General features: G+C 67.8%; 44 protein-coding genes and 1 pseudogene (1 of these 45 running past the window's edge). 27 read left to right on the top strand and 18 right to left on the bottom strand.

Annotation, left to right across the window (positions count from 1 at the left end; all coding sequences use genetic code 11):
- From AC1DU4_RS07570 to recD, 5 genes are all read left to right on the top strand, one after another.
- Positions 1-449, top strand: the final stretch of a protein-coding gene (locus tag AC1DU4_RS07570) for an ADP-ribosylglycohydrolase family protein (protein ID WP_477838536.1). 538 nt of this gene lie to the left of the window's left edge; only the last 449 of its 987 coding nucleotides appear in the window; its start codon lies off the left edge, out of view; its stop codon occupies positions 447-449.
- A complete protein-coding gene (locus AC1DU4_RS07565) occupies positions 446-955 on the top strand; it encodes an O-acetyl-ADP-ribose deacetylase (protein ID WP_477838534.1) in 510 nt (169 codons plus the stop codon). Before AC1DU4_RS07570 ends, AC1DU4_RS07565 begins: the two co-directional genes overlap by 4 nt.
- A 95-nt stretch (positions 956-1,050) precedes the next feature.
- Complete coding sequence (gene recC, locus AC1DU4_RS07560; protein ID WP_477838532.1) at positions 1,051-4,374, top strand: exodeoxyribonuclease V subunit gamma; 3,324 nt, start codon at positions 1,051-1,053, stop codon at positions 4,372-4,374.
- The gene (locus tag AC1DU4_RS07555; RefSeq protein ID WP_477838530.1) at positions 4,332-7,736 is read left to right on the top strand and encodes a UvrD-helicase domain-containing protein; all 3,405 of its coding nucleotides are present in this window, start codon (positions 4,332-4,334) and stop codon (positions 7,734-7,736) included. Before recC ends, AC1DU4_RS07555 begins: the two co-directional genes overlap by 43 nt.
- Entirely contained in the window at positions 7,733-9,628 is a 1,896-nt protein-coding gene (recD, locus tag AC1DU4_RS07550; protein ID WP_477838528.1) for an exodeoxyribonuclease V subunit alpha, read from the top strand. Before AC1DU4_RS07555 ends, recD begins: the two co-directional genes overlap by 4 nt.
- 32 nt (positions 9,629-9,660) lie before the next feature.
- Here the strand turns inward: recD and AC1DU4_RS07545 are convergent, their stop codons facing one another.
- Entirely contained in the window at positions 9,661-11,088 is a 1,428-nt protein-coding gene (locus tag AC1DU4_RS07545) for a T3SS (YopN, CesT) and YbjN peptide-binding chaperone 1 (RefSeq protein WP_477838526.1), read from the bottom strand.
- A gap of 239 nt (positions 11,089-11,327) precedes the next feature.
- Between AC1DU4_RS07545 and AC1DU4_RS07540 the strand changes: the two genes are divergently transcribed.
- From AC1DU4_RS07540 to AC1DU4_RS07525, 4 genes are all read left to right on the top strand, one after another.
- Positions 11,328-11,891: a M15 family metallopeptidase gene (locus tag AC1DU4_RS07540; RefSeq protein ID WP_477838524.1), complete on the top strand. Its 564-nt coding sequence runs from the start codon at positions 11,328-11,330 to the stop codon at positions 11,889-11,891.
- Positions 11,892-11,989: 98 nt separating this feature from the next.
- Positions 11,990-12,667 (top strand): phosphatase PAP2 family protein, encoded by a 678-nt coding sequence (locus tag AC1DU4_RS07535; protein WP_477838522.1) that lies wholly within the window; start codon positions 11,990-11,992, stop codon positions 12,665-12,667.
- An 80-nt stretch (positions 12,668-12,747) separates the two neighbouring features.
- A complete protein-coding gene (locus AC1DU4_RS07530) occupies positions 12,748-13,461 on the top strand; it encodes a response regulator transcription factor (RefSeq protein ID WP_477838520.1) in 714 nt (237 codons plus the stop codon).
- Positions 13,458-14,885, top strand: a complete 1,428-nt coding sequence (locus AC1DU4_RS07525) for a sensor histidine kinase (RefSeq protein WP_477838518.1) — start codon at positions 13,458-13,460, stop codon at positions 14,883-14,885. Before AC1DU4_RS07530 ends, AC1DU4_RS07525 begins: the two co-directional genes overlap by 4 nt.
- Before the next feature lie 33 nt (positions 14,886-14,918).
- On the opposite strand, the gene AC1DU4_RS07520 is transcribed toward AC1DU4_RS07525, so the two are convergent.
- The 4 genes from AC1DU4_RS07520 to AC1DU4_RS07505 all read right to left on the bottom strand — a co-directional run bounded on the left by AC1DU4_RS07520 (position 14,919) and on the right by AC1DU4_RS07505 (position 20,015).
- Positions 14,919-15,500 (bottom strand): T3SS (YopN, CesT) and YbjN peptide-binding chaperone 1, encoded by a 582-nt coding sequence (locus AC1DU4_RS07520; protein ID WP_477838516.1) that lies wholly within the window; start codon positions 15,498-15,500, stop codon positions 14,919-14,921.
- A 163-nt stretch (positions 15,501-15,663) separates the two neighbouring features.
- Positions 15,664-16,512 carry an HNH endonuclease gene (locus AC1DU4_RS07515; protein ID WP_477838514.1) on the bottom strand — a complete coding sequence of 283 codons (849 nt, stop codon included), beginning with the start codon at positions 16,510-16,512 and terminating at the stop codon, positions 15,664-15,666.
- A 129-nt stretch (positions 16,513-16,641) separates the two neighbouring features.
- Positions 16,642-18,516, bottom strand: a complete 1,875-nt coding sequence (locus tag AC1DU4_RS07510; RefSeq protein WP_477838512.1) for a DNA/RNA helicase domain-containing protein — start codon at positions 18,514-18,516, stop codon at positions 16,642-16,644.
- A gap of 152 nt (positions 18,517-18,668) precedes the next feature.
- Positions 18,669-20,015: a T3SS (YopN, CesT) and YbjN peptide-binding chaperone 1 gene (locus AC1DU4_RS07505; RefSeq protein ID WP_477838510.1), complete on the bottom strand. Its 1,347-nt coding sequence runs from the start codon at positions 20,013-20,015 to the stop codon at positions 18,669-18,671.
- A gap of 935 nt (positions 20,016-20,950) precedes the next feature.
- Between AC1DU4_RS07505 and AC1DU4_RS07500 the strand changes: the two genes are divergently transcribed.
- The 5 genes from AC1DU4_RS07500 to drmB are packed head-to-tail and all read left to right on the top strand — an operon-like array spanning position 20,951 to position 30,594.
- Entirely contained in the window at positions 20,951-21,922 is a 972-nt protein-coding gene (locus AC1DU4_RS07500) for a hypothetical protein (RefSeq protein ID WP_477838508.1), read from the top strand.
- The gene (locus AC1DU4_RS07495) at positions 21,919-23,445 is read left to right on the top strand and encodes a hypothetical protein (protein ID WP_477838506.1); all 1,527 of its coding nucleotides are present in this window, start codon (positions 21,919-21,921) and stop codon (positions 23,443-23,445) included. Before AC1DU4_RS07500 ends, AC1DU4_RS07495 begins: the two co-directional genes overlap by 4 nt.
- Complete coding sequence (locus AC1DU4_RS07490; protein ID WP_477838504.1) at positions 23,433-25,142, top strand: nuclease-related domain-containing DEAD/DEAH box helicase; 1,710 nt, start codon at positions 23,433-23,435, stop codon at positions 25,140-25,142. Before AC1DU4_RS07495 ends, AC1DU4_RS07490 begins: the two co-directional genes overlap by 13 nt.
- Complete coding sequence (locus tag AC1DU4_RS07485) at positions 25,139-28,621, top strand: helicase-related protein (protein ID WP_477838502.1); 3,483 nt, start codon at positions 25,139-25,141, stop codon at positions 28,619-28,621. The genes AC1DU4_RS07490 and AC1DU4_RS07485 overlap by 4 nt, the downstream gene beginning before the upstream one ends.
- The gene (gene drmB / locus AC1DU4_RS07480) at positions 28,618-30,594 is read left to right on the top strand and encodes a DrmB family protein (RefSeq protein WP_477838500.1); all 1,977 of its coding nucleotides are present in this window, start codon (positions 28,618-28,620) and stop codon (positions 30,592-30,594) included. Before AC1DU4_RS07485 ends, drmB begins: the two co-directional genes overlap by 4 nt.
- 291 nt (positions 30,595-30,885) lie before the next feature.
- On the opposite strand, the gene AC1DU4_RS07475 is transcribed toward drmB, so the two are convergent.
- A complete protein-coding gene (locus tag AC1DU4_RS07475) occupies positions 30,886-31,590 on the bottom strand; it encodes an HNH endonuclease (protein WP_477838499.1) in 705 nt (234 codons plus the stop codon).
- Positions 31,591-32,145: 555 nt separating this feature from the next.
- Here AC1DU4_RS07475 and AC1DU4_RS07470 point away from each other — a divergent pair.
- Positions 32,146-32,604, top strand: coding sequence for a very short patch repair endonuclease (locus AC1DU4_RS07470; protein WP_477838497.1), 459 nt, complete (start codon positions 32,146-32,148; stop codon positions 32,602-32,604).
- Positions 32,605-32,658: 54 nt separating this feature from the next.
- Here AC1DU4_RS07470 and AC1DU4_RS07465 read toward each other — a convergent pair whose 3' ends face one another.
- Together AC1DU4_RS07465 and AC1DU4_RS07460 are read right to left on the bottom strand one after the other, a co-directional pair.
- Complete coding sequence (locus AC1DU4_RS07465) at positions 32,659-33,969, bottom strand: DNA cytosine methyltransferase (RefSeq protein WP_477838495.1); 1,311 nt, start codon at positions 33,967-33,969, stop codon at positions 32,659-32,661.
- A gap of 253 nt (positions 33,970-34,222) precedes the next feature.
- Positions 34,223-34,915 (bottom strand): hypothetical protein, encoded by a 693-nt coding sequence (locus tag AC1DU4_RS07460; protein ID WP_477838493.1) that lies wholly within the window; start codon positions 34,913-34,915, stop codon positions 34,223-34,225.
- A 109-nt stretch (positions 34,916-35,024) separates the two neighbouring features.
- Here AC1DU4_RS07460 and AC1DU4_RS07455 point away from each other — a divergent pair, with 109 nt between their 5' ends.
- The 4 genes from AC1DU4_RS07455 (at position 35,025) to AC1DU4_RS07440 (ending at position 40,359) form a co-directional block, all read left to right on the top strand.
- On the top strand, positions 35,025-36,437 hold the full coding sequence (locus tag AC1DU4_RS07455; RefSeq protein ID WP_477838491.1) for a hypothetical protein: 1,413 nt from the start codon (positions 35,025-35,027) through the stop codon (positions 36,435-36,437).
- Positions 36,434-38,263: a DEAD/DEAH box helicase gene (locus AC1DU4_RS07450; protein ID WP_477838489.1), complete on the top strand. Its 1,830-nt coding sequence runs from the start codon at positions 36,434-36,436 to the stop codon at positions 38,261-38,263. Before AC1DU4_RS07455 ends, AC1DU4_RS07450 begins: the two co-directional genes overlap by 4 nt.
- A 28-nt stretch (positions 38,264-38,291) precedes the next feature.
- The gene (locus AC1DU4_RS07445; protein WP_477838487.1) at positions 38,292-39,101 is read left to right on the top strand and encodes a protein NO VEIN domain-containing protein; all 810 of its coding nucleotides are present in this window, start codon (positions 38,292-38,294) and stop codon (positions 39,099-39,101) included.
- A 457-nt stretch (positions 39,102-39,558) separates the two neighbouring features.
- Positions 39,559-40,359: an HNH endonuclease gene (locus tag AC1DU4_RS07440; RefSeq protein WP_477838484.1), complete on the top strand. Its 801-nt coding sequence runs from the start codon at positions 39,559-39,561 to the stop codon at positions 40,357-40,359.
- Positions 40,360-40,976: 617 nt separating this feature from the next.
- Here AC1DU4_RS07440 and AC1DU4_RS07435 read toward each other — a convergent pair.
- Entirely contained in the window at positions 40,977-41,234 is a 258-nt protein-coding gene (locus tag AC1DU4_RS07435) for a hypothetical protein (RefSeq protein ID WP_477838481.1), read from the bottom strand.
- On the opposite strand from AC1DU4_RS07435, the gene AC1DU4_RS07430 reads away from it, so the two are divergent.
- On the top strand, positions 41,115-41,402 hold the full coding sequence (locus tag AC1DU4_RS07430) for a NaeI family type II restriction endonuclease (RefSeq protein WP_477838615.1): 288 nt from the start codon (positions 41,115-41,117) through the stop codon (positions 41,400-41,402). The two genes, AC1DU4_RS07435 and AC1DU4_RS07430, sit on opposite strands and share 120 nt — an antisense overlap.
- A 63-nt stretch (positions 41,403-41,465) precedes the next feature.
- On the opposite strand, the pseudogene AC1DU4_RS07425 reads toward AC1DU4_RS07430, so the two are convergent.
- The 7 genes and pseudogenes from AC1DU4_RS07425 to AC1DU4_RS07395 form a co-directional block, all read right to left on the bottom strand.
- A pseudogene (locus tag AC1DU4_RS07425) lies at positions 41,466-42,068 on the bottom strand (DEAD/DEAH box helicase); the annotation flags it as partial.
- A gap of 227 nt (positions 42,069-42,295) precedes the next feature.
- Entirely contained in the window at positions 42,296-42,835 is a 540-nt protein-coding gene (locus tag AC1DU4_RS07420; RefSeq protein ID WP_477838479.1) for an RNA polymerase sigma factor, read from the bottom strand.
- A gap of 106 nt (positions 42,836-42,941) precedes the next feature.
- On the bottom strand, positions 42,942-43,349 hold the full coding sequence (locus tag AC1DU4_RS07415; RefSeq protein ID WP_477838478.1) for a hypothetical protein: 408 nt from the start codon (positions 43,347-43,349) through the stop codon (positions 42,942-42,944).
- Positions 43,350-43,433: 84 nt separating this feature from the next.
- On the bottom strand, positions 43,434-44,291 hold the full coding sequence (locus AC1DU4_RS07410) for a C39 family peptidase (RefSeq protein WP_477838476.1): 858 nt from the start codon (positions 44,289-44,291) through the stop codon (positions 43,434-43,436).
- Between the two features lie 34 nt (positions 44,292-44,325).
- Positions 44,326-45,450 carry a hypothetical protein gene (locus AC1DU4_RS07405; protein WP_477838475.1) on the bottom strand — a complete coding sequence of 375 codons (1,125 nt, stop codon included), beginning with the start codon at positions 45,448-45,450 and terminating at the stop codon, positions 44,326-44,328.
- 172 nt (positions 45,451-45,622) lie between these two features.
- The gene (locus AC1DU4_RS07400) at positions 45,623-47,566 is read right to left on the bottom strand and encodes an Hsp70 family protein (RefSeq protein WP_477838473.1); all 1,944 of its coding nucleotides are present in this window, start codon (positions 47,564-47,566) and stop codon (positions 45,623-45,625) included.
- A 181-nt stretch (positions 47,567-47,747) separates the two neighbouring features.
- Positions 47,748-48,089 (bottom strand): hypothetical protein, encoded by a 342-nt coding sequence (locus AC1DU4_RS07395; protein ID WP_477838471.1) that lies wholly within the window; start codon positions 48,087-48,089, stop codon positions 47,748-47,750.
- A 291-nt stretch (positions 48,090-48,380) separates the two neighbouring features.
- Here AC1DU4_RS07395 and AC1DU4_RS07390 point away from each other — a divergent pair, with 291 nt between their 5' ends.
- The 6 genes from AC1DU4_RS07390 (at position 48,381) to AC1DU4_RS07365 (ending at position 55,580) form a co-directional block, all read left to right on the top strand.
- The gene (locus AC1DU4_RS07390; protein ID WP_477838469.1) at positions 48,381-50,189 is read left to right on the top strand and encodes a dynamin family protein; all 1,809 of its coding nucleotides are present in this window, start codon (positions 48,381-48,383) and stop codon (positions 50,187-50,189) included.
- Positions 50,186-51,598 (top strand): GTPase, encoded by a 1,413-nt coding sequence (locus tag AC1DU4_RS07385; protein ID WP_477838467.1) that lies wholly within the window; start codon positions 50,186-50,188, stop codon positions 51,596-51,598. The genes AC1DU4_RS07390 and AC1DU4_RS07385 overlap by 4 nt, the downstream gene beginning before the upstream one ends.
- Positions 51,599-51,737: 139 nt before the next feature.
- A complete protein-coding gene (locus AC1DU4_RS07380) occupies positions 51,738-52,979 on the top strand; it encodes a DUF7373 family lipoprotein (RefSeq protein ID WP_477838465.1) in 1,242 nt (413 codons plus the stop codon).
- A 119-nt stretch (positions 52,980-53,098) separates the two neighbouring features.
- Positions 53,099-53,779, top strand: a complete 681-nt coding sequence (locus AC1DU4_RS07375) for a hypothetical protein (RefSeq protein WP_477838613.1) — start codon at positions 53,099-53,101, stop codon at positions 53,777-53,779.
- 95 nt (positions 53,780-53,874) lie between these two features.
- Entirely contained in the window at positions 53,875-54,507 is a 633-nt protein-coding gene (gene pnuC, locus AC1DU4_RS07370) for a nicotinamide riboside transporter PnuC (RefSeq protein WP_477838464.1), read from the top strand.
- Positions 54,504-55,580 (top strand): AAA family ATPase, encoded by a 1,077-nt coding sequence (locus tag AC1DU4_RS07365; RefSeq protein WP_477838462.1) that lies wholly within the window; start codon positions 54,504-54,506, stop codon positions 55,578-55,580. Before pnuC ends, AC1DU4_RS07365 begins: the two co-directional genes overlap by 4 nt.
- A 150-nt stretch (positions 55,581-55,730) precedes the next feature.
- Here the strand turns inward: AC1DU4_RS07365 and AC1DU4_RS07360 are convergent, their stop codons facing one another.
- The gene (locus tag AC1DU4_RS07360) at positions 55,731-56,666 is read right to left on the bottom strand and encodes an NAD-dependent epimerase/dehydratase family protein (protein WP_477838460.1); all 936 of its coding nucleotides are present in this window, start codon (positions 56,664-56,666) and stop codon (positions 55,731-55,733) included.
- 66 nt (positions 56,667-56,732) lie between these two features.
- Between AC1DU4_RS07360 and AC1DU4_RS07355 the strand changes: the two genes are divergently transcribed.
- Positions 56,733-57,344 carry a TetR/AcrR family transcriptional regulator gene (locus AC1DU4_RS07355; RefSeq protein WP_477838458.1) on the top strand — a complete coding sequence of 204 codons (612 nt, stop codon included), beginning with the start codon at positions 56,733-56,735 and terminating at the stop codon, positions 57,342-57,344.
- Between the two features lie 3 nt (positions 57,345-57,347).
- Here the strand turns inward: AC1DU4_RS07355 and AC1DU4_RS07350 are convergent.
- Positions 57,348-57,671 (bottom strand): helicase-related protein (locus AC1DU4_RS07350; protein ID WP_477838456.1); only part of this gene is annotated, 324 nt, incomplete at its 5' end.

Raw genomic sequence — 57,671 nt, 5'->3', positions numbered from 1 at the left:
TCCGGCATGCCGTCCTGCACGGCACCTTCGACGGGGTCCGCGACTACCTCGACATCGCTCCCGCGGACGTCGCGGCGTACTGGGGTCCGCTGCTCGACCAGGCGGAGCAGGGCACGCCCGAGGACTTCGCGAACAACGGGTGGGTGGTGCACGCGCTGCAGACGGCATGGTGGGCGATCACCTCCACCGACAGCTCCGACGACCGGCACCTGCGGCGTGCCCTCGTGGCGGCGGTCCGGGCCGGCGGGGACACCGACACCACCGCCGCCATCGCGGGCGGCCTCCTCGGGGCGCGCTGGGGTGCGTCCGCGGTGCCTGCCGGCTGGCGCCGAATCCTGCACGGCTGGCCCGGATACACCGCGCCGGACCTGGAGCGACTGGCGTTCGAGACCGTCGGCGGCGGACGCGACGACAGCGACGGTGTCACCGACCTCCTGGCGCAGTCGTGACCATCATCGACGTCGTCGAAGGCGACATCACCCGGCTGCGCGTGGACGCCGTCGTCAACGCCGCCAAACCGTCTCTGCTCGGCGGCGGCGGGGTCGACGGCGCCATCCACAAGGCCGGCGGCCACGAGATCCTCGCCGCCTGCCGGCTGCTGCGCGCCACCACGCTGCCGGACGGACTCACGGTGGGCGCCGCCGTCGCCACCACCGCCGGGCGGCTCCCCTCGGGGACGGTGATCCACACCGTGGGCCCGCGGTACTCCCAGGCCGAGGACCGGTCGGCACAGTTGCGCGCCGCCTACACCCGCAGCCTGGCCGTCGCGGACGCGGTGGGCGCCCGGACGGTCGCGTTCCCGCTGATCTCGGGCGGCGCGTACGGCTGGCCGAGGGCGGACGCGGTCCGGCAGGCCGTCGCGGCGATCACCGCGGCGAAGACCGACGTCGAGGTCGTGACGCTCGTGGCGTACGACAAGGACATCGCGGCGCTGATGCGGCGGGCGGTGGAGTAGGCCTCCGCGACGGCGTATATGGGACCGGTGTGTCGGCGTGATGTGATACTTCTAAGCCGATCGAGAGTCGACTACAGGGGCAGGGGGTGCGCGGGTTGCTGACACTGCACCGCGCCGAGCGCTCCGACACCCTCGCTGCGGCGCTGGCCGAGTTGCTGGCGGATCCGCTCGCGGACCCGTTCGCACGCGAGGTGGTCGCGGTGCCGGCCAAGGGTGTCGAACGCTGGCTCACCCAACGACTTTCGATGACGCTCGGTGCGCGCGACGGCGACGGGGTGGCGGCCAACATCGAGTTCCCGTCGCCCTCCCGGCTGGTCGACGCGGCGCTGGCCGCTGCCACCGGGGTCGACGCCGACGCGGACCCGTGGCACCCCGCGCGGGTGCTGTGGACGCTGCTCGCGGTCATCGACGACAGCCTCGACGAGCCGTGGTGCGCGGTGCTGGCCCGCCACCTCGGTCACGGCGCCGACGGCGACGAGCACCGCGCCGGGCGCCGGTACGCGACCGCCGCGCACCTGGCCGGGCTCTTCCGCAGCTACGGCGCACAACGCCCCGGCATGCTCGTCGCCTGGGCGGAAGGCCACGACGTCGACGCCGCCGACGAGAAGGCCGAGCCCCTCGACGACGACCAACTCTGGCAGCCGCAGCTGTGGCGTCGGTTGCGTGAGCGGATCGGTTCGCCGAGCCCCGCCGAACGCCTCGACGGCGCGTGCGCCCGGCTGCGCGCCGAGCCGGACCTGCTGGACCTCCCCGGCCGGCTGTCGCTGTTCGGGCCCACCCGACTGAGCACCGACCAGATCGCGGTGCTGTCCGCGCTCGGTGTGAACCGTGATGTGCACCTGTGGATTCCGCACCCCAGTCCGGCCATGTGGACGGGATTGGACGGCGCCACGCCGCCGACGCTCCGGGCCGACGACGACCGCGCGCTCGCCGCCGGTCACCCGCTGCTCGCCAGCCTGGCCCGCGACGTCCGGGAGATGCAGGCCCGGCTCGCCGGACTCGACCTCGTCGACGTCCACCACCCCGCGCCGGCCCCGCCCGCCGACACCCTGCTCGGCCGGATCCAGGGGGACCTTGCCACCGACCGTCCGCCGGTGGCGTTCCCCCTCGCGGCCGACGACGCCTCGGTGCGGGTGCACGGCTGCCACGGCCCGGCCCGGCAGGTCGAGGTGCTGCGCGAGTGCCTGCTGCACCTGTTCTCCGACGACCCGACGCTCGAGCCGCGCGACGTCCTGGTGATGTGTCCCGACGTCGAGGCCTACGCCCCGCTGGTGCGGGCCGCGTTCGGTCAGGACCCTTACGGCCAGAACACCTTCGGGCATCCCGGGCACCGGCTTCGGGTCCGCCTCGCCGACCGTGCCCTGCACCAGACCAACCCGGTGCTCTCCGTCGTCTCCACGCTGCTCGACCTCGCCGACGCCAGGGTGGCCGCCAGCGCCGTGCTGGACCTCGCCGCCACCGAACCCGTCCGGCGACGCTTCCGATTCGGCGACACCGACCTGGAACGGCTGCGGGAATGGGCCGGTGCCGCCGGCGCCAGGTGGGGGATCGGGCCCCGTCAGCGCGGCGCGTTCGGGCTCGGCGACTTCAAGCAGAACACCTTCGGCACCGCGCTGGACCGGATCCTGCTCGGCGCCGCCGCGGACGAGTCCGACGCGCAGTGGCTTTCACTGGCGCTGCCGCTCGACGACGTGGAGAGCAACGACATCACCCTGGCAGGTGGGCTCGCCGAGTACATCGACCGGCTGGACGTGGCGCTGCGCGACCTCGCCGGTCCGCAGACCGCCGCGCAGTGGTCGGCCAACCTGGCCCGGGCACTGGACCTGCTCGTCGACGTGAGCCCCACCGACGCATGGCAACTCGGGCAGGCGCGACGCGAACTGGCCGGCGCCATGGAGCACAGCGCCGAGGGCGGCGACCCGACGCTGCGGCTGGCCGACGTCCGGGCCCTGTTCGCGACCCGGCTCGCCGGCCGGCCCGGCCGGACGAACTTCCGCACCGGCGAGCTGACCGTGTGCACCATGGTCCCGATGCGGTCGGTGCCGCACCGGGTGGTGGTGCTGCTCGGGCTGGACGACGAGGTGTTCCCCCGCGGCGCCGGCGTCGACGGCGACGACGTGCTGGCCCGCAGTCCCCGGCTGGGGGAACGCGACCCGCGCAGCGAGGACCGCCAGTTGCTGCTCGACGCGATCATGTCCGCGACCGAGCGGCTGCTGCTCTTCTACACCGGCAAGGACCCCGTCACCGGGTCCCACCGCGCCCCGGCGATCCCGCTCAGCGAGCTCACCGACGTCATGCAGCAGATGGCCGGCGTCGACGCGACCGAGTCGGCCGTGCGGCACGGGCACCCGCTGCAACCGTTCGACCCCCGCAACTTCGCACCCGGGGCGCCGTTCAGCTTCGACACCGCCGCGCTCGCCGGGGCCCGCGCCGCGCAACACCCCGCCGCGGCCGAAACCGCTTTCCTGCCACGGCCGCTCGACCCGCGGCCGAAACCGCCGGTAACCGTCGACCTCGCCGACCTGATCGCCTTCCTGGTGCACCCCACCCAGGCCTTCCTGCGGCAGCGACTCGGTCTGCGGGTGCCCGACCTGGACGAGGACCTCGCCGACGCCCTCGACCTCGAACTCGACCCGCTGGCGAAATGGAATGTGGGGGAACGGATGCTCGCGGCGCGGCTGGCGGGGGTGTCGGTCGAGGAGTTCCGGGACGCGGAATGGCGTCGCGGCACCCTGCCGCCCGCCCGGCTGGGCGGGCGGGTCCTCGCCGACATCGAGGGGCAGGTGCACTCGCTGTTCTCCGCGAGCCGACGGGACGGCCGGGCCACCACGGTCGACGTGGACCTCGACCTCGGCGACGGGCGCCGGCTGACCGGCACCGTCGGCGGCGTGTACGGCGCCGTCGTGGCGCGCAGCACCTTCTCCAGGCTCGCCCCGAAGCACCGGCTGCCGGCGTGGGTGAACCTGCTCGCGCTCGCCGCGTCCGGACCGTCCGCCGACGGTGAGCGGTGGCGGGCCGTCACCACCGGCCGCGGCAGGGGCCGGACGCCGGTGCAGCAGTCCACCCTGGTCGCGCCCGACGATGCCCTCGGACACCTGGTGCGCCTGGTCGCGCTGTGGGACCGCGGGCTCGACGTGCTGGCGCCGATCGCCACCGCGTCGTCCGCGGCCTACGCGGAGCTGAGGTTCCAGGGCCGGTCCGTCGAACAGGCGATGACCTTCGCGGGCAAGGAGTGGGGCGGCGACTTCGGTGACGGCAAGGACAGGCACATCGGCTACGTCTACGGGGACTCCGCACCGTTGAGCGTCCTCACCGCACGCCCGGCGCCGTCGGGCAGCCCGGAGCCGACCGTCTTCGGGATGGCGGCACGGCAACTGTGGGAGCCGCTGCTGTCCGCCGAGACGCTGGAGACGCCGTGAGCCCCACCAAGTTCGAACTGCTCGGCCCGCTGCCTACCGGCACCACCGTGCTCGAGGCCAGCGCCGGCACCGGCAAGACCTACGCCATCGTCGGCCTGGCGGCCCGCTTCGTGGCCGAGGGTCACGCCGACCTCTCCGAGCTGCTGTTGGTCACCTTCAGCCGGGCCGCGACCAAGGAACTCCGCGAACGCGCCCGCGACCGGTTCGCCACTGCTGCAACGGCTCTGGCCGACCCCGCGGTCGCGCGAGCCGGGACGGACGAGCTCGCCGCGCACCTGGCCACCGGCACGCCGGACGAGGTCGCGTCGCGTCGACGACGACTGCTGCAGGCGCTCTCGGACTTCGACGACGCCACCATCGCCACCACCCACAGCTTCTGTCAGCGGGTGCTCGACGGGCTCGGCATCGCCGGCGAGCGTGACCCCGACGCGGTGCTCGTCGAGGAGGCCGACGACCTCATCGCCGAATCCATCGGCGACCTGTACCTGCGCATGTTCGGCGCCGCCGAGACCCCCAGCCTGGACCCCGGCACCGCCCGCAAGGCCGCCCGTGCCGCCATCTTCGACCCGCAGTCCGTCCTCGCGCCGGACGGGGCGGAGGGCACCCCGGCCGGCGACGCCGTCGAGTTCGCCGCCGCGGTCCGTACGGAGATGGACGTCCGCAAACGTGCGGCGGGGCTGCGCGACTTCGACGACCTGCCGAAGCTGCTTCATCGCGTCCTCACCGACCCCGAGCACGGCGCCGCCGCCTGCGACCGGGTCCGCGGGCGGTACCGGGTGGTGCTGGTCGACGAGTTCCAGGACACCGACCCGCAGCAGTGGGGGATCCTGGGCAGCGCCTTCCACGGGCACTCGACGCTGGTGCTCGTCGGGGACCCCAAGCAGGCCATCTACGCGTTCCGCGGCGCCGAGGTGCTCGCCTACCTCGAGGCCGTCGATGTCGCGAACAGCAAGCAGGAGCTGACGGTCAACTGGCGCAGCGACTCCGGGCTGCTCGACGCGCTGGGCTACCTGCAGCACGGCGCGGCACTCGGGCACGACAAGATCGTGGTGCACGCCGTCGAGTCGGCGAAGCCGGAGTCCCGGCTGGCGGGGGAGACGCCGCTGCGGCTGCGGTACCTGCCCCGGGGCGGAGCCGGACCCGTCGGCAAGAGCGGTTTCCCCTCCGTCGGTCCGCTGCGCTCCCGGGTCGCCGCGGACCTGGCCGCCGACATCGTCGCGCTGCTGGGCCGAGGTGCGCCCCTCGCGGTGGAGGGCGGTCCCCGGCCGGTCGCGCCGGGGGACATCGCGGTGCTCGCGGGCACCCACGCCCAGATCACCCTGGTCCACGACGCCCTGGACCGGGCCGGGGTGCCGTCGGTGCTGGCCGGCGGGCTGAGCGTGTTCGTCACCCCCGCGGCGCAGCACTGGCTGTGGCTGCTGCACGCGCTCGAACAGCCGCACCGTGCGGACCGGGTGCGTCTGGCCGCGCTCACCCCGCTGGTCGGGCGCACGGTGGCCGAGTTCGACGCCTTTTCCGACACTCGCGGTGACGACGTGGTCGCCGAGGTCGGCGGGAAGCTGCGGGAGCTCGCGCAGGTGTTCACGCACTCCGGCTTCGCGGCGCTGTTCGAGCGGCTCTCCGGGTGGTGGGAACTCGAGAAGAGGCTGCTGTCCAGGCAGGGCGGCGAACGCGAACTGACGGACCTGCGGCACGTCGGGCAGTTGCTCAACGCCGCCGCGGTCGAGGAGAACCTCGGGCTGACCGCGCTGACCCGCTGGCTCACCGACCGGATGCGCGACCCCAAGTCGGGTGGCGTCGACCGCAGCCGTCGACTCGACAGCGATGCCGCTGCCGTGCAGATCTGCACCGTGCACGCCAGCAAGGGCCTCGAGTACCCCGTCGTCTACGTGCCGTTCGGCTGGGACGCGGCGAAGCGGCCGAACCCGGACACCCTGCTGCTGCACGACCGGGACGGCCGCCGGATCCTCGACGTCGGCGGCGAGGACAGCGACGGCTACCGCGACCGCAAACGGGTCCACGACGAGGAGGAGTCCGGCGAGTCGCTGCGGCTGCTGTACGTCGCGATGACCCGGGCCAAGTGCCAGCTGGTGCTGTGGTGGGCGCCGGCCTACTCCACCGGCGGGGCGCCGCTGCACCGAATGCTGATGGGCCGCAAGCCCGGTGAGCTCGAGGTGCCGCAGCGGGTCAGCATCCCGGCCGACCCGGTGATCGCCGACGAGCTCGGCCGGTGGGCGGCCGGGGCGCCGGTGCTGTCGACGGGTGCCGGTGCGGTCGCGGTCGAGGCCGTCGGCGCCGACCCGATCCCCGACGCGTCGTGGACCCCGCCGCGCGGCGAGCCCGGGAACCTGGACGCGGCCCGGTTCGAGCGGGTCCTAGACGACCGCTGGCGCCGCACCTCGTACAGCGCGCTGACCGCCGCCGCGCACGATGCGCCCGGTGCCGGAAGCGAACCGGAGGAGACCGAGACCGTCGACGAGCCGGACACGCCGCCGCTGGTGCTCGCGGGCGACGCCGAGACGGCGGGGATCGCGTCGACGATGAACGACCTGCCCGGCGGCGCGGTGTTCGGCACCCTCGTGCACGCGGTCCTCGAGATCGTCGACACCGGCGCGTCCGACCTGGCCGCCGAACTGTTGCGTTGCTGCCGGGAGGCCGTGGCGGCGGAGCTGTCCGCGGTGGATCCCGGCAAGCTGGCCGACGCGTTGCTGCCGGTGCTGCGGACCCCGCTCGGTGACGGGGCCGGGCTCACCCTCGCGGACCTGTCGCCGCGGGACCGGTTGCCGGAACTCGAGTTCGAGCTGCCGCTGGCCGGCGGCGAGGACGCCCAGCCGGGGATCACCCTCGACGGACTCGCGACGCTGCTGCGCACCCACCTGCCCGCCGGCGACGCGCTGCACGAGTACGCGGACCACCTGCTGACGCTGGACCGGCCGGAGCTGCGGGGGTTCCTCACCGGCAGCATCGACGCGGTACTCCGGCTCGGGGACGCGTCGGGCCGGCAGCGCTACGTGGTGGTGGACTACAAGACCAACCGGCTGGCGCAGGGGGATCACCTGACCACCGCGCACTACACCCGCGACGCGATGGCCGCGGAGATGATGCGCGCGCACTACCCGCTGCAGGCGCTGCTGTATTCGGTTGCGCTGCACCGGTACCTGCGGTGGCGGCTGCCCGGCTACGACCCCGCCGTGCACCTGGGCGGCACCCAGTACCTGTTCGTGCGCGGCATGGTCGGCCCCGACACCCCGCCCGGCTGCGGGGTCTTCGACTGGACCCCGCCGCCGGCGCTGGTCACCGGGCTGTCCGACCTGCTGGCCGGCATCGGGACGGCCCCGACCGACAGAGGGGTGACGGCGTGACCGACGCACGGGTGGCGCAGCGCGGCAAGGGCCTGCTGCGGGCGTTCAACGACGCGAAGATGCTCTCCGCCGCGGACGTGCACGTGGCGCTGCGGCTGGCCGCTCTCGCCGGGGAACACGACGAATCGGTGCTGCTGGCGACGGCGCTGGCGGTGCGTGCGGTGCGCTCCGGGTCGGTGTGCCTGGAGCTGAACAAGATTCGCGACTTCCCGGTCGAGGAGATCTGGACCGGCGACGACGCGGACGAGGCCGCCGAGCCGATCGACACCGCGACGCTGCCGTGGCCTGACGAGACCGCCGTCGCCGCGGGGCTGCGCGCCAGCCCGCTGGTGCGCGGAGGTCCGAACGGCCCGCTGCGGCCGCTGCGCCTGGTCGAGTCCCCGGACGGTGAGCTGCTGTACCTGGACCGGTACTTCCGGCAGGAGCAGACGGTCCGGAGACTGCTCGACGAGCGGGCGCAGACCCATCCCGACGTCGACGAGGTCCGGCTGCGCGAGGATCTGGACGCGCTGTTCCGGGACAAGGACGGTGCGCCGACCCGGGCCCCGGACCGCCAGCGTCTCGCGGCGGCCGTCGCGGCGACGCATCGCACCTCGGTGCTGGCCGGCGGGCCGGGCACCGGCAAGACGCACACCGTCGCGCGGGTGCTGGCGCTGCTGGCGGGCCAGTCGGGGGAGCGGCTGCGGGTGGGGCTGGCGGCGCCGACCGGCAAGGCCGCGGCCCGGCTGCAGGAGTCGGTGGCCGCGCAGGCCGCGTCCATGGACCTGAAGACGGATCTGGCGGCCATGACGCTGCACCGGATGCTCGGCTGGCGGCCCGGAGGCAAGTACCGGTACAACGCGGGCAACCACCTGCCGTACGACGTGATCGTGGTGGACGAGACGTCAATGGTCTCGCTGACCATGATGTGCCGGCTGCTCGAGGCGGTGCGCCCGGACACCCGGCTGGTACTGGTCGGCGACCCGGACCAGCTGGCCTCCGTCGACGCCGGCGCGGTGCTCGCGGACCTGGTGGCCCGCCCGGCGACCGGCGCCGAGAACCCGGTACTGGCGCGGGCGGTGGGCGCGGACCTGGACGCGCCGGGCAACGACGACGAGCCGGCACTGAGCGCGGCGGAGCGGGACCGGTTGCGCGGCGGCGTGGTCCGGCTCAGCCGCGGTCGACGGTTCAACGAGACGATCGGCGCCCTGGCGGACGCGGTGCGGGACGGACGCGAGGACGACGTGATCGCCATCCTGCGGGCCGGGGGCGACGCCGTCTCGTTCGTCGGACCGGACGACTGGGACGCGGTGCGCGGTGACGTCGTCGCCACCTCGGCGGCGGTGACCGCGGCGGCGCTGGCCGGCGACGCGAAGGACGCGCTCGAGCACGCGGAGTCGCACCGGCTGCTGTGCGCGCACCGCGGCGGCGAGTTCGGCGTGAGCTGGTGGGCCCGGCGGTCGATGGAGTGGGTGTCCGAGGCGTCGGGACACGCGCTGGACCCGAGCCGCTGGTACCCGGGGCAGCCGCTGCTGGTGACCGCGAACGACCACGACACCAAGATCTACAACGGCGACACCGGCGTCGTGGTGCGGCGCGGGGACGGGGAACTGGTGGCGGCGTTCGCCCGCGGCGAGGAGCCGTTCCTGCTGCACCCGAGCCGGCTGGCGGCCGTGCAGACCGTGTACGCCATGACGATTCACCGCAGCCAGGGCAGCCAGTACGACACGGTGTCCGTGGTGGTGCCGGGTGAGGCGTCGTCGCTGCTGACCCGGGAGCTGCTCTACACCGCGATCACCCGGGCGCAGAACCACGTCCGGATCATCGGGACGGAGGAGTCGGTGCGGGCCGGGGTGCGCAAGCAGGTCCTCCGGGCGAGCGGGCTGCAGTTGGCGGAGGTCATCCCGGTCTGACGTCTTTTTGCTCCGAGGGGGCCGGCGGGCGTCTACACCGGGTCGTCGAAGAGGGTGGCCTCCGGCGCGGCGTGGCCGGGACCGGTCGCGTCCTTTGCGGCGTCGGCCTCCTCGTCGTCGAACAGTTCCATCTGCCCGGGTACCTGCGGATGCGAGGGCGGCCCGGCCGGGGCGGGCAGTGCGACGAGGCGAAGCGCGGCGCGCAGGGACTCCAGGGTCGCCGCCCAGGCGTTTGCCTCGTGTTCGCACGCCGCGACGTCCGCCACCTCGCCGTCGGCGCGCGCGGCGTCCGCGGAGTCGACCCACTCGATCTGCTGCTCGGATGTGATGCGCATGAAGTCGAGGATGGTGTCGCGGTCGCGTCCGCAGATCTCGGCGACCGACGCCGCGTCCAGGGTGCCGGCGCCGTTCGGGTCCAGCTGCATCAACGTGAGCAGGGCCGGCGGGAGCGGCTCCGGCGCTTCTGCCTCCGCTTCGTCGGCGCCCTCGTCGTCGAGGTAGGTGTCGAAGTCGCTGTCGTCGCCGGCGGACGTGTTCGGTGAGTCGTCGTCGGAGTCGTTGCAGCCGAACAGGACACCGTCGAAACGGTCCGCGAACTGCTCGTCGAAGTTCTCGAGGAATCCGGTCAGCCGAGTGAGCATGTCGCGCAGGTGTTCCGGGACGAAGGGGGACGCGACGATGTCGATGGTCGCGTTCACCTGGTCCTCGCGGAGCACCACCTTGACGTAGGGCGCGCAGGCGTTGAGGTCCCCGATGAGTTCCGAGGTGCGGGTGCGCCCGCTGATCCGGGAGAGCAGCGGCACCCAGATCCGCAGGATCCGGTCCTGTGCGCGCGGGATCAGGAAGACCAGCCGGGACCCGATCCGGATCACGTAGTCGCCGTCCTCGTCGAGGGTGGGCGGGTTGCCGGTCAGGTCCTCCGCCACCGAGGACACGATCTCGCGCAGATGCGCGTCGTCGCGCGGGACGACGGCCGTCATCGGGTCGTGGTAGCCCGGCTGCTGGACCGTCTCGTCGGCGGAGATGAACGCCAGCGTGGCGGGCCTGCCCGTCGTCTGGGCGGCGAGGAAGCCCGGGTGCGGCACGTCCCACACCTCGCGAAGGACGGTCACCGAGCGGGCGGCCCAGTCGTCCAGCTCGTCCGCGGGCAGGCCGGTGTAGTGGGGGTCCGTCGCCGCGTCGAGCGGCGGCTGCCAGCCCAGGTCGGCGAGCAGGGCCTCGCCGTCCGCCGTCATCGTGAGCAGTGCGCCGTGACCGCTGTTGTGGGGCACCTCGCAGGCGAGGAACCCGTCGCCCCGGCCCAGGAAGTCCAGGTACGCGGGGTTGTCCGCGATCGCGCCCGCCGGCGTCAGCACCAGGCGGTCGCCGTCGCGCATCTCCCGGAGGTGTGTCGCGAGGCTGGTCGCGAAGTAGGTCCACGCGTGTTCGACGGTCTGGTCGAAACCCTTGAATTCAGACATGGTCTCCACCTCATTCTGATCCCCGATGGCCCAGTGCATTCGGCGCCGCCAGCGTCACGTGTTGTGACCAGAACACGTTAGCGCGCAGTGCCGACACGGTGGGGCAGAGTGGACCGGCGATTGGAGCGTGCCTCGAGTCGCCGGACGTCACCCGGCTCGGCAGGGACGGTGACGACTTCGTGGCACGACGGTGGCGCCGCGGCCGACTGGCCGTGACACTGGACCGCTTCGGTCGAGGCATGAAGAAGAGTCCTCGTGCCCGACAACTCGTTCCGCTGCTCGCGGTGGCGGCGCTGTCCGCCGCCTGCGCCGCCACCGAGGGCGCCGTCGCGGTCGTGGCGCCGCTGCCGGCCGCCGCGCATCCAGGGGAGACCGGCCGGATCGCCGACGGCGACCGCGTCACTCCGTTCGACGTGCAGGTGCCCGCCGTCGGTCGCCTCGATCCCGCATTGCTGACGGCGATCCAGGCGGCCGCGCGGGAGGCCCGGGACGACGGGGTGAGCCTGCTGGTGACCTCGGGCTGGCGTTCCGTCGACTACCAGCGTCAACTGCTCGACGACGCCGTGTCCGTCTACGGCAGCCTCGACGTCGCGCGGCGTCTCGTCAGCACGCCCGAGCTCTCCCGGCACGTCGCGGGCACCGCCGTCGACATCGGCCCGACTGCGGCCGCCGACTGGATGATCCGCTACGGCGCCACGCACGGGTTGTGCCAGGTGTACGCCAACGAGATGTGGCACTTCGAACTGATCGGGTCCGCAGACGGCGGCTGCCCGGAGCARCTGCCCGACGCCTCGGCCGGGTGACGCGTGCGACAGCCGTGTCACGACATCGTGACAATCCGTGTCCGGGGTGGCGCGCTGTTGCGGCGGCGTCGTGACAGGGCGTCGGCAGCCTCGGTGGCATGAACATTCTCAACCGCCGTGTCCGGGTCCGGCCCCAGCGGCTGTCGGCCGCGTTCGCGCTGGGCGTCGCCGGCCTTCTCGTATTCGGGCTCGCCGTCCGCACCACCGGGGGACAGGTGGTCGACCAGGCCCTGATGGTCCGCGCGTCCGCCTCGTCGGCCTCCGGGTTCTCCGCCGTGTTCGTGGGGATGATCGTCCCGTTCCTGCTCGTCGGTGGCGTGCTCGTCGTGCTGCTGGTGATGATGGAGGAGCAACCGGTGCGGCTGGCCGCGCGGGTGGCGGTGGTCACCTGCGGACCGATCGTGACGGCCTGGTGGCTCAAACGATCGCTGGACCGGCCGAGCCTGGACGGGCTGGTGATGCACAACTCGTTCCCCAGCGGCACCCTCACCGCGGTCGCCGCCGTGGGCTGCACGGCGGTGCTGGTGACGCCGCGGCGGTGGCGGCCGGTGGTGCTGGTGAACACGGCGCTGCTCACGATGGGTACCGCCGTGACGGTGGTGGTGCTGCGCTGGCACCGGCCGAGCGACGCCCTGGGGGCGTTGCTGATCGTCGGCTGCTTCACGCTGATCGCGTCCGCGGTCACCACCACCGATGCGTCCGACAGCGCTCCCGAGCCGCTCAGCCCGCTGTCCGATCCCCGCCAGGAACGGCTGACCGTCGACGGCCGGTGGTGAGCGTGGCGGGGGTTCGGTGCGTGGGCGGCGGTAGCATCGTGACCAGCGGCAGGAGCGCACTCGACGAAGGTGGCCGACACGTGGCAAGCATTCTCCTCATCGAGGACGACCCGGCCGTGGCCGAGGCCATGCGGCTCGGGCTGAGCAGGCTGGGGCATCACGTCCGGCACCTGGCGGACGGCAACACCGACCTGTCGGCGGAGATCGCCGAGACCGACCTGATCCTGCTCGACCTCGGGTTGCCCGGCGCCGACGGCTACGAGATCTGCCGCCGGGTGCGTGCGATGAGTGCGGTGCCGATCGTGATCCTGACCGCCCGCTCCGACGACGTCGACACCGTCGCCGGCCTGGAGGCGGGTGCCGACGACTACGTGGTGAAGCCGGTGACGCCGCGGGTACTCGACGCCCGGATCAAGGCGGTGCTCCGGCGCACCGTCGTCGCGGCGCCCGCCCCGTCGCCGACGGCCGCACCGCCCGCTCCCGCGCCCGCCGCCGCGAGCGGTGCGGTCCTCGACATCGACCGGCGGTCGCTGCGGGTGCGCCGCAACGGCGTCCCGATCGCCCTCACCCCGACCGAGATCCGGCTGCTGCTGGTGCTGTCGGAGAATCCCGGGCAGGTGCTCAGCCGCCGGCAGTTGCTCGCGTCGGCGTGGGACCAGGACTACCTCGGCGACTCCCGGCTGGTGGACGCGGCGATCCAGCGGCTGCGTGCGAAGGTCGAGGACGACCCTTCCGAGCCTCGGATCGTCGAGACCGTCCGCGGGTTCGGTTACCGATTCGTGCCGTCCCCGTGAGATTCGGGCTCGGCGGACTCAAGGCCCGCTTCGTCCTGGTGTTCGTGGTCGCGGTGGCCGTGGTGGCGGGGTCGACGGCGGTCGCGTTGGCGATCGCCGCGCGATCGTGGGTGTACACGAATGCGCAGGACGTGGCGATCGCCGAGTTCCGGGACGACATGGCCCCCCTGTACGGCGCGCAGGTGGACACCACGGACCCGGCCGGGCTGGAACGGTTCGTCCCGGGCGACGTCACCGCAGTGGTGGACGGGCAGGTGGTGCGCCGGGGTTCGGTCGATCCCTCGCAGATCAGCGCGAGCTTCGCCGCGGGACTCGACTCGGTGCGGCTGGTGCGGTTCCAGCGGCTCGACTCCCAGCGGATCCTGCTGGGCATGTCGTTCGAGGTGGCGAACACCGCGTACCCCGGGGCGGGGCCGGAGCGGGAACTGGTGAAGGCGTACGCGATTCGGCCGCTCGTCGGGGTGCAGGAGAAGTTCGACAGCCTGATCCGGATCGTCGCGGTGACCCTGACGGCCGGGATGGTGATCTGCGGGCTGCTCGGCTGGTGGATCGCCTCGACGCTGGTGCGGCCGCTGCGCCGGCTCGACGACGCCGCCGCGCAGGCCGCCGCGGGTGACCTGGACGTGCGGCTGCCGGAGGTGGGCGTCACGGAGCTGGCCCGGGTGACCGAGACGTTCAACGAGATGATGCGCCAACACGGTTCGGCGATCACGCGGCTGACGGCGTCGGAGTCGCAGTCGCGCCGGTTCGTCGCGGACGTCTCCCACGAGCTGCGGACCCCGTTGGCGGCGCTGGTGCCGGTGGGGGAGATCCTCCGCGAGGAGGCGGACCGGCTGCCCGCGGACACCGGCGCGGCTGCCCGGATCGTCGGCGAGGAGATCGACAAGCTGGCGCGGCTGGTCGAGGACCTGATCGAGATGTCGCGGCACGATGTGGGCCGGGCGCGGCTGGACCTGGCGGACGTGGACCTGACGGAGCTGGTGCGCGGCACGCTGACCGCGCGGGGCTGGGAGGACCGGGTCCCGGTGTCGGCGTCCGTGCCGGTGCCGGTGCGAGGGGACGCGCGCCGGCTGGAGGTCGTGGTCGCGAACCTGGTCGGGAACGCCCTACGGCACGGCGCCGACCCCGTCGAGGTGCGCGTGCGGCGGGAGGCCGACGAGGCGGTGGTCGAGGTGCGTGACCACGGGGCYGGGGTGCCGGAGGAGCACCGGGCGGAGATCTTCGAGCGGTTCTTCAAGGTGGACACCGCGCGTGGGCGCAGCGAGGGCAGCGGGCTCGGGCTGTCGCTGGCGCTGGAGAACGCGCGGCTGCACCGCGGGACGATCGACGTCCGGCGGGTGGCCGACGTCACCGTGTTCACGCTGCGGCTGCCGCTCGATTCTCCGACGGGGCGTGATGTGACGAGCGGGCCGCGCGACCGGTGACCCGCTTGGGATCCCGGTCGCGCGTGGCCGTTGCTACTTGCTGGGGTTCACCGCGGTGATGTCGAGGTGGCCGTCGTCGGTGTCGCCGCAGTCGCAGTCACAGTCGTCGCCGCAGCCCCCGCAGCCGCCGGCGTAGGAGTCGTCCTCGGTGTCGCAGTCGAGGGTGCCGCCGAACCGCTCCGCGAGCTCGTCGTCGAGGTCGTGGGTGAGCTCGTGCATCTCGTCGACCAGGTTGATCAGGTGCTGCGGGGCGAACGGCTCGGCGTCGAGGATCGTCGAGACCAGCAGGTGGTCGTCGCTGAACACGAAGCGCAGGCGCGGCCACTCGAGCGCGAGGTCGGTGAGCGCCTCCGCGGCGCGTGCCCGGTCACCGAGGCCGGTGAGGATGGAGGACCACACGTGCAGCTGCGGGCCGTCGTCCGCGACCGTCACGTACACCACGAAGCCGTGGACCGGGATCGCGATGTCGCCGTCCTCGTCGACGTCCGGCTCGCTGCCCAGCAGCTCGGCCAGGGTCCGCAGGCACAGGGCGTGCAGCTGGTCGTGTCCGTCGGTGGCCACCGCGAGCTCGCCGTCGATGCGCAGCAGCTGGTCCTGGGAGTCGAGCTCGGTCATGGTTCCCCTGTCCGGCGCCGGTCCGGGATACGGGCCGGTCGTCGATGTCGGTGGTGGGCGTGTATGGGTCCACGGTATCGCGGGGGCCGGTCGAGGCGGGGGTCGGGCGAGGTGACGGGCTGGTGAACGGCTGGAGTGCCGGCGGGCGTCGTCGGGCTGGCCGCTACAGCCATTGGCATGCCTGCCGGTGTCGAGTGAGTGCCTCCGGGTCCGGGTGCTTGATCGGGTCCGACGGCACCCGAAGCGGCTGGTCGTGAAGGTCCGCGTACTCGGTGTCGCGCAGCCAGGGCGCCAGCTGAATGGTTCGCGACTCGGAGACGGTGAGTGCGCCGAGGTCGAACAGCGTGTGGATGTCGGAGCGGAGCAGGAGTCCGTTCCTCACGTGGTTCGTGTGGTCGCCGTAGTAGCGGTCGATGTGCGCGGCCTCCAGGACCGACGTCACGGCGGAGCCGGTGACGGCGCAGCTGTTGCCGTACGCCACGAGCAGCGAGTTCCGGAAGCGTGCCTGACCGCGCCGCAACGCGATCTGGCGCACCGCGCGGTCGCGCATGTCGTCGCCTGGGGAGTACTCGACGGTGACCGTCGCGAAGGCGGTGTCGTCGGCGTGGCTGCCGAACCGAGCGCGCAGAAAGGACTCGGCCGCGGGTTCGGCCACCGGGTTCGCGGGGGCGGGCGGTGCGTAGTTTCGGCCGGCGGCCTGTTGCAGCTCGCCCCAGGTCGCCGGGTGCGCGACGTCCTCGCTGACCAGCTCGAACTCGAAGCGGTGGGTGTAGCCGCCGGTGGCGACGTCGATCCAGTGCGCCGGCCGGGACTGGGCTCCGATGACGTAGAGCGACGAGGTCGCGCGGACCCAGGAGGTGAATCCCGAACCGGAGAGCCAGAAGAAGATGTTGTCGCCGGGCTCGATCTTCCTGAACGAACCGGGTTCCCGGACATCCCAGAACCGGTCATCGCGTGCAAATCCCCAGTGCTGAGGGGTGTCCTTGCCGATCTTGACAATCCAACTCGTCAACGCCCATGCGCCTATCCGGTATCGCACCGGGTGGAGGCATGTCCTGCAGCGGAAGCCTGTCGGGCCGTGCTCGTCTTGTTCGTGTCTTGCTGTCGTTCGTGTGTGGCGGCCGGATTCGCCGGCCGCGCGTCAGGTGCCGATGAGTTCCCGCAGAGCCGCTCGGGTTCGTTCGTCGGTGGAGTAGATGACCGTCCCGACCATTCCGCGGGTGAGCAGGACCTTGTAGACGTTGCGGACGAGTCGGTCGAATCGGAGGTCGCTGACCTTCTTCGAGTTCTTCATGTCGGGGTCTCGGTTCGCCGCATGGACAGTGGTGAAGTGGCCGTCGCGCCACACCAGGTCGGGCCCGAGGATCACGCCGTTCCAGTCGTACTCGAACCCCTGCGCGGTGTAGACGCATCCGACCTGGTCGAAGCCGCCGTCCTCCGTCGCCCACAGCGGAGCCGGCGGGGCATCGCCGATCCGCCTGTCGCTCTTGCTGTTCCAGGGCCTGGCCCAGCCGCCGATCGTGACGTCGGGGACCAGGCTGCCGTCCTTGCGGGCGTCGCTCCAGGGCCAGCAGTATCCCGCGGTCATCCGGGCGGAGTAGCCACCGTCGACCTGCTGCGACAGCAGGTGCTCGAGCTCCTGCGGGCTGTCGGCGACACGCACCGCGAACTGGGGGTCGCCCTTCCACGCGTACGGTCCGCCCTCGACGAGGCCGAGGAGACGTTTGACCCAGAGGACGTACTCCTCGCTGCCGCCGCAGCGGAACTGCTCGCCGAGGTGCACGTGCTGGGTCTCGAGACCCAGCGACCGGGCATGGCTCTGCACCTGTTCGAGCGACCCCATCTCGCCGGGCCGCACCACCTGGTGCTCGTCGAGGAGGAACACCGGAACCCGGGCCGCGGCGATGAGTTCGTCGATCTGCGGCCGGTCGGTGCGCAGTTCCGCCTTGGTGTACCGGTCGACCGAGGTCTCGCGAATGCGGTGGGCCTCGTCGAGGATCAGGACGTCGAGACCGTTGCGCTCCGCCGTCATGAACTGGTTGAAGTACTTGAACATCTTCTGAACTCGGGGTGCGCGGTGTCCGGCCACCTTGCGGAGTGTCTGGGTGAACGACCGGGATCCGGTCGCGTGCAGCACTGTTCGGCCGCGGCGGGCGAGCTCGCCGACCAGTGACAGCGCGATGACACTCTTGCCGCTGCCAGGCCCTCCGGTGACGATGACGACCCGCTTGCTGTCCGCGGACCGGGCCTGCTCGACGGCGTGCAGGACCAGGTCGACGGCGAGCTGCTGGTTTCCGAGCAGATGGAACTGTGGGCGGTCCCGCACCTCGGCGGCCGCAACCTTGAGCAACTGCTGTGACGGGGCAACCGCGGACCGCATGAGCGAATCGCCGGCGGAGTGGCCCGCGGCGCCGGTGGCGAGGCGGGTCCGCAGGAAGGCAATCATGTCGGCGCGGTCGGCGGCGGTGAAGAGCCGTCCGGTGACGCAGGTGGGGAAGGTGCGGAGGTCGGACACCGTCGCGGGGTCAGACGCGTTGTGCAGGTACGCCATTCCTGCCAACGCGTCCGGCTGGTCCGCGATCGACTTGGCAAAGTCCGCGAGGTAGTCGCAGTACCCCTTCACCTGGGCCACCGGGTGAAGCTTCGGCCCACCCGGCATCCCGGGTACCTCGACCAGATCCGGGTTGTCCTCGTACCGGTACGCGGACGACCACTGCTTCAACTCGACGACGACGTAGGAGGGCGCTCCCGATGAGGGGTGGGTGCCCGCCAGGACGACGTCGGCGCGTTGGGAGGTGAGAGGGAGGTGGTACTCGACCAGCATCTCGACGTCGCCGAGGTCGGCCTCGACGAGGTCGTGGGCCAGCACTGGCAGGCTTCGGCTCCAGGACTTCTGCTCGGCCGCGCTGGCACGGCGGCCGGTCTTGAACAGCATCTGTTCCAACAGTTGCTCCGCCAACGAATCGGGATGAGCGATGCCGGCAAGACGGTTCGCCGACGTACGAAGCAATGTCACGGTGGAGTCCCCCGGGCAGCACGAATCGAGTCGTGCGGGTGGGGGCATGTCCGTGGCTGTGAATCACAGCGGAAGTCCGTCGGGCCGCGGGGTGAAGACTATCGGACCCGCGGATTGTGGTTCGCTCGTCGCCTCGTATTTCGCTGCGACGGTCAGGTCGGTTCGTCGAATAGCGTCGGCTCGGTCGGGTTGCCGAACATGTCCGGCTGGTGGGGCTCCGGCGTCGGATCGGGTGCGCGGTGCCGGCCAGGCGAGTCGACCAGTCGCAGGGCCGCCCGCAGGCACTCGGTGGTCAGGGACCAGCCTTTGGCCTCGCTCTCGCAGAGTTCGAGGTCCTCCCGGTCGGGAGACCGACGCGCCGCTTCCTCGTGTCCCCGCCACTCCGCTTCCTGCTCGGAGCTGATGTGGATGTACTCGAGGAGGGTGTTGCGGTCGTAGCCGCAGGCCTCGGCGACTCGGCGGGCGCCCAGGGCTCCGGCGGCGTCCGGCCCGAGGTCGATCACCGCCATCAGGCCGGGCGGGAACTCCGGTTCGCACTCGTGCTCGGTGACCGTCTCTGGTGGGCGAAGGTAGGTGACCGCGCCGAACCGGGTCGTGAACTCGTCGTCGAAGGTGGCGAGGAACGCCGACATGCGTCCGAGCATGTCCTCCAGGTGCCGTGGGACGAACGGCTGCGCCATGACGTTGATCGAGGCACACAGTCGGTCCTCGATGAGGACGAACTTGATCAGCGGCCACTCGGCGTTGAGTTCGGCGACGACCTCCGCTGCCCGGGTTCGGTTGCTGATCCAGTGCAGCAGGGGAACCCAGATCTGCACGTAGGGCTCGGTCGGGTGCGCCTTCACGAACACGGCCATCTTCTCGAACCTCAGCTCGAAGTCCCCGTCGGCATCGGTGAACGGACGATCCTCGGAGTACCGGTCGAGGAATTCGCCGACGAGTTCCCGGAGATGGACGCGATCGCGCGGGAAGACGATTCCTTGGGCCGCTTCGGCATTGGGTTCCGGGTCCGGGGCGGCCGGGAGGTCCTCCCGGGAGTAGTTGGCGGCGAACGGAAGTTCGGCCGGTCGGCCTGTAGTGCCGGCCCGAAGGAAGCTCGGGTGCAGCACGTTCCACACCTCACGCAGCGCCGTCACGGACATCGCAGCCAACTGGTCCGCCCGTCGTCGCGGCTGGGCGACCCAGTAGAAGCGGAGTCCCTCGCCGTCGCTCGACCGATCGGAAAGCGCCCAGCCAAGGTCGACGAGTCGAGTCTCGGCAGCGGCGGTCGGTGCGTGCCGAGTCTCGGAGTCGCCGTTCGCGGGCACCCAACATGACACCCGGCCGTCGTTGACGAGGAAGCGAACAAGAGCGGTGTGGCCATCGCCGGTGCCGGGTCCGAGCGACTGCAGGACGAGGGACGCAGTGGTGTCCATTGCGCCGAGGTGGTCGGCGAGGCCGGACTGGAAGTGCTGCCAGGCGTGATCGACGGAGTCGTCGAAACTGTCGAAGTCGGACACAAGCCACCCCTCTCGCGGCCGAGCCGCGGTTGCGTCGCGATCGTCACCGATTCCGTCCCCCGACGTGGTGCGAAATCACGATATCGCGGGGCACTGACAAATCTGTGCCTCTGGACTACATCGGCTGGTGAACGGCTTTCCGGTAGCCGAGTGGCGGACGRCTTGAACAGTCACGGCGACAGGCGTTGCGGCGAAGCGCTGGATCGTTGCCCGGGATCGCGGGCGGCGGTGGGTTCCGGCCTGGTCCGGGCGAACGGCCGAAGATCTCTAGGTCGGAAGTCGGCTGCCCTCGTTGCTGTGCGCTCACGTGCCGCCGCTTCGGCCGTCTGTCCACCGGGAGTCCGAGGGGATTATGTCGGTCATTCGACCGACATAATCGTGGCAGGGCGGTTCATTACGGGGTGACTGAGGAGACTGAATAGTATTGTTCACGCATGCAGATTCGGCGAGTGTCGCACGCGACAGCCAGGTGTGAGCGAAGGCAATGCGCTGAAATCTGTCTCGCTTCGACAGTTCCCAGTGGCAAGTGACTGTATGAGATCCTCTCAAGCTTGAGGACTTTGGTTGTACTCGGAGCGCCGATTCGTGCCTGCCACAACGAGACTGCTCTGAGGGTATGTGGCGGATCGTAGGCACGCATACACGCGCAGCATTCCGCGCGCCTCGGTTTAGTGTCGCAGCCCGAACGGGATCATTGTCTTGACGTGGGTGGCGCTACCGGGAGGTCGGTGTCACCACCACCGTCAACGTCGTCTGAGATGCAGTGAGGGTGTTGAATGGCCAAGCATGACGCATGGCGACCTGCTCAACCTGAATCGAGACACGCCGCCCGGCCAGCAGCGCTCTTCGCTTGCTATGGCGCCGGTGCGTGATCGATCCAATAGGCTCTATTGATCCCGTGTGAGGTGGCATCGTGATACGCAATCCGCTGTTAGTTGAGGATGATGGCGCTGGCCGCGAGTCTGCTGGTGTCAAAACGGATTCCGATGTCTGACATGTCCGGAGGTGCGCAGCTCAGTCTTTCCCTGGCAGAAGATCCATTCGCGTACGCGGTATCGGCCCCGTGGATTGGTCGCCTCATTGATCTTGGTAGTCATGCCGCGAGTTGGTCAATCGCGAATCCTGGCCGACAGCTGGTGATCGCGATATCTGTTCCTGAACGGGGTTTCGCGGCAACTCTGATCGGTTGTGGCTGGATGATGGCGTCGTCGGCGCCGGCGCTGAAGCCTGTCCGTGAGACGGCTTCTTCGCTCATGTTCGGCACGCCCGTTCGTGTTGTTACGCCGGCGAAGGTCGTCACAGATTACTTCCGGGGCGTTGATGAGGAGCGTGACCGGCTATGTCTGGGCTACGAGTGGAAGCTGGACAAAATTCTGGCCATAACTGCGCTTTCGAAGCTGGCGGCACCGCGCAGTGTGCGAGTCGCGGAACCCGGAATTATTAGCAGGATGGCTGGCCTGGCTGCAGATTGGCCCGCACGTATTTGTGATCCGCCTGCTGATCTCGCGCTAATCGGCACGCTGCGGTGGCTACGTGAGGACATTGCCGGCCTTCTTGGTCGTGGAAGTGAACAAGAGTCGATTGCGAACATCCTCATGCCCGAAGATCTAACTGCCGCAACCTGGTCGACCCGTTTGTACGCCGCCGCTCGCCTCGAGGAGGAGCTTCCGCTCGCGCCAGGTCTGCGGGCTGTCGTCCTCGACGGGGCGACAGCAGTTAAATACTTGCCCGCGATTGAGTCGAACGTCGTGATTGCTGTACTGGACCGGAGCATTGCTGATCAGTCAGCAGCTGAGCTCTTGGTTCACTATCGGAACTCCCGGGGCGTGCCGCTGCTGCTCAAGCACGACATACGATGGACGCCGCCATCTGGGGTTGAAGCCTTGGGATTCTGGGTTGCGCTATGAGGCGGATTGAGCAGTTGAACGCTCGCTATCAAAGGGTGGCTGGACAAGTGGCCAACGGTGTCGAGGTGATTTCTGTGGGCGATCCCGTTAGCACACGCGTCGACACTGCTGTCGTCCAACTGTTGACGCTCACTCGAGCCGACGAGTCGGGGTTGCTTGAGGATCTGTTAGGGGCTGCCAAGGCACTGCGCTGGCGCCTGGCCACGAATCCCCAGCCTCTGAAGTACAGTCTGCCGCTCCGGCAAGTGGCGAATGACGTTGAGGGAGAAGCAGACACGATCCAGGCAGCCGTTTCGCCGATAGTTCAAAGGGTGCTCCAGGAACTAGCAGCTTCCGCGCGCGAGGTTGTGACCAACGACCCAGCTATTGGCGGTTTCCTCGTCGAGTCGATTCAGGAGGTGGGTCCAGAGAATTGTGTGGTGATAGCAGCCAGCGGGGCGGCTGCCGCTGGGCTCGAAAGCTGGCTCGGGCCGCTTGGTGTTGCCGTCCGAGTTGCCGGTCGGCTCGTGCATGATCAAGTCTTCGTTGATCAGGGCTATGCAGTGGGGCCTCCGAGCTTCTTCCCTTCGTCTATTGTGACGGCCCCGACGACAGAAGCGTTGTCCTATTTTGTTCCATCCTGGGTTCGGGATCGATCGATCCCTCGTTCGGAACTTGCTACGTACGCCGAATGCTCCGTCAAGGTCAAGGCGCGGATGTTCACTGTCGGCGATACATCAGAGTCATCCATGATAGAGATGACCTCCCACGTGGTCACGGAAGCCGACCTCGTACCGCAGCCGGTCTGGGCTGTGCCGGATGCAATAGGGAGAGAACCTAATTCAGACGAGGTGATAGCTCGTCGGGTTTTGCTGAGCGGTGGGTACGCGATCCTGCTCGATGACGGCGAGAGAATCCGTGCAGTCGACCCCGCACAGCCGGGGGGGGAGCGAGTTGCATATGTTGGCGTGCCCGAAGTTAGCCGAGGTACGTACTTACTGCTTCGCGACGGAGTAACGGAACGACGAGTACTCTACGATGCCGCGCTGAAAGTTATGGGTGATCGGGCGTCGGTGGCTGTGGCCTCCCAGGCGCGGTGGAAGGGAGAGCTGCAGTCCCGCTTGAACCAACATGGTCAGGCTGTGGTCGCGAGCGAGCTTGCCAAGCGGGGGCTTCGTACGCGTGACCGAGTGCGAGCCTGGATTGAGCCGACGTTGGCGCGACCCCAGAGTGACCGCGACTTTGAGATCCTGCTTGAGTGGCTCGGTCTGCCGACAAACCCAATCTGGAGCTTGGCGAGTGAACTACGCCGAGCGCGGGCGCGAGCGAGTGCCAATATTGCTAATCAGCTTGAGCAGGCCGTTGGTGCAGCTGACATGGTCGTCCTGGAGCGGGATGGTCATCTCCATCTCGAATTGGAGGCGGGGGGGTTCCGTGGAGTGGTCGCAACCCGGGTACTCGCGATATCGCCACACGCGGAAGTTGTTCCGAGGCACGATGCACGCGTGCCATTTGTGGATAGGGGTGCGAGATGGCTCGAATGATGCCCCCGTATTGCCCGCAGGACGCGCCGCCAGGCGAACGAGCACTATTCAATGCGCTGGCATCCAGCCCAGGTACGGACGACTGGATAGTGCTTCACTCTTTGGCAATTGCCTCGCACATACGACAAGTCAAGGGGGAAGCGGACTTTGTCGTAATCGTGCCCGCCCGCGGTGTTCTTGTCATTGAGGTGAAATCGCACTCCTCCGTTGAGCGCATGCCGGATGGCCGCTGGAAACTCGGCCTTCAGGCACCAAGTTTGCGAGGGCCATTCCAGCAGGTCAGCGAAGCGATGTACAGTCTCCGCGGCTATCTGACATCACGCCACGTCGACCTATACTCCATCCCTGTAATCGACGCCGTCTGGTTCACCCATGTCCGGGCTCGTACGATGCTGCCGCCGAGCCCCGAATGGCATGATTGGCAGCTTCTGGATTCAGGAGATCTGCGTTCTGGTGTCGACGTGGCTGTTCTCCGAGTTCTGGTGGCGGGGACTAATCATCTGGCGAGCAAGCTTACTGGATTTGGATATGGCGGGGTGGGCCCGGATGAGGCGGCATCGCGGCAGATTGCCTCGGTGTTGCGTCCGAGGTTTGAGGCCGTGACTGTTCCCGCTGACCTTCGCCGGGCCCGCGATGCGCAACTGTCAGCCTTCATTGGAGAACAATACGACGCGTTGGACAGCATGCAGGATAACCGCGCTGTCCTCTTCACTGGTCCCGCGGGGTCTGGCAAGACTTGGCTCGCGTTGGAGGCTGCGCGCCGGGAATGCGCACTCGGTCGTACTGGACGTCTTCTGTGCTTCAACCGGTTGCTTGGCCAACGACTGACGCGAGACACAGCAAACATTGAGGGACTCCGCACGGGTACCTTTCATCAGGAAGCGCTGCGGCTCGCCGACGTATCGGTGCCGGCTGGCGCCGGACCCGACTTCTGGGAGCATGAACTGCCCGAGCTCGCGCTTGAAGCACTCCTTGATCGGGGAGAAGGGGAAACAGCCGATTTTCTCATCGTGGACGAGGTTCAGGATCTCGCCCGCGGATCCATTCTTGATGTGCTGGATCTCTTGGTAAATGGAGGGCTTTGTGAAGGGCGAGTTCTGCTCTTCGGCGACTTTGAAAGGCAGGCGATCTACGAGATTGGCGACGGGCGAACTCTGCTGCGCCAGCGCCTGAATGAACCGTCGACATACAGTCTGAACGTCAACTGCCGGAACCTTCCGCGCATCGGTACAGTCGTCAAGAAGCTCAGCCAGATGGTTCCGGGTTACCGACGCTTCCGTCGGCTTGATGACGGCATCGATCCAGATTTCGTGACGTACCAATCCGGAGCCGATCAATCGGTGGCATTGGCCGATGCTGTACGTCAACTCAGGGACGGGGGCTATGGTTTGGACGAGATCGTCGTGCTGAGCCCTCGTCGGCAGGGCGCGACTGCTGAAACGACCACAGATCCTTGGCTGCGGCAGATACTCCGCGCGGCCAATGGAGAATCGCCGCGGCCAGGACAACTGCGATACAGCACGATCCACGCTTTTAAGGGCTTGGATGCGCCTGCGATCATTATCACGGATCTCGATAGAACAAACACGCCGAGTTTTGAAGCACTACTGTATATCGGAATGACTCGTGCGACAGATCGTCTCACTATCTTGATTGAGGCCCAGACACTGCGCGCTGCCTACGGAGGAAAGCTATGACAGGGGTCGACGCACGCGCGATCATGGAGGCTGCGGTTCGAAGGGAACTGTTCGGCCCTCCGGCCGACGAGTTGCCGCGCGGCAGGCCGCTGGATTGTTCTTCGGGGTCAGTACATTTCGATACGAGTGAAGATAGCTGGGGCCTATGGCATGAGGCCGACACCGGGCAGGAAATCCTGACCGAGTCCGACCCGCTAAGGCGCTACGGGATTGGGATCCTCTTCGCCGGCTCCGCCGCGCGCGGTACCGAACTCCTAGGCGAGTCTGGCCACCAGGAAGGCGACGAGCTTGCTGGCATTATCGGTTTGAGCGACAGTGGCGAAGCTCTATCCGAGCCGACTGTCGAGATTGAGGTAAAGGGCGTTGTAGCGAATAGGGGTGAAGCGGACGGCGATGACTTTGACCTCTCTGATGCAAACTCGTTCAAGCCGTCTGCAATGGCGATCTCCTTCCAGTGCGACGTCGTAGTGACGGGAACCCTGGCGGTCACCGTGGTCGGCGCCTACTACGACCGGATCTCTGTGAACTTTCCTGGGCTCCGTAAGCCGCGGACATGGTGGGTGCGCCGCCCGTTCGAGCTCACTGGAACGGTGCCGGGTTCCGTGCTGTTCGACGAGACGAATCGTCTGAAGACGATCCCGCTCAGCCCAATTGACGGTGTTCGTGTCGCGCCGAGACTCCAGGTCTTCAGTCGACCTGTGCCTGGGCAGCCCTCAGACTCGCAACTCCGCCTGGTCACCTTGGCGGTGCGCAACTCAGCACCAGGGAGCGGACCTTCAGCCGCGCTGTTTCAGATGGGGTTCCGGGCCGTGCCGGGAAACGGAATTACAATTACGCCGTATCCTGACGTCGAGCAACACGATCCCGACAAGGAAGAGCAGTCGATCGCGCTCCTTTACCGGAACTGCCGTACATATGCGATCGGACATGGCTGTGCCGCCAACTGGTCGGTCACCTTGGAAACGACTGCAAGTGCCGTTTGGGTCGATCCGCTTCCCGCCTATCAGGTTCTCAGTCTGACGCCGAATGTCTACGTGACCGCCAAGGATGGAAGTCGTCAGGCGGTGACAGTAAGCATGGATGAACTTGCCAAGGGGACTGCTGTCGGCCGTGCCCAGGTCGATACGGTTCTGAGGCTTTATGAGGAGTGGATCATAGCCCGTGAGGCCGAGATAAGCTCGTTGCTACCCCAATTCCAGTGTGCTGCCAAGCGCCATATGCGATTGTGCCGTGAGGCACTCGAACGAATGAAGATGGGGTGGAAGCTCGCGACGACTGACCCTGTCGCTGTTCGGGCATTCCAGCTAGCCAACCAAGCGATGCTGTACCAACAGATCCGCGCCAGTTTCGATCGGCGTGAGGTTGAGCGCATGAAGGATGGGCGCCTCTATATTCCGAGCCCCCATCCAGCACCGATCCCCTTGCCTGGCAAGGGAAACTGGCGTCCGTTCCAGATTGCTTTCGTGCTCGCAAGTTTGCCGGAACTCATTGACCCTTCGCTGCAGAGCCGGGACAGAGTCGACTTGATCTTCTTCCCGACTGGCGGTGGGAAGACGGAAGCCTATCTGGGCGCTTCATCGCTGAGCTTGCTCGCTCGACGGCTCCGAGATCGAGAGGATGCTGGAACTGACACGTTGATGCGCTATACCCTGCGGCTGCTCACCGCCCAGCAGTTCCTGCGCGCCGCTGCGCTCGTATGTGTTTTGGAGGATATTCGATCCAAGAACGAGGACGAACTGGGAGCTTCGCCCTTCGGTATCGGTATCTGGTTGGGTGGAACGTCGACACCCAATACCTGGGACCAGGCGCTTGAAAATCTCCGCCTGCTAAAGCGCGACCATTTCGCTCAGAATAAGTTCCTCCTCTTGCGTTGTCCGTGGTGTGGAACAGCGATGGGGCCTAAACCGAAGGTCAAAGGTGGGCAGGACGTTATCGGATATGAGCAGGTCGGCAAGAGGGTAGAGTTCCGGTGCCTCGACAGCGAATGCCGTTTCGGTGGCCGACGGAAGCTGCCGATTCACGTCGTTGATCAGGACATCTACGACTCGAGGCCGTCGATAGTGATTGGGACAGTTGACAAGTTCGCCATGCTGGCCTGGCGTCCTGATGCTCGTCCCATATTCGGGCTCGATGGTGACGGCACTCGGAAGGTCTCTCCTCCAGGTCTCATCATTCAAGATGAGCTGCATCTGATCTCCGGACCGCTCGGATCGATGGTCGGGCTGTACGAGCCTGTGATCGATGACTTGTGCACTGACAAGCGCGGCATTGACCCCGTGCCGCCGAAGATCATTGCGTCAACTGCGACGATTCGACGCTACGAGGACCAGATCCGTGGCTTGTTTGGGCGTGAGCACGTTGCACTGTTCCCGCCGCAGGGCCTTGAAGAAGGTCACTCCTTCTTCGCAGAGCCTGCAACTTTGGACGACGGCCGTCCTGAGCCTGGTCGCCTCTACCTCGGTGTTATGAGCGCGTCGCTAGGTTCGACCCAGACTGTCCAGGTCCGCGTAGCTGCCGCTACGCTGCAGGGTGCCGTCAGTGTTCCGGAGGAAGACCGGGATGGCTATTGGACCAATCTCAACTTCCTCAATAGCCTTCGCGAACTAGGGAATACCGTTTCCCTTATCCAGTCCGACATTCCGGACTATCTGACAGGACTTCGCCGCCGAGAGGGGCTGACGTCGCCACGCTGGCCGCGGACCCCAATGGAGCTAACGAGTCGTCGGCGGAGCGATGATATTCCGAAGGCCATCGAGCAGCTCCAGCTCAACTACGGTAGCCCGGGCTGCGTGGACATCTGCTTGGCTTCAAACATCATTGAAGTCGGCATTGACATTGACCGACTCGGTCTAATGACCATTGTGGGTCAGCCGAAGACGACCGCACAGTACATCCAGGTGAGTGGTCGGGTCGGTCGGCGCCCGGATCGCAGTCCTGGTCTCGTGATTACGATCTATGGTGCAGCCAAGCCTCGCGACCGCAGTCACTACGAGCGCTTCCGGACATACCACCAGCGGCTATATGCGCAGGTCGAGCCGACGTCCGTGACGCCGTTCGCAATGCCTGTACTTCGCCGGGCGATGCATGCCGCCGCGGTTTCGCACATTCGGCAGGTGGCCGGGCTTGGGTTGCCGCCCTACCCATTCCCGCGGGACGAGTACGACGAAGCTATCGAGCTCTTGCGCACCAGGGCAGCCATCGCGGACGCGGACGAGCTTCCTGCCCTTGAGAGGATGCAGCGCAAGCGCGCTGACGAGTGGCAGAGGTGGGACCGCACCGATTGGAGTGCCAATGTGATTGGGGGTGATCCGAAACAGGGGTTGATGCGCTATGCCGGAACACTGCCCGATTTGAGCGCGAAAGCAAACATATGGGACGTACCCACGAGTATGCGCAATGTGGATGCGGAGTGTCGTTTAGAGATATCGCTGGCATATAACCGCGAGGAATTTGTTGCGGATGAGGAGGGTAGGGAATGAGCTCGGGGAGTATCCGCCGCGCACAGCTGGTTAGCCCGTTTGGTGTCGGCGCCATGAGCATTCTGGTGGATGGTACCTCAGTCATCACGGCCGGCCTTGACCATTGGTTCGAGGTGGACGACTCCGCGATGCTGGAGCCAAGCGAGTACCGGGTTCAGGATTGGCGCTTGGAAGCCCGTTTGCGGGTGAGCGAGTTCCGTCTGCCACCCGATTTTCGGCATCGTCAGAAGGGGGCGGACCATAGGAACACCAACTTGAAAGTCCCTGTCCTCCGCTTCCCTCGGTGGTCTTTCTGTATGTACTGCAAGCGGTTGGAGCGCAGCCCTCTGACGATGGCCCAACCCGTCGAATGTCCTGACCCGAGGCATAGGCAGGAACCTGCCAGTGCCAAATGGAAGCCGCCACGGATGTCGCAAGTCCCCTTCGTTTCGATCTGCTCTCGGGGGCACCTCGATGACTTCCCGTTCCGTGAGTGGGTTCATCGAAGTCATTCGCCAACGTGCCAGGGCGTCCTCAGGCTTGAGTCTCGTGGGGGTGGCGGCCTGGATGGACAGGTAGTTGTCTGTGACTCAGGACACTTCGCGAAGGGTTGCGGTGCCGAGCGATCGATGGACGGCATCATGAACTCCCGCTGGGACAACCTGGGTGAGCACACATACCTAACTGACCAGTTGGAATCCAAGGACAACCCGTTCTATTGCGGAGGCGCTCGGCCCTGGTTGGCGGAGCTTGATGGGTTGTGCGGGGAACCATTGCGAGGTGCGTTGCGAGGTGCGGGCAACGTCTACTTTCCGAAGGTGGAGTCGTCGATTTACCTTCCTCGCCGGGTCGGCGCGGTTAGTGCCGAACTACACGACCTACTAAATCGTGCTGACGTGAGGCCGGTACTGCGGATACTGCACCGCATTTCCGGGGCTGATGTTACTGCAATGCAGATTCGCGAGGACCTGCCGTTTGAGTTGTTCAAGCCGGTCACGGATCGCGAGTTGCTTGCGGGTTACCACGACATGTTTGGTATTGGCGCCGAGCTGAAAGGCGGCGGGAGTATTGATAGCGACCGCGACGGGGATGGCGACGATGGTGGCGGGCAGGATCCAGATACTCTGACCGGAAACGACGAATGGCGCCATCCCGAATATCAGCTACTCCGTGAGAAGCCGAAGGATGACTATCTGACTGCTACGGACCCGGGCCTCCACGCTCATTTGACGAACGTCCTCGACCGGGTTCGTAGCATCGATGTGCTACGGGAGACGCGTGTGCTGCGCGGGTTTACGCGGGTGCGCGACGACGGCGTGAAGCTATCCGCGGGTAAGCACCTATTGCGCCGTCGGCAGCTACCGACCGCGAACGACTGGCTTCCCGCCTACGTTGTGAAGGGCGAAGGGATTTACCTGGAGCTCGATGAGCCGCGGCTTCAAAGCTGGGAGCGGCGGCTTGAGGTTATCGGACGGACGCAGAAGATCGGTGATCGGTATGATGACATCGCTCGGGTGCGCGGACTTCAAGAACGGACTATCAGCCCTAGATTTATCCTTCTACATACCCTGGGCCATCTATTAATCAATGAATTGATATTCACCTGCGGGTATAGTTCGGCATCCCTGCGTGAGCGCTTGTACATTTCCGAAACCCCGAGCCGTCGAATGGCTGGTCTGTTGATTTACACAGCAGCCGGCGACTCTGAAGGAACCATGGGCGGTCTTGTTCGAATGGCTCGACCCGACAGCTTTTGGTCGGTCATGGCAAGTGCAATGAGTGAGGCTCGTTGGTGCTCAACGGATCCGGTTTGCATGGAGGCCGGAGAGAAGGGGCAAGGGCCAGACTCGTGCAATTTGGCCGCTTGTCATGGTTGTTCCTTGTTGCCTGAAACGAGTTGCGAGGAGTTCAATCGGTTCCTGGACCGCGGGCTCGTTGTGGGTACTTTGGCTGACCCGAGTTTGGGCTACTTTTCAGATATCAGTGGTGGCTAGAAACGGAAGGCAGTGGCTTCGCCATGGCCGGCCTCCTCGCTGAGCATTGGTGCCAGTTTGCCGGGGCTGTCTAAATTTGGTTGACTTTCGGGTGTTGAGTGGGTCCTGAATGGAATTTCGATCGAGATTTAGCCTCGGCGGCCGCATTCTTGTGACCGACGGAAATAGCTTATGAGGTATGGACCGACTTTGATCATGATTGTTGGGACTATGCACTCGTGACCCCGTCGGGGATTGGACGTGAGGCGGCTCATCACTGACCAGGAAATTTCTGGCTAGGCGAGCTAGGTCTCAGGACCGGTTTACGCGCTTGTCGTATTGGCGTCGGTCATACTCGACCTTGATGGCACCGATGATGTCTGGTGGCCATGGTGCGGAGCGTGTCAGGCGATAATAACTCCTGACACGTCCATTCTCGCGCTGGTTGCGGTGTGAATAATCCCAGCCGATGTATCGCAAGTCTCGCAGGCGTCGCTGCCAGTCGTCTTGGAACTCTTTGGCACTCGCGACGGCGCCGATGAGGTCGGAAGGTATCCATACTCCGGGTCCGAAGGCGAGGAGCAGTTCGCCGATTCGGCGCTGAGGCTCGTCATGGGTAGCGGCCTGACGAATTTGGTCTGTATAGCGGTCGAAGGTCTTGAAGTGGTCCTTCTTGCCGCCGTTGCAGTCCTCACAGAGTGGCTGCAGGTTCTCAAGATCATTGGTGCCACCCCACGCTCTAGGGAGCTTGTGGTCGACGACGAGCCGGACCTTGTCAGTCAGGGGCGTGCGTCCGCACATGGCACAACGCTGAGGCTGCAGAACCTGTGCACGAACCCGTCGGCCAACTCCGGCGGTGGTTGCTGACGTGTGCTTCCGGCAAATGAGTAGATAGCCGGGCGCGCGTCCCGGTGTCTTGTCGATCCGGAACAGCGGGTAGAGCTCGCGGACGCGGCGGCCGCGTTGCGACTTGTTCATTCCGGATATTTCCCGGAGGTGGCTCTCAATCTCGCTCATGGTCGGGGGAGCGGAGCGCCGCTCGTAAAGGAAACGGTAGATGGCCCGCAGTTCGGTTCTTCGCACAGCGGCGAGCAGTTCGGACTATCAGGCTCAGGTAGGGGGTTCTCCGACACGCTCAGTAGGCTAGTCAAACGCTCGCATTCGCTTGTCGAGGGTGTCGGTTGATGGTTACCTTCGCTTGGATGTGTGACTGAGGAACAGCTGTGACCGCCTCTTTCGATGTGGCGCCGGACCGAACTCGGCCGGGCCTGTACTCCCTCGGGCGTAGATCCTGAGTCAAATCGGCTCGACCCGAATGACGGCCGGGTGGCAACTGTCCTTCAGGTCACGGCGATGGCAAGGCGACCCTGTCGGAGGTCGGCGGTAAGCGCGCCCGGTGGTTGTGCGCAGTTCAACGATAGTGGCCTGGGTAACTGGGAAACTTATGCGTCGCAGTACCCTCCTGCACTGAGCCGCTCCGTCCGTGTGGTGGCCGGGCATTCGAGAGAACGGTCGAGCCTGTCGGTGTGGGTTTGTCTACTATGGAGATGTGCAAGTTGTTGGATCTGTGCCTTGACGCAAGTCGTCGGCAACCGGTGCTCGACTGTCCAGAAATCGGGCCGATGTCCGACCGCCAGTAACGACGGACGGTCGCGGAATATGCGTGCGAATCGTCGGGCTGATTCGAAACCGGAAGTGACGCTCAGGAGCGGATTGCACAGGTTGGGTTGCCGATTCAGAAAGGACTTCCGGATCGATTTAGATGGCGTCCGAGTCCGTCCCGACATCGTGTTCACCCGGCAGAAGGTTGCAGTTTTTGTAGACGGGTGCTTTTGGCATGTGTGCCCTATTCATGGACGGTATCCGACCGTCCACGAGTGGTACTGGACACCGAAGCTCCGTCGGAACGTCGAGCGGGACCGCATTGCAGATCGCGCGCTCATTGAAGCTGGGTGGGCGGTAGTGCGTGTCTGGGAGCATGAGCGTTCGGAGGATGCAATTCGCCTGGTTGTGTCAAGGCTTCATACTTGAGCGATGTCTGATGTGGGCGAGATGCATCAGCTGTTCGATGTGGTTGATTTCCACTCAGCTGATCTTCGATCGGTGTTGAGAAAATAGGTCGTGGCGCTGATGGTCTTCTTGGCCGACGAAGGCTTTGAACTCGCCTAGGCTGTAGCTCGCTCCGCCGGCCTTTCGTTCAACGGTGAATATCTCGAAGTCGCGACTGAGATGTGTGAGATGGCGCTCGATCTGCGGTTGGTCAACCGCCAGTCCAGATTTGGTTAGCTTGTCGATGATCTGATCCACACTCAGAGGTCGTGTACTTCCGCGCAGGAGCTTGTAGACGGGATCGTGGACTGGGCTGATCGTCTCGATGAGGGGGCGTCGAGTGCCCTTCTTGAGCAGCGCATTCATTATCGAGTCGCCAACAGCTTTCGCGACCGGGGGCGGGAAGGCATTGCCGATTTGCCGATAGACGGTGGTCTTGCGGCCGATGAACTCCCAGTGTGAAAACTCCTCGCCGTGCCATCCTTGGATACGAGCGACCATCTCTGTGGTGAGTTTCGGTCCGGGGGCGGTAGCGGTGGGCCTCCATCCGGGGCCGGGGGCCGCGTCGGCGACGCCCATCGCATCAACGCCGAGTGATGCCCAGGCGCGCTTTGCCCGGGTCGGTCCGAGATCCGCCCCGCCGTGCTTTTTCGATCCTCCGACGATCGTCGGAGCGATATCGTTGGCGGTATTGACCCACTTCTCGACATGCTCCGCTTCCCAGCCCTCTGCGGCCATGAGATCCGCGAGGACCTCGCCGACGGTGGGCGCGTCATGCTGGCTTGGCTCAGGCCACGCGAAGTACTCCGCATACTCCGGCAGGAGTGCGACGAGTACAAAGCGGGGTCGCAGCTGCGGCACGCCAAAGTCGGACGCGTGGAGCAGCTTCCACTCACCGATGTAACCGTGGTCATGCAGTCGGTCGAGAACGTGCTGCCGGTACGCGGAAAATCGGTTAGCGCTCAGCCCTCTGACATTCTCGAGGAGCAGCGCCCGCGGCTTGACTGTCCCGCAGAGCTCGACAGCCCACGCGAACAGGTCCCGCTCGTCCCCCGCACCCAGCTGCTTGCCGGCGATGCTGAACGGGGGACAGGGCACGCCGCCCGCAAGAAGATCGACTCCGACATGCTCAGCTGGATCCCAGACGGTGCGGTCGGCGACGTCGCCTACTCGAACGATCTCGTTCCCATTTGGGAGATTGTGTCTGAGGGTGGTGGCAGCATTGAGATCGAGTTCGATGGCCAGCTGATGTTCGAATCCAGCACACTCCAACCCCAACGATTGGCCTCCGGCGCCGGCGCAGATCTCGACTACCTTGAGTCGTGTGTTGCGCGCTGATGCCGACATGTGAATCTCCCTCGGATTGTGTTGTATCCGACGGCGCATTGACCGACACGTCGGAGGCGCGCACCCATTCCCACTAGCAGGCAGTGGCCTCGCGCCGGAGCTGGGTCAGGTGTTCGTGCAGTGGTGCGTTGTGTCGGCAAGCCGGATACTGCGGTGAAGTCTATGTGGGGTCACCGACACGATCTGCTGCAGCCGGAAGGGACTCATCGAGGTCGGCAAGTTTCTGCAGGTCACAGCCCGACAGTGCCGCCTTTCAATCGCTCAACGTGTTACGGATCTCCTCACGTGCCGTCGCCGGCATCCGGCGGTAGGCCGACCATGCACGGTCGAGTGGTGTGGCGCCCCGTCGACCCCGTGCCATCCATCGTGCAAGGCGAACCTGGTCACTGGGATCAAGGTCCTTGATTTCGCTGAGCAAATCGTGCGTGGACACGGCTGGCCGATCGCTACCTGATCCGGCGCGGCAGCGCTTGCACTCAGTGGTCAGGAGCGTTTCGGTTCTCCCATCAGGAAGTCCCGTATCGAGACGAGTCACCGAAAGCGCCGCCGTCTGATTGGAATCGTCGACATACGGCTCACCTCCGACAATGCCGCACTGGGTGCACATAAAGTCGTCGCGTGCCATAGCTGCCTGTCGTTCCTTCGCCGACACGGTCTTGGGTGCTGCGGCGCGGCGGGCGACGGGATCCCAGACCGGGACCCCTACCTTCACAAAGCGCTGGTCTTCCCGCAGGAGCGACGCGTCCTCGCTACTTGCGAGGATCGTCCAGCCGTAGTCTCGAAGGTCTCGAATACGGCGATCTGCCTGGGACACGCCAGGAAATGCAGCACGGAGTTGTTCCTTTGTGAAGGTGTTGCCCTCCCTGATTTCCTGAACCAGCCAAAGTGCACCTTTGATCATGGTGCCGGCGTTCAGCTTCGGGTCGTTCCAGTCGGGGATGGGCACGCTTATCTCCGTTCGTCAGGTAGCCGACCGCCGGTTGTGGATCTACGCGTCGGTGGCGCCTGCAATGATGCACGAATCAAAGTTGGACCCGCGGTAGGAGGCTCTTGGTATGGCTGTGAAGTTCGGTGTTCCGCCGGAGGGGGAAAAGGCGCGCTCGCTAGTCGAGGAGCGGCTTAAGCAGGTCCGGGGCGAGGGCGGAGCCAAGGTCACGGTCGACTGGCGTGGGGAGCAGAAGCATCTTGACGTCATCGTGATGCCGGTCAAGCTGCTGTACTTCAATCCCGATACGCACAGAATCCGTGCACAGCGCACGCTGGATCCCGTACGGAATCGGGTGCTGGACGAGGAACCGTGGAGCGAGGCAGGGCAGGGCTACCTTCGTGACCTTCTGCGGTGGCAGCCATCGAACCCCAATCAGACGGATCCGGACTACACCGCCCTGCTCGATGAGCTGGACGACTTCGGGCAGAAGGAGCCCGGCATCATCACGCCGGACGGGATTCTGGTTGACGGAAATACGCGGTGTGCGGCACTGATTGAGCTGGGTGTCAAGGACATTCGCGTCGGAGTGCTTCCGTCGGATACCTCCCGCGATGACATCAATGCAGTTGAGCTTGCACTTCAGCTGCGACAGGACAAGCGGCGTGAGTACTCGTACATCAACCGGCTCATTGCCATTGAGGACGAGCTCGCGGCCGGTCGCCTGGAAGCCGACATTGCACGAGCGTTCAACATCAAGGCCACCACGCTCAGTCAGGATCGCTGGGTATTTCAGCTGATCATGGAGGCGATTGAGAGGAGCCGGGTCGGTGACAACGTCGCATTGCGGCTCATAGATTTCGAGAACCACCAGGAGAAGCTCCGCGAGCTCCACCGCGACTACACAAAGCTTGCCAAGACTCAGCCGGATGCGGCGGAGCAGCTCAAGGAGTCGCGGCTGGCGATGGTCCTGTTGAACTACCCCAAGACATCGGTGCGCCTCGCTGAGTCGGACTTTCACACCCGCTATCTCGATGAACGACTGCCTGCAACCCTGAAGCCAGCCCCGCAGCAGTCGGCAGCCGTGGCTATACCCGGACTGCCCGGGCTAGTGATGCCGGACGCCACCTCGGCTGTGAAGACGACCCGTGCACTCACGGATGCGCTTCTCCGGGCCAAGGCGACAGCTCAGGCGGATGACAAGATGGCGATTACCGCGGTCCTCGAGGCCGATCGGCTCATCAAGACTGCACGCGACACATTCGATGTGGCGGTGAAGCTCGCTGGGCAGAATGCCCAGCTTCAGAAGCGCAAGATCGCGGTCCCCGAACGTCTCACGGACGCCGCCGACCACGTCAACCAGTGCGCTGGTGAGTTCGCCGAAGCCAAGGCCAAGCGAGTGCTGGACGAGGACGCTTTCGACGACGCGCTACTCACGCTGCGCACGAGCCTGGCTCGGCTCGCGAAGCAGGCCAGCCGATCCTTCGATGCGCCCGGAGAAGGTGTGGCCTGGCTTCTCGCAACCACGACTGAGACCTCGTGACGATCCTGGATGGGCCGAGCCTGCAGATCGGGTTTGGCAATAACGTGACAACCGCCCGGCTGAGTGCGGGCACCGGCTTTGAAGCTGATCTGCGCCGCCTGGCGCTCCGTTTTCGGAGCGGCATTCAGCGTTCGTCGGTCACCATGGAAGTCGAAATCGACGACCTGCTTACGAATCTCGTCGCCTTGACCAGATGGCCACAGCCCGAGACGGTCGTGTGGGACACGCAGGTAGCAGCTCTGGCAACGGATTCGGTGGCCGACGCGCAGACCGTTGCGGAGCGGTTGGACGGGAACGCGACCGGTGACGGAGAGGTGAGCGCAGACTCTGTCGACGCGCTCCTCGGGAGCATGTGGCGGGCCAACCTGACCGGCTTCCAGCGCCGCGATATCGCCAAACTGCTGTCGCTGCGTCATGGAGCCAACTTCTCGGTACCTGGCGCAGGAAAGACACGTGTCGGCCTGGCGGTATTTCACGCACTCCGGCAGTCAAGCGGCATCGAGCGGCTGCTCATCGTTGGTCCGAAGTCCTGCTACGAGTCATGGCAGCACGAGAACTCTGAGTGCTTCGAGCGACCCCTTCGCATGGAGGTCTTCGCGAAACAGAATGATCCAGTTGCGGAGGTGCTGATCGTCAACTACGAGCGCCTTGACGGTGCAGTGAATGACCTGGGTGCGTGGCTTGCCGCCAGGCCGTCGATGCTGCTGCTCGACGAGGCACACCGGATGAAGCTGGGCGCGGAAGGCACCTATGGTGCTGCGTGCCTTGCGCTCGGTACGCGGGCACGCCGTCGTCTGATCCTGACCGGCACGCCGGCGCCGAATGGCGCAAAGGACTTGGAGAACCTTTTCAGCTTCGTTTGGCCCGGCCACGGGCGACGTACGGTGACTCAGGCGGTTGCCGGCGGTGACCTCGGGAAGGCAAGTCAGGTCCTGCGGCCGTTGTTCACTCGCACTACGAAGAACGAACTCGGGTTACCGCCACTGACTCCACAGGTACGCCTGATTCCGTTGCCGCCGTTGCACAAGGAGGTTTACGAGGCGCTTGTCGGGCGGCTCTCGGCACGCGCATCTGGTTCGGAGGAGGACTTCCAGGCTCTAGGGAAGATCATCGTCTACATGCTGATGGCGGCGACGAGCCCGGCGTTGCTGGCGGTCGGCACAACCACTTACGAACCGCTTGCGTATCAGGTTCCTCCGCTCGCTGTTCCGGAGGGCGCCGCCCTTTTTGATCTGATGCGGGACCTTCCGAGCTACGAGATGTCGCCCAAGTACCAGGAGGTTCTCGCGATTGTCGCAGCAAATGCCGCTGCGGGCCGCAAGACCCTCGTATGGTCCACCTTCGTTCGCAGCCTCATGACGCTGCAGCGCATCCTCGGTAGGTTCTCGCCTGCGATGGTCTACGGCGGTACGCAGGACCGCGACGCTGAGATCAATCGCTTCCGGAATGATCCGGAATGCATGGTCTTGCTGTCCAACCCGGCCACACTCGGCGAGGGGATCAGCTTGCATCACGACTGCCATGACGCTGTTTACGTAGACCGAGACTTCGCCGCAGGCCGATTTCTTCAGAGCCTTGACCGTATCCACCGTCTTGGCTTGGATCCTGGAACGGAGACGAGGGTCACCGTTCTCGCGTCGGAGGGCACGATCGACGAGGTCGTAGCGCAACGGCTGACGGACAAGCTCCAGTTCATGGGTCGCATCCTCGATGACCCAGCAGTGCAAGAACTAGCTGACCTCGACGAAGAACCTGCTATCGGCGGTGGGCTTGACCAGGGCGACCTCCAGGCGCTCATGGGGCACCTCCATGCCGGTACCGCCTAAACCGGTACTCCGGGCCGCCGTTCGATGGTTGGAGCGGCTTCCCGAATCCGGGGTGGTGCGTAGCCGATCGGTATTCGTCACGCATAGCGAGTTTGGTGACATCACTCCGACCCAGTACGACGCGGCGTATGCATGGCTGCGGAGCACTGGACTGCTCGAGACTTTGCACAGCCGGGTTCCGGTGCAGCGCCGGGTTTTTGATGCTGCGATGGCGCACGGCGGGACGCATTGGTTTCCGGACGTGGACCGCCTTGTTCAAGTGCCGGATGAGCTGCCGGAGGATGCGCTTCGCGCGGCGGAGGCGGTCGAACTGAGTCAGGTTGACGCCTACTCGCAACTGAAGTCCGTGTGGGGCAAGGTTGATACGGAGGAGAGGGTACGGGTTGGTCTCGCCGGGGAGCTGGCTCTTGTCGAACTATTGACTGTATCGACGTCCGCACGGATCGAACACGTAGCGGCATGGTCGGACGGCTTCGGCTACGACATATCGGTTGATGACCATCGGTGTTCGGCTCATTTGGAGGTCAAGAGCACGACCCGCCGTGGACGGCTCACGGTGTTCCTCTCACGCAACGAGTACGAAACCATGATCCGAGACCCCGCGTGGCGGCTGGTGGCGGTGCGCCTCACTAAAGATCTGGAGCCGGCGGCGATCGCATCAATTCCCCGGTCCTGGATTGAGGCGCAGGTGCCATTCGATTGCGGCCCTCATGGCCGTTGGGAGTCGTTTCGGCTTGATGTTGCTTCGGGTGTAATTGAGTCAGGAATTCCTGGTATTGCACCACTTCTAACTGAACGCTCTGCGCTACTGAACGGCTTCGTTGAGTGGCCGGGGTAGGGGGGCACCTCGAAACGAGTGGGTGACAGATGGGCGCGGGCCGCCAAATCCCTCCTCGTCATCCGCCGCGGCCTCCGCCACAGTTGGGCCGATGCTCCAGTAGGTCTCCGGACTCACCGGGGCGGTTCAGCGGGGCGGGGTCCGAGCACGACAGTGTGTAGACGACGGCCTCGCATCGGCGATGGTGAAGGTGGGCAGGTGGTGCGCTTGTTTCTCCCGGACGGGACGGAGAATGTGCTGTCGGCCGAAGGCACCGCGGATCATCGGCATGTTGGCTACGCGGCGTCGCCCTCGCCGAGATCGCCGGAGCTCAGACGATCCGTATCTCACTGGACGACCTCTGGCCGGCACTGGTTTTCGGAGGGTCGTGCCAGACTGTCAGGGACCGCGAGCTACCGGAGGATGACATGAGCGAGACCCAGGACTACGGACGACTGGCTGCCGAATCGGTCGTGGCATGAGTGTCAGTACCCCGTATCCGCCCGATGCCTACGCCGAGAACGGTGAGTTGTGGTGGCGTCTGGAGTTCCACCCCGGTAAGAACGTTATCTACGGAGCAGAGAACAAGATTGCTGCGTGGCTCTTCTTCCACAAGCCGGTCGGCTCGACGTTCACGATGAAGGAGCTGCGCGACGCGCTCGGTCAAGTGGATGGTCCGAACGCCGACGAGCACCTAAACCGCCGGATGCGGAAGCTGAGACAGCTGGACTGGCAACTCCCGTCGGCTCAGGAAGTTGCGGGGCTGAAGCTTGGCGAGTACAAGGTCGTCACGCAGGGCTGGCATCCGGGTCAGGGCTCGAGGCCGAAGACCGCCGGAAATGTCGGGGCAGGTGTGCGTCGAGCGATGTTCGAGCGCGACGGTTATCGGTGCGTCGTCTGTGGTGTCGGGAGGGGTGAGGAGTATCCAGACCCACCACCCGGCATCGCTGTCATGACCGSAGGCCATCGAATTGCTCAAAAGCTCGGTGGATCAGATGATCTCGACAATCTTCAGACCGAATGCAGGCGCTGCAATGAGCAGATCAGGGAAGAGGCAGGCCTACCTGAGACGTTCGACGAGGTGTATTCCGAGGTTCGGAGTCTCAGGAGGTCAGACAAGAAAACACTGCTCCAGTGGCTCCGGAGCGGTCAACGACTGCGTTCACCGCTCGACCGGATTTACGACCGCGCCCGGACACTGAGCAACAACGAGAGGAAGGCTCTCGTAGAGAAGCTTGAGGCCGCGACGGAGTCCTCCACGCCCGACTCCGCCGAGTAATTCCGGATCTGCAGGCAGCAAACAGCCCCCACCCTGAGAGGGTGGGGGCCTGTTTCGTTCCGGAGTCTGGTCACCGTTGGAGCTCGTCGATGCCCCTCCTTACTATCCCCCGGTGACTGACGCAGTGACGACGGTCGAGCATCGATTTGACCATGATGGCGGCCCGAACACTCGAATCCACCATCCTGACAGCGGATTTCGGGACACTGGGGTAGGCGCTGGAGCCCGAGAAAGCCGATCAAGTTCGGCGGCGGGTCTCCGGGGCATCGCTCAGGCTTGTGGCGGATCTGGTCGAAGAAGAACACCGACGACGTCTACGTCAAGGCGATGTCGGAGGAGGGTTTCGCGAAGATCAGTCTCCACCAGTCGGGGGGACTGGCGACTTCAGATCGTGGACGAGGGGACTGACCATCCCAACCTGAGCTGGGTTGACCAACCGGATCCATCGTCACGAATCTTGGACGCCTGGCCGCGCCCCAATCTGAGGGCGGTTGGACTCATGGCATCACTCTGCTCGTACTCAGTACCAGGATATTGGACCTGTGCCAGACGATCCGACGCGAATCAAGGACGTCCGCCGATGGGTCAGTCAGCCCCCGGCTGGGGAGTGCTCCGATTCAACTTGTATCTCGAGCCGTTGGCACCTCGCCGTTCGATCCCTTACGCGCGCCGGACCACAAGTGCGGTAACTGCGCCGTGGCAACCGGCATGGCGGGCTCGAACCCAACGAGCTCTTTCGCTGCGTCCAGCGCCGTATCGTCCGGCGGGCCGAGCTGTCGACAGTCGCGCAGAAGGATGACTTCATGGAGCGAGCGCGCAACACGAGGAGTGCGCGGATCAATCTTCAGCCGGAGGGCATTGTCGCGCTTGGCCATCAGGACAAGGTTCCGCTCGTGGCGAAGGCTCTCGGCTTGCCGGTGCCGCACAGGGCGAGCTCGTGGCGGCGCGGAAAGTGCCAGCGGTCATGGCCGCGGGACCCGATGCCGGTTGTTGAGTTGGCACACTCGGCTTTCGCCCGCGCCTGGATCCGTGACTATTCGTAGCTGAGCCGCCAGCAGATGCTTGTGGCGGTGTGCTTGCCGAGCCGCGGAACAGTGAATTGAGTCCTACTGGAACAGCTCCCGGATGTCGTCGGCGTCCAGCGCCCCGTTGAACGCCCCGCCCTCGTCCACCACGGACGCGAACAGCGCCGACTTGCGTGCCTGCAGCGCCAGCACCTTGTCCTCGATGGTGTCCTTGGCGATCAGCCGGTACACCATCACGTGCCGGGTCTGCCCGATCCGGTGGGTGCGGTCCACGGCCTGYGCCTCGGACGCCGGGTTCCACCACGGGTCGAGCAGGAAGCAGTAGTCGGCCTCCGTCAGGTTCAGCCCGAAGCCGCCGGCCTTGAGGCTGATCAGGAACACCGGCGCACGGCCGGTCTTGAACTCSTCSAGCACCTGTCCGCGGTTGCGGGTGCTGCCGTCGAGGTASGTGTAGCCGATGCCCTCGTCGTCCAGYCGCGTCCGGACCCGGTCCAGGAAGCCGGTGAACTGGCTGAACACCAGTGCCCGGTGTCCGCCCGCGATCACGTCCTCGAGCTGTTCGAGCAGTGCGTCGATCTTCGCGGACCCGACGGCGGCATGCCGATCGTCGATCAGCGCGGGGTCCAGGCTCAGCCGGCGCAGCAGGGGCAGCGACTGCAGGATGGTGAACCGGTTGGCGTCCATGCCGCATGTCGGCAGGCTTACGGGTCCCTGCGCGTGCATGCCGAGCGGTCCCGCGGCATGGGCATCGGGGTCAATGAGCACATCAGCGACGGGCATGCCGAAGCGGTCGCAGCGCTCACCCGTCGAATCGACGAACTGTCGCACGTGGTTGGGACGCCCTGCAATGCCGACCGCGCCCAGCCCTGATCTGACTCAGAACATCGCGTGCCCGGCGCGCGACCGGAAGGTCACTGCGCCTGCACCAACACCCGCGCCAACTGCTTGCGCGCCCGATGTATTCGCGTCTTGACGGTCGCGACACTCACCTGCTGGTGTTCGGCGATGTCTGCGTAGGGCAGGTCGGCGAACTCGGCGAGGACGATGGCGACGCGGAAGTCCTCGGGGAGTTGGCTGAGGGCGTGGTGGACGGCGTCGGCGGTGACGACCTGCTCGTCGAACCCGCTGCCGTGATCGGTGAGATCGATACCGGGGGAGTCGTCGTCGGTGTCGTCGAGGCTGGTGGTGAGCTTGCGGCGCCGGACCACCGCGAGGGCGGCGTTGGTGGCGATGCGGTGCAGCCACGTGTTGAAGCGGGCCTCGCCGCGGAACCGATGCAGGTTTTGCCACGCCGCGGTCAGCGCGTCCTGCAGCGCATCCTCGGCGTCGTGGGCGTTGCCGGTGATCTGCAGGCACACGTGCCACGCGTTGGTGCGGTGACGACCCACGAGTTCGGCGAATGCGTGCTGGTCACCGCCCCGGCAGGCGGCCAACAATTCCGCTTCGTCCATCGACTTCCCCCGCGCTCCTTGCGTTCTCACCCACACCCCCACATGGCCGACGGGGATGCTACCCGCTGCCGCGTCGCCGGTCGCGACCGTGGGGGCGGAGTGCCGGTCACAGCAGGTCGTAGCCCGGATCGGGGTCCACGGGGTCCACAGGGTCCACGGTGTCGTGGTGGTGGTCGGGCTCGTGCGGATCGAATGCACTCGCCGGGTCCTCGCCGGAAACTGCCGCGTCGTCGAGATCCGGCGTGGCCGGCTCGTCGAACACGGAGTCGCCGTCGTCGAGAACGACCTCCTCGGTGCCGTCGTCGTCCAGCACGCCGTCATCGTCGACGAGGACGATGCCGTCGTCGTCGGGAACGACCGGCTCGTCGTCCATCTCCGGGACGAGGTCGGCGTCCGCCGCCGGCGCGGCCGGGTCGAGTGCGGCCGCCAGGGCCCGCGCCCACACGTCGTCGGGCACCGGAGGCAACGCGCCCGCCGCCTCCGACCCCGTGAACAGTGACTCGTCATCGTCCATCGGTCACCTCGTTGACTCTCCGTGTCCGCCACCCCGCGGTGGCACTGCCCGTCATTGTCGCGTCACCCGCGGACGCCGGTGTCATCATTGTGCTTCCTGCTCGCCGGGCCGCCCCGATCGCAGGGTGATGATCGCTGCCCGGCGCTCGCCCGTTGCGGCAGGGGGAGGACCGACCAGGGCCTCGTCCGGCGCGTCGGTGACGACTATCTCGAATCCCGAATCGGCCCAGGCGTCTTCGAACTGGTCGATCGGGACCTCGAGCTGATTGCCGTACGGCACACCGGGATCCGACAGGATCACCACCCCGCGGGCGTCGTCGATGCCGGCGACGACGAGGACGTGATCGGCGTCGTCGGCATCGCCGGCTTCTTCCTCCGGTGTCCAGATCTCCCCGGAGTCGACCATCGCGATCACCCCGTACCCGGCGTCGAGCCGGTCGCGCAGGTCGTCGAGGGAACTGTCGGTGCGCGTGCACGGCACGCCCTGATCCTCGAGCAGCGCMTCGACGGCTGGCAGCGTCATCCCCTCGCTCGGGTCGTCCATCAACCCGAGCTCGACGGCGCGGTCGACCAGTTGCTGGGGGTCGGTGATGGTCGCGCCGGTGTACTGGGCGACGACCTGCGCCACCACCGAAGGCCCGCAGTACCCGTCGAACTGCTGGTAGAACCAGTCCAGCGTCCACGCGACCGGGTTGCCGTGCACCTGATCCTCCCCGCCGGCGAGGTCGGGCACGTCGTCGACGGCGTCGCCGGTGCCGACCGCCCCCACCGCTCCGCCGTCGGACCCGGGCGCCGGGTCGGCCGGGTCAGTGGCGAAGGCGGACAGCGGATCTGCGGGCGGGATCGGCTCGAGCCCGGTGACGTCGTCGACCGCCGGCGCTTCCTCGGCGGCCGCGACGGTGTCGGACCACATGGCGACCGCGTGATGGTCGAAGTCGTCCATCGTCGGATCCTTCCGGTCGGATTTGTCGAGGAGGTCAGGCGAGGTCGCCGGGGACCTCGTCGACGGTCGGCGGCTCGTAGGAGTCGGTGCCGGCCTGGGTGTGGTAGCTGTCGTCGGCCGGGATCAGCGACTCGTACGTGCTGATGTCGCCCAGCGACCCGACCCCGTTCTCGGCCGAGGTGAGGTACGACTCCTGGGTGCCGTCGTTGTCGTCGTCGGAGCTGATCAGGTCGAACGCGCCGTCGCCGTCGGTGTCGACGAGGGTCTCGTTGACGATGCCGTCGGCGTCGCTGTCGACGGCCACGGAGTCGAAACGGCCGTCGCCGTCGCTGTCGACGAGGTGGACGTCGGGCTGGGCGTCGCCGTCGGTGTCGAACTTGCTGTCGGTGATCCGTGCCCCGTCGATCGCGTCCTGACGCACCGGCTGGCTGGTGGCCGGGTCGTAGTAGGTGACCAGGTCGACGTCGCCGTCGTCGTCGGAGTCCTCGGCGATGCGGACGGTGCCGTCGGCGCGGACCGCGGCGGCGGTCTCGTAGGTGCCGTTGAAGTCGGCGTCCTGCTCGACAAGCGTGATGGCGCCGTCCTCGGCGTAGTGGGTGATGGTGTCGACGCCGTCGACCCGGGAGTGCGCGAGGTCGACCTTGCCGTCGCGGTCGACGTCGCGGGGGGAGTAGTAGTCGACGTTGCCGCTGACGCCGACGGCCTCGTTGACCTCGGAGGGGGCCTCGGCAGGCACCTCGGCGGGGGCCGCGGTGGTGTCCGCCGCGGGTGCCGGCTGGGTGGGCTCGGCTGCGGGTGCCGGCTCGTTGATCGGTGCGGTGGTGGTGCTGTACGACGCGGTCGCGGGGTCGCCGATCACATCGGACCCCGCGGGCGGCGCGTCGGCGCCGATGCTGCTGAGGTCGTCGATGGTGGCATCGATCGCGGCGAGTCGGTCGTCGACGGTCGTGGTCGGGTCGGTCACGGGGGTCTCCTCGGGTGCGGTGGCGGTGGCGGTGGCGTCGTGTGCGTTGGCGATGTCGTCGAGTTCGTCGCCGGCGGCGTCGGAAATCGCGTCCAGCTTCTCCTCGACCGTCAGGTTCGGGTCGGTGACGATGGCGTTCAGCTCGGACTCGTACTCGGCCAGATCGGTGTCGGTGTAATCGCCCGGGATGCTCATCGTCTCGTCCTCACTCGCGCTCGTGTGTGTTTGTCGACAGTTGGATGCGGCCACACGACGAGAAGGTTCCCGGCGGTGTCGAAAAAGTTCTTTGGGCCCTCGGGATCCGGCCCCGAGAAACCGAAAGGGGCTGCCGAACCGGGTGGTTCGACAGCCCCTGTGGAGACACGGGTCAGTTGATCAACCCCGAGCGGGCCAGGAACGTCTTGGCGCCGTCGAGGCCCTGCGCGCCGTTGAACGACGCCATCACGCCGGTCGACGAGTTGGCGTACCAGATCGAGTAGGTGTTGTTGTAGCCCGGACCGCTGATGTGCGCGGCCGCCGACCGGCCGGTGTCCTCGACCGTTTCGTTGGTGGCGACGGCGGTGTTGTTCTGGAAGCCCTGCCGGATCCCGAGCACCCGCTTCTTCGCCTCCTTGACGTCGACCGAGAAGATCACCGACTGGAAGTCGCCGTCGGTGATGCCGGCGGTCAGTGCGGAGCCCTCACGGATCTGGCACTGCAACTCCAGGCCGCCGCTCGGGGTCTCCCCGGTCGTCTTGCAGTTCTCGACCTCGGTGCGCAGCCCGGACGGCAGACCGGCGATCACCGCCTCCTTCGACGCGGGTGCGGTGGCGCCGCCCGCGCCGTCCCCKCCGGAACTCACGGCCGCGCCGGACTGTCCGCCGGCGGCGGCCGGTGCCGCGGCCGRCTCGGCCGGGTCCGCGCCGCCGAGCGTGTAGACGCCGACGCCGACACCGACGGCCACCACCACGGCGGCCGCGGCGATCATCGCCCACGTCCGGCCGCCGCGACCCGACCCGCCCGCGGGCGCCTCCGCCACCGGGTCGACCGGGTCGGGGGACACCGCCGAGAACTGTTGCGTGGGTGGTGCGTACGACGGTGGTGCATAGGGCTGTGGTGAATACGACTGCGGCGTGGCGGGCGGTGCGTACGACTGCGGCTGTGCCGGCGGCGCGTACGACTGCGTGGCCGGTGCGGGTGCCGCCGGTGCGGCGCAGGGCGGCGGGCCGCCGAGACCGCGGACGATCGGCGCGGCGGCCGCGATCGCGCCCTGCGCCACCACGGTCTTCGGGTCGTCGAGGGTGGCGATCGGGCCGAGCTCGGCGAGCCGCTCGTGCACGATCGGGATGCGCGACGAGCCGCCGGTCAGGTACAGCGCCTCGAGCTGGCTCGGGTCGGTGACCCGGGCGTCGGCCAGCGTCGCCCGGGTCAGCTGGGCCGCCTTCTCCAGCGCGGGGGAGATCAGCTCCTCGAACTCCTCGCGGGTGATCTGGAACCGTTCGCTGCCGCGCCCGTCGCCGCCGGTGACGGTGATCGTCGCCGACGGGGCCTCCGACAGCAGCTCCTTCGCGCGGCGGATGGAGTCGTCGAGGGCGTACCGGACGTCCATGGGCGCCTCGCGGCGCAGGTAGTCGAGCAGGTCCGGGTCGCGGGACTCGAGCTGCTGGTCCACCCAGCGGCGGACGAAGGCGTCGAAGTTCTTGCCGCCGAGCCCGTTGTCTCCGCGGGCGGCGACCACGTCGAAGGTGCCGGCGTCGTTGGCCTCCAGGACGGCGATGTCGAGTGTGCCGCCGCCGAAGTCGAACACCGCGATCTTGGTGCCCGGGGCGAGGGTGTTCGCGCGCGAGTAGTAGTGCGCGGCGGCCCGCGGCTCGGACACCGTCCGGATCTGCGAGGCGTCCAGCCCGAGCCGGGAGGCGGCGTCGAGGAGCACCTGGATCTCCCGCGGCGACCACGCCTCCGGATGGGTGAGCACCAGCTCCGACGGCGCGGATCCGCCGTGCGCGCCGACAGCGCGCGCCATCACCGACTCGAGCACCGCCGCCACCGGTACCGAGGCCGGCAGGTCGTAGCCGTTGACGTTCACCACGCCCTGCGCGACGACCCGTTTCGGCGACGGCATGAACGCGGCCGGGTTCGACTCGGCCCGGTCGGCGGCCACGTCACCGACCGCGATGCGGTCCGGGGACTCGACGAACACCGACGACGACATCGTCGTGCGGTTGTGGCTCAGCTGCAGCGCCTCCACCGACCCGGACACCGGGCCCGTGTGTGCGGCCGCGGTGTTCGAGGTGCCGAAGTCGATGCCGAGCACCCACTCTCGTGCGGACATCAGCGTCGTTCCCTTCTCGTCCCGGTCATCCCGGGGAGGCCGCACCGGCTCATCGGTTCGGTCCTTCCTGCTTCCGTCGCGAACTACAGACGTTCGCGTCGTCGAGTGTTGGATGCCGGGGGAGGGCGGAAGGTTCCCGGCACCCGCCGACGAATCCGTCGCCCTCGTCCCGACGGCGGGGTCAGGGCGCGTCGACGGTCCGCACGGTGACCTGGCCCGGCGTGAACCCGGCCGCGACGGCGGCGTCGCGGAGGCCACCGACCTGACCGTGGGTCCAGTCCGCCGGATGCGTCAGGACCAGCGTGTCGGGGCCGGTCATCACGCCGTGCAGCTGGGCATGGGCGACGGCGGCGGCCGAGGCGGCGGCGGGCACGATCACGTCCGGGGGCTGCGGCGCGTCCACCGCCGGACCGGCGGAATCGCCGAGTGAAAGGCGCTGCGCCAGCCCCGTTCCGGTGTCGACCAGGCCCGCGGACACCGCCCCGTCCGTGAAGTCGATCGTCAAAACGATGGCACCGCTCACCACGCCCCCTCGGCCTAGTCGTGGCCCCCGTCGTCGGAAGACCAGGCGGCATCATTGCACGGCCCGGTGCGAGGCGTCGGGTCGCCACCCGGACAACCGCCCGACGGTTGTGGTGGCGCACATCACAATTCGGAGGTCGGGGCGACGTCGGGCGGGGCCGTCGGCCGGGTGTGGTCGACGGGCCTGCACCCGCCCCGGCGCAGCCGTCGGGCTAGGGTTTGACGCTGTTGACAGTGGTGTGGTTGTGGAAGGGGAGACGTGGACGGGTCCGGAGAGCAGGATCGCGCCCCGGTGGCGTCCCCACGTCAGCGAGCCGACGCCCTGCTGGCCTCGATCACCGGAAAGATCCTGCGCCCGTTCGGACACGACGAACTCAGCGACCTCGCCGAACGGCGGGCCTCCGGCGCCGACCAACTCCGGTCCGTGGTGGTCGTCGGCGAGGTGGGGCGCGGCAAGAGTTCCCTGATCAACGCCCTCGTCGGCAGGCGGGACGCCACCCCCGTCGGGGTGGACGTGACCACGTCGACGACGATCGCGGTCGGCCAGGCCACCGACGAGTACCCCGACGGCACCGCGCAGCTGCTGTTCCCGGATCGCGGCGAGCGGATCCCGCACGGTGAGCTCGCCGACTGGGTGTCCTGCGAGGGCCGCCGTGTCACCGACCCCCGGGTGGACGAGCTGCCGACCCGGGCGATCGTCCCAGTGGCGGGCAGCCGGCTCGGGGACGTGACGGTGATCGACACCCCCGGTGTCGGTGGTCTCGACCCGACCTACGCGGCGCTGGCGACGGCGTCGGCGGCCCAGGCGTGCGTGCTGGTGATCGTGTGCGACGCCAGCTCCCCGATCACCGCCCCGGAGATGGCGTTCGTCCGTGAGACCGGCGCCGCCGTCGAGGCGCTGATCGTGGTGGTCACCAAGACCGACAAGAACGTGCGCCGCTGGAAGCCGATCGCCGAGGAGAACCGGGCGCTGCTGCGCGAACACCTCGGCCGCGACGTGCCGGTGCTCGCGGTGTCGAGCCTGCGGGCGGTGCTCGCCGCCGAGCTGCCGCCCGGACCCGACCGGGACCGGGCCGAGCAGCGCTCGGGCGTCGCCGCGCTGCGCACCATGATCCACGCGAAACTGGTGGCGGCCGAGGACCTCCCGGCGGCGAACGGGCTGCGGACCGTCGTCGGCGCGCTGCGCGCCCTCGACGCGGACATGACCACGCAGATCGACACGCTCACCCGCGGCGAGCAGGTGATTCCCGGCCTCACCGAACAGCTCGCGGAGCTGCAGGACCTCAAGGACCACTCCCAGCAGTGGGAGCAGTACCTGCAGCGGGACCTGACCCTGATCCGGCAGGACGCCACCGACGAACTCGACCGCCGCCTGGACGCGATCCGGGAGAAGTGGACCACCCGGATCAACAAGAACGGGATGGCGGTGCTGCGGAAGAACCCGCAGCACTTCACCGCGGAGATGGAACGCGACTTCCAGTCCGCGATGGCCGCGTCGATCGCCCTGTTCCTGGACCGGTTGCACGCGACGATCGTGGCGCCCCGGTTCGACTCCGAGTTGGTGTGGAACGAGATTCACCACCAGGTCACCGCGACGCTGGCCAACCGCTCCCTCGACACCCACCAGGTCGCCGGGAAGCGGCAGGGCCTGCTGGACCCGTCGATGCTCACCATGGGCGTGATGGGGTCGTCGATGCTCGGCGGGCTGATCGGGGTGAGCACCGTCGTCGGAGTCGGGGCCGTCGTGGGGGTCGCGTGGGTCGGGTTCAACCTCGGGTTCCGGGCGATGCGGGCGGGCAAGACGAACCTGCTGTCCTGGATGCGGGAGACCACCTCCACCACCAAGACCACCACCGCGCGGATGCTCGAATCCGCGCTCGCCCTGGCCCGCCCGGAGATCGTCATCCGGTACCGCGACCACCTCAAGACCTCGATCGAGCACCTGCAGAAGCAGATCAAGGAGGCCGAGGACCTCGCCCGCACCGACAAGGCGACGCGCGAGAAGAAGCTCGGCCGCCTCGAAGGAAACCGGAAGGTCGTCGTGAACAACATCGCCCGCGCCGAGGCGTTGATCGCGGAACTGACGGGCGGTGCCCGGTGACCACCCCGCCCCTCGACCCGGTCCGCGCGAGCCTCGACCGGGCGCTGCACGCCCTCGCCGCGCTCGGACCGGAACCGGCCGCGCACGCCAACCGGATCGGCGCGATCCTGTGGTCGCCGCCGCGGATCGTGATCGTCGGCCGCCTCAAGGCCGGAAAATCCACGCTGGTCAACGCTCTCGTCGGGGCCGCGGTCGCCGAGACCGCCGCCCTCGAGGCCACCAGCGTCGTCTCCGTCTACCAGGACGGTGCGCCGGCGCGCGTGGAGGCGGTGCTCCGCGACGGCAGCCGCCGCCCCGTCGACGCCGCCCGTGGGCAGGTCACCGCGCTGCCGGTGCCCGCCGACGAGATCGCCTACCTGCACCGGTGGCTGCCGTCGGCGGCGATCCGTGACCACACCCTCGTCGACACCCCGGGCCTGGCCACCCTGACCGCCGAGAACGAGGCCCGCACGCGCCGCGTACTGATCGACGGGTTCGACCAGACCCGCACCGCGTCGGTCGACGCCGACGCCGCGGTGTTCCTGTTCGACTCCACCCCGCGGGCCGACGAGGTCGACTTCCTGCGTCAGCTCGGGTTCACCCCGCTGACCACGCTCGGGGTGCTCTCGCGGGCCGACGGATTCGGGGAGGGCGCGCTCGGTGCCCGCGACCCCCTCGCGCACGCCGCCGAACACGCCAACGTGCTCGCAGACCGGTTGCGCGGCACCGTGATGACGGTGCTGCCGATCGCCGGGCTGCTCGCCGAGACCTCGCACACCGGCGCGCTCACCGAGACCGACGCCCGCGCCCTCGCCGCGCTCGGCTCGATCGCGCCGCTGGACCTGATCGACCTGCTCGACTCCGACGACCCGGCCGGCGCCGAGTCGCAGGCCCGTGGCCGGCTGCTCGACCTGCTCGGCGAGTACGGCATGATCCACGGACGCTTGGTCGCCGCGGGCGGGGCGGCCGCGCTCAACGACTGGCTCGTGGAGAGATCCGGTGTGCCGCAGCTGCGCCGGGTCCTCGCGCACCACCTGGGCGCGTTCGCCGCCGTTCGCCGGGCCGGCCGGATCGTGCGCGAACTGGACCAGCTCGCCTACACCCACCCCGCCCGCGACCAGATCCGCGGCATCGTCGACGGCCTGCGGTCGGACCCCGCGCTGCACCAGGTGGTGCTCTTCGGGCATCTCGAGGCGATGCTCGAGGCCGACCCCATGTCGCCGGTGACGGACGAGTTGCGGCGGCTGATCGAGAACCCGGCCGCGGCAGGCGGACTCGGGCTGCCCGAGGGCTCCGCCGCCGACCAGGTCCGTTCCGAGGCGCAGCGCAAGCTCTCCTGGGCGCACGGGCAGAAGTTGTCGACGGCGACCGCCGCGGAGGACGCGGCGCTGGTGGTGCTGATCCACACCTACGGCCTGCTCGCCCGCTGAGCGTGTGAGCCGCGCCACGATCGGCGCGGCCGGGAACCTTGCCCGCGGTGCGGGGCATCCAACTCCCGACACAGTCCCGCGAGCCCGAACGCGGTGCGGGACCGACGAAAGGACCACCGACGTGCCCAGGACGAATTGGATGCCACAGGCCGCGGCTGTGCTGTGCGCGGGTCTGCTGCTCGCCGGATGCGGCAGCGCCAGCAGCGAGCCGAAGGCCGGATCCGGGGGTGACGCCGCCCCCGCGGTCGACGCCGCGGCCCTGGACACCGGCAGCTACCCGACCAGCCCCGCCGCCGAGTTCGGCAAGGCCACCCCCGAGAACATCGTCGAGGTGGAGGGTCAGCGGCTGGCCGAGTTCACCGTCGCCCCCTTCGAGATCGACCCCGAACTGATCGCCGGGAAGATGCCGACGATGGTGATGCGCAGCGGCAAGAACCTCGGCGTCGTCGTCGGCAGCGCCGCCGGCGACATCGCCGCCAACCGCAACATGCTCTACGGATACGTCTCCACCGCGGCCACCAACACCCCGAACGTCACCGACCCGTCCCGGTCGGTGGTCAACGCGGTGCTGCGGTTCGGCAGCCCGGACGACGCGGCCGCCGCCGCCCGCGAGATCCACACGCAGCTCACCACCGTCGACGACGGCACCGGCACCGAGATCGCCGAGTCGGTCGACGTGCTGCCCAACACGCTGGTCTCCACCCGGGAGGGCACCTCCAGCGCGGGCGCGACCACCTCCGTCAACGCGCTCACCCCGCACGGCGACTACCTGCTCTACTCCTGGGCGCAGGCGCCCGCCGGCCAGAAGGACTGGACCGCAAAGGCGGTCGCGAAGGCGGTGAGCCTGCAGGGCCCGCTGATCGACAAGTTCCCGGCCCAGCCGACCAAGGCGCAGAACGGCGGCGTCTCCGCCGAGTTCCCGATGGTCGACCAGGACAAGATCCTCATCTACGCGATCCCCGAGGCCGACGCCCAGGCGAAGCTCGGCGACGACATGGCCGCCTACGGCCCGCGCGGCATGGCGCACCGGTCGACCAACCCGCCGCTGACCCATCGCGTCCTCACCGAGACGGGGTCCGAGCACAACGCGGTGGCCAAGACCACCGTCTACCGGGCAACCGACGACGCCGGCGCCCGCACCATCGCCGACGAGTTCGCGGGCGACCTTGCCGCCCAGGGCTTCACGGACGCGCCGTCCCCGCAGGGCCTGCCCGACGCGAAGTGCGTCACCAAGGACACCGTCCGCGGCACCGAGATCTACTGCATGGTGGTCAACGGCCGCTACGTCGGGGAGGCCGCCGGCCTCGACGACAAGAAGGACGTCGACCAGCAGATCTCCGCGCAGTACCTGATCCTCGAGCAGGCCGACCAGAACGCCTGACCGCTCGGAATCGCGCCCGGGCCCCCCACTCCCGTGGGGGCCCGGGCCTTCTCGTGGAAGGCCCGGCGCCGGAGTCGGTTTCGTCGACGGTGGGGTACCGGTGCGACAGTTGGAGGGTGATGTCGAGTACCGGGCTCGTGACCTACGACGGTCTCCCCGCATCGGCGGGAGGTGCGCACCGCCTGCGCACCAGGAGTCCCGAGGCGGCCTTCGGGCAGGCACAGCACTTCGTCGACGCGTGCGCGCGCACGATTTCGACACCCGAAGTGACTCTCCAACTGTGGTCCGGCGGCCCGGCGGACCACGCCGAGCCCCTCGCGGCGTTCGCAATGAAGCGGCTGGGAGGCCCTCGGCGCAGGGAGCAGACCCACACGGAATGGCGGGTCAGGGCGGACGCCGTGGACGACGTGCTCGACACGCTCGGTAAGGCCGGGGCGCGGGCCGTGACTCGTCACGGTCACCCGCTCGCCGCACTGGTGTGGAACGCGGAGGCGTTGCTGATCGACCCCGGCACCCGGGCTACGTACAGCGGAGTCGGCGCCGACGCCTTCGGGCGGTTCGCGGTCGACGGCTACGGCCGCCTGCTCGGTGTGTCGGGTGTGCGCGCGAGCATCGGCACGACCGCGTCGTCGCTCTCGCTCTGGCTCAGCCTCCCCGGTGACGATCGACTCGCCGCCGCCGCGGCGCACGTCCAGGAGCACCTTCCCTTCCGTCTCTCCGCGAAGCACTGGCGCCGGTGGCGGCCCACGCGAGACGGAAAGGCGTACCGGGCGACCAAGATCCCGTCGCCGCTCGACTAGCCGGCGCTCGACCAGCTGCAGGCGGTGTGGGGGAGCCCCGATTGTCGCCAGTTAGCGCAAGAATGATCTAATAAGTCCCGCAATCGAAAGGGGTCATGATGCTTGCGTTTCTGAATTCGACGGCGTTCACCGCGTTCGGCGCGCCGACCAGTTGGGCGGAGGCGATCGGCTTCGTCACCGGCGCCGTGTGCGTGTGGCTGGTGGGCCGGCAGTCTACGTGGAACTGGCCGATCGGCATCGCCAACAACCTGGTCTGGATCCTGCTGTTCGCCGCGGCCGGGCTGTACGCCGACTCCGGGCTGCAGGTCGTCTACATCGCCCTCGCCGTGTGGGGCTGGTCGAACTGGGTCCGCGGCACCGTGGGCGAGGTGCTGCCGGTCACCGGAACGAGCGTCGCCGAGTGGACGCGGCTCGCCGCCGCCGGCGTCGTCGGCACCGCTGCGCTGACCGTCCTGCTCGAGACCGCGACGTCCTCGACCGTGCCCTTCTGGGATGCCGTCACCACCGTCCTGTCGCTGCTCGCCACGTGGGGGCAGGCGACGAAACGGTGGGAGTCGTGGCTGCTGTGGATTGCCGCCGACCTGATCTACATTCCGCTCTACGCGCACAAGGGGCTGACCCTGACCGCGCTGCTCTACACCGGGTTCCTGCTGCTGTGCGTCCGCGGCCTGCTCGCCTGGCGGCGCTCGCGGGTCACCGCCGCACCCGGACTCGTGGTGGCGGCGTGAGGTATCGGCACGCCCTCGTCATCGGCAAGTTCTACCCGCCGCACGCCGGGCATCACCACCTCGTCCGGTCGGCGGCCGCCGTCGCCGACCGCGTCACCGTCGTCGTGATGGCCTCGGCCGCGGAGTCGATCCCGTTGCGGGAGCGGGTGTCCTGGATGAGCGCGTCGCACGCCGCGGACACCGCGGTGACGGTGACCGGGATCGGGTGCGACGCGCCGATGGACCTCGGCTCGGAGTCGGTGTGGGCGGCGCAGGTGGCCTGCATGCGGGCCGCGGTCCGCGCCGTCACCGCCGACCCCGTCGACGCGGTGGTCTCCAGCGAGAAGTACGGCGACGAACTCGCGCACCGGCTGCGGGCCACGCACGTCTGCCTCGACCCCGGACGCGTCGCGCACCCCGTCTCGGGTACCGCGTGCCGCGCCGACCTCGCCGGCCGCTGGGACGACCTCGACGCACCCGCCCGCGCCGGGCTGACGACGAGGATCGTGGTGGTCGGCGCCGAGTCGACCGGCACCACAACCGTCAGCCGCGCCGTCGCCGACCACTACCGCGGCCGCGGCGGGGTGTGGGCGAGGACGCGGTGGGTGCCGGAGTACGGGCGGGCGGCCACCGTCGACAAGCTCGCCCGGCTCCGTGCCCGTGACCCCGGCGCGTCGATGGACCAGATCGTCTGGACCGGAGAAGACTTCGCACGCATCGCCGCGGAGCAGACCCGGCTCGAGGACGACGCCGCCCGCGTCGGCTCCCCGGTCCTGATCTGCGACACCGACGCGTTCGCGACGACCGTGTGGGAGCGTCGCTACCTCGGCGCGTTCGCCGGGCACGCGGTCGCGCCGGACCGGCCCACGCTGTACCTGCTGACCGACCACGAGGGAGTCCCGTTCGTGCAGGACGGGATTCGCGACGGGGAACACCTGCGCGCCGACATGACCGGCTGGTTCGAGGACGCGCTCACCGCATCGGGCCGCTCGTGGGTGCTGCTCACCGGATCCGTCGAGGAGCGGGTGGCGCTGGCGGTGCGGGTGACCGACCAGGCGCTGGCGCGGGGTGCGCGGTTCGGCGACCCGCTGTGAGGTCGGGCCACCAGTTTGCGGATGCGGCCTGCGCGCGGTCGGCGATGCCGGTGACGATCCGCGACCGCACGCGCGGCTGCGGCCCGTCGGCTGCGACCGTCCCGTACGGATGCCTCGCACGGTACCCATGCGGGGTACCAGCAGGGTCGCCTACGCGCCGCCGAGCGCTATGCCGGCCTCCGACAACGCGGGGCGAAGCTCGTCCAGACTGACCGTCTCGTGCAGCCACGTCGGCGCCGCGATCGGGTTTCGCAGCGCCCGCTGAACCGCCAGCGCCGCGACCGCCGCCGTCGCTCCCGACTGCCCGCGGCCGGTCGCCCACCACGACCGGCCGTCGCCGCCGCGCGCGGCGATCACCCAGCCGTCGCCGCCGGGCATGCCGCCGGCAGGCACCAGCGGCGCCACCCTCGGCGCCCAGGTCAGCGCGGCCAGGCCGAGCGTCGCGAGCCGGGAGTCCAGCCGCAGGTAGCTGCGGACCGCCACGCCGAGCTGCGTGGTCAGCCGGTGCTGGTCGGCGAAGTCCGTGCGCAGCGCCGGGAACCGCGGGTAGCCGGCCTCGGCGGGGAGGTCGAACCGCGTCGGCCGGGTGTAGTTGCGCACCCGCGAGCCGTCCGGATCGTCGAACCGCTTGCCCAGCAGCCCGTACGTCCAGGCCGTCGCCGCGGGCCCGTGCGCCTCGCCGGCCCCGAGACCGATCAGCACCTCCACCGGGCCGCCCGCGCGCGCCGCCTCGGTCGCGAGCAGGCCGCTCAGTCCCGGCGCGATCCCGACGCCCAGCAGCACCGGCCCGTCCACCTGCTCCAGCGCCCGCGCGTACTCGGAGGTCGCGGTGATGTCGACGAACGGGATTCCGCGCCCGGCGACCGCCGCCGCGACCGCGGGCTCCTCGGCCCCGGAGCAGTTCACCACCGCCGCCACCCCGTCCAGCCCCGTCTCCAGGGAGCGGGGGTCCGCCAGGTCGACCACCCGGTCCGCCCGCGCCGGGTCCCGGCCCGCGGCCAGCGCGTCGATGCCCGCCGCGCGCAGCCGCTCGACCACGTGGCCGCCGACCGCGCCGTATCCGCCCAGAACCAGTACCGAGGTCATGTCGATCTCCATTCGCTTCACTAGAGTAGTGCTCTAGTGCGTCACTCTAGATCTACACTTCAGTTCGTGGCAACACCGAACGAGGACGACAAGACACCGGCGCGGCGGAAGATCCTCACCGCGGCGCGCACCCTGTTCACGACTACCGGCTACGCGTCGACCACCATCAAGACGATCGCCGCGGAGGCGGGCGTCGCGGTGCAGACGGTCTACTTTGTGTTCGGCAACAAGCGCAGCGTGCTCGCCGCGCTGCTCGACGTCTCGATCGCGGGCGACGACGAGCCGATCGCGACGCTGGACCGTCCGTGGGTCGCCGAGGCCGTCGCCGAGCCGGACCCGATGGGGCAGTTGCGGATCCAGGTCCACGGCGCGCGGCTGATCCTGGACCGGGTGGGCCCGGTGCTGCTGGCGGTCCGCGCGGCGGCGGGCGCGGATGCGGAGGTCGCGCAGCTGTGGGCGACCACCTGCGAGCACCACGAAACGGTGCTGCGGCATCTGGCGACCGCGCTCGCCGGCAAGGTCGACGGACTCGACGTCGACCGCTGCGTCGACGTCGGATTGGCGCTACAGAGCCCCGAGACGCATGCCCTGCTCATCGACGAACGGGGCTGGAGTGCAACGGACTACGACGACTGGGTGGTCGAGGCGTTGGCGTCCGCCGCGGGCATCGCGAACTGAGCGTTACCCGAACAGCGCCCGGATGTCCTCGGCCGACAGCGTCGCGTTGAATGCCCCACCCTCGTCCACCACGGACGCGAACAGCGCGGACTTGCGTGCCTGCAGCGCCAGCACCTTGTCCTCGATGGTGTCCTTCGCGATCAGCCGGTAGACCATCACGTGCCGGGTCTGCCCGATCCGGTGCGTGCGGTCCACGGCCTGCGCCTCGGACGCCGGGTTCCACCACGGGTCGAGCAGGAAGCAGTAGTCGGCCTCCGTCAGGTTCAGCCCGAAGCCGCCGGCCTTGAGGCTGATCAGGAACACCGGCGCACGGCCGGTCTTGAACTC

The sequence above is a fragment of the Rhodococcus sp. P4_F5 genome, from assembly GCF_056401315.1.
The sequence above is the reverse complement of the archived record's forward strand: the minus strand, read 5'-3'. Positions and strand labels throughout refer to the sequence as shown.

Excerpts from the sequence above, each read along its gene's own strand:
- AC1DU4_RS07545 (WP_477838526.1), bottom strand. The coding sequence starts at position 11,088 with ATGTCTGAATTCAAGGGTTTCGACCAGACCGTCGAACACGCGTGGACC.
- AC1DU4_RS07535 (WP_477838522.1), top strand. The coding sequence starts at position 11,990 with ATGAACATTCTCAACCGCCGTGTCCGGGTCCGGCCCCAGCGGCTGTCG.
- AC1DU4_RS07520 (WP_477838516.1), bottom strand. The coding sequence starts at position 15,500 with ATGACCGAGCTCGACTCCCAGGACCAGCTGCTGCGCATCGACGGCGAG.
- AC1DU4_RS07495 (WP_477838506.1), top strand. The coding sequence starts at position 21,919 with ATGAGGCGGATTGAGCAGTTGAACGCTCGCTATCAAAGGGTGGCTGGA.
- AC1DU4_RS07490 (WP_477838504.1), top strand. The coding sequence starts at position 23,433 with ATGGCTCGAATGATGCCCCCGTATTGCCCGCAGGACGCGCCGCCAGGC.
- AC1DU4_RS07485 (WP_477838502.1), top strand. The coding sequence starts at position 25,139 with ATGACAGGGGTCGACGCACGCGCGATCATGGAGGCTGCGGTTCGAAGG.
- drmB (WP_477838500.1), top strand. The coding sequence starts at position 28,618 with ATGAGCTCGGGGAGTATCCGCCGCGCACAGCTGGTTAGCCCGTTTGGT.
- AC1DU4_RS07475 (WP_477838499.1), bottom strand. The coding sequence starts at position 31,590 with ATGAGCGAGATTGAGAGCCACCTCCGGGAAATATCCGGAATGAACAAG.
- AC1DU4_RS07465 (WP_477838495.1), bottom strand. The coding sequence starts at position 33,969 with ATGTCGGCATCAGCGCGCAACACACGACTCAAGGTAGTCGAGATCTGC.
- AC1DU4_RS07455 (WP_477838491.1), top strand. The coding sequence starts at position 35,025 with ATGGCTGTGAAGTTCGGTGTTCCGCCGGAGGGGGAAAAGGCGCGCTCG.
- AC1DU4_RS07435 (WP_477838481.1), bottom strand. The coding sequence starts at position 41,234 with ATGGCCAAGCGCGACAATGCCCTCCGGCTGAAGATTGATCCGCGCACT.
- AC1DU4_RS07420 (WP_477838479.1), bottom strand. The coding sequence starts at position 42,835 with ATGGACGAAGCGGAATTGTTGGCCGCCTGCCGGGGCGGTGACCAGCAC.
- AC1DU4_RS07415 (WP_477838478.1), bottom strand. The coding sequence starts at position 43,349 with ATGGACGATGACGAGTCACTGTTCACGGGGTCGGAGGCGGCGGGCGCG.
- AC1DU4_RS07405 (WP_477838475.1), bottom strand. The coding sequence starts at position 45,450 with ATGAGCATCCCGGGCGATTACACCGACACCGATCTGGCCGAGTACGAG.
- AC1DU4_RS07380 (WP_477838465.1), top strand. The coding sequence starts at position 51,738 with ATGCCACAGGCCGCGGCTGTGCTGTGCGCGGGTCTGCTGCTCGCCGGA.
- AC1DU4_RS07375 (WP_477838613.1), top strand. The coding sequence starts at position 53,099 with ATGTCGAGTACCGGGCTCGTGACCTACGACGGTCTCCCCGCATCGGCG.
- pnuC (WP_477838464.1), top strand. The coding sequence starts at position 53,875 with ATGATGCTTGCGTTTCTGAATTCGACGGCGTTCACCGCGTTCGGCGCG.
- AC1DU4_RS07360 (WP_477838460.1), bottom strand. The coding sequence starts at position 56,666 with ATGACCTCGGTACTGGTTCTGGGCGGATACGGCGCGGTCGGCGGCCAC.